The sequence below is a fragment of the Perspicuibacillus lycopersici genome (assembly GCF_025660475.1).
Lineage (GTDB): Bacteria > Bacillota > Bacilli > Bacillales > Caldibacillaceae > Perspicuibacillus > Perspicuibacillus lycopersici.
This window is the reverse complement of record NZ_JAOUSF010000007.1, coordinates 1-56880: the sequence shown is the minus strand read 5'-3', so window position 1 is coordinate 56880 and position 56880 is coordinate 1. Positions and strand designations below refer to the sequence as shown.

The window sequence follows — 56880 nt, the reverse complement described above, 5'->3', positions numbered from 1 at the left end:
CCATTACTGTCATCACAACTGTTGTCATTTTTGCACTATTTTTCACGTTGATCGATTTAGGAATTTCACAAATTATAGAATTAATTCCTTAAATAGTGAATAACATATTTATCCTTTGCTATAATGGTAATAAATGATTAATTAAAACCCGGTCAACGGGTTTTTTAATTACTCAAAAATTTTATTAGATAGTCTGATAAAGTTAGGCTAGTTTTAAAGGTTATTGTTATGTACGTAAAAGCAAAGAAGTTTCTTCATTCTGCGGAATAATGAGTATAGCGATAATCTATAATAGCCAAAAGTTAAATTGATAAATCAGGGAGGGAAGGACAAAAGTCCTCTTTTAATGGAAAAAAATTGGTATGTAGTTCATACGTATTCAGGGTATGAAAATAAAGTAAAAACAAATTTAGAAAAACGGGTAGAAACAATGGGGATGCAAGATAAAATATTCCGCGTTGTCGTTCCTGAAGAAGAAGAAACCGATATTAAAAACGGTAAAACAAAAGTAGTGAAGAAAAAGGTATTTCCCGGATATGTCCTTGTCGAATTAATCATGACGGATGATTCTTGGTATGTAGTAAGAAATACACCAGGTGTAACTGGATTTGTAGGTTCAAGTGGATCAGGATCAAAACCAACTCCATTATTACCAGAAGAGGTAACTAGCTTGTTGAAACGCATGGGTATTGATGAGCGACGAATCGATATCGATATTGAACTAGGCGAAACTGTACAAGTAACCGAAGGACCTTTCCAAAACTTTACAGGAACTGTAGAAGAATTGGATAAAGATAAAGCAAAAGTGAAAGTATTGGTTAACATGTTTGGTAGAGAAACACCTGTAGAACTTGATTTTTCGCAGATCAATAAATTATAATCTAAAAAAACTTGAAATATGAATAGAAATCTGATAATATTTTTAAGTCAGTATGTCTCTAGAGTTTAGAGATTGACATTAGTTAAAATATATTTATTATATATATGAAATGAGTGGGAGGGGAATACCCCAATTACCACATCACGGACTTAAGGAGGTGTGTCTCGTGGCTAAAAAAGTCATTAAATTGGTGAAATTACAAATTCCTGCAGGTAAAGCTAATCCTGCGCCACCAGTAGGTCCTGCATTAGGTCAAGCTGGCGTAAACATCATGGGATTCTGTAAAGAATTTAACGCTCGTACAGCTGATCAAGCTGGTTTAATTATTCCAGTAGAAATTACGGTATTCGAAGACCGTTCATTTACGTTTATTACGAAAACCCCACCTGCAGCTGTGCTTCTTAAAAAAGCAGCAGGAATCGAGTCTGGTTCTGGTGAACCAAACCGTAAAAAAGTTGCAACAGTTAAACGTGATAAAGTACGCGAGATTGCTGAAACTAAAATGCCAGACTTAAACGCAGCAAGCGTTGAAGCAGCAATGGCAATGGTTGAAGGTACTGCTCGTAGTATGGGTATTGTAATCGAAGACTAATTGATTAAATACTATTTAGTTGTTTTTTGGGGTTGTGATGTGTTTAGCAAAGGATAAAGAAATGTCATCCATGCTTTTCAAATCGCAACCTCTATTCGTGGGAGGTTATTCCGTTAAAACCACAATCGAGGAGGATAATAATGGCTAATAAAGGTAAAAAATTTGTTGAAGCTTCCAAATTAGTTGATCGTACAAAAGCGTATGATGCTAAAGAAGCTCTTGAACTTGTAAAGAAAACAAATTTTGTAAAATTCGATGCTTCAGTTGAAGCTGCATTTCGTTTAGGAGTAGATCCGAAGAAAGCTGACCAACAAATTCGTGGTGCAGTAGTTCTTCCAAACGGAACTGGTAAGGTTCAACGTGTATTAGTATTTGCAAAAGGTGAGAAAGCAAAAGAAGCAGAAGCAGCTGGCGCTGACTATGTTGGTGATTCTGACTACATCAACAAAATCCAACAAGGTTGGTTTGACTTTGATGTAATCGTAGCTACTCCTGATATGATGGGTGAAGTTGGTAAACTAGGTCGTACATTAGGACCAAAAGGTTTAATGCCGAACCCTAAAACTGGAACTGTAACATTTGATGTTGAACGTGCAGTGAAAGAAATCAAAGCAGGTAAAGTAGAATACCGTGTAGATAAAGCTGGTAACATCCATGTGCCTATCGGTAAAGTTTCATTTGACGTAGAGAAATTACAAGAAAACTTGCAAACTATTTTCGATACTTTATTAAAAGTAAAACCTGCAGCAGCTAAAGGAACTTATATTAAAAACATTACTGTAAGTTCTACAATGGGTCCTGGGGTTAAAGTAGACGGCGCTACTATTTCTTAATAGATAGTTGACAAAGTACTACAAATTTGTTAATATAAATTTTGTTGATTTTAAAAATAACATTTATACCGTAGACAGTAGGTGCGAAAAGCTTAATTTCCTACCTAGGTAATGAAACATAGAAGCTTCAATTAATTTTAATTGATAGCTGATAACTTTGCTATGTATCAACCTCCATGTCTACAAAAGACCTGGAGGTTTTATTGTGGATCGGTATAGATGGAGAAATTTCTCTAGGAGGTGTATGTATGAGCAACGCAATTGAACAAAAGAAATTGGTGGTTGATGAAATCGCCCAAAAACTTAAAAACAGTGTTTCTACAGTTGTAGTTGACTACCGTGGATTAAATGTTGCTGAAGTAACTGAACTTCGTAAACAACTTCGCGAAGCTGGTATCGAGTTCAAAGTTTACAAAAACACATTAACACGTAGAGCGGCTGAAACTGCTGAATTAGCTGGTTTGAATGAAGTTCTTACTGGACCAAACGCTATTGCATTCAGTGCGGAAGACGTTGTTGCTCCAGCAAAAATCATTAATGATTTTGCTAAGAAACATGAAGCTCTTGAAATCAAAGCTGCTGTAATCGAAGGAAACATTTCAACTGTTGAAGAAGTTAAAGCACTTGCTGAACTTCCATCCAGAGAAGGTTTACTTTCTATGTTGCTTAGTGTTCTACAAGCTCCAATCCGTAACTTTGCTCTTGCTACTAAAGCAGTTGCAGATCAAAAAGAAGAACAAGGCGCGTAATTAATTTATACAATTAGAACATATAAAATAGGAGGAACTAAAAATGACTAAAGAACAAATCATTGAAGCTGTAAAAAATATGACAGTTTTAGAACTTAATGACTTAGTAAAAGCAATTGAAGAAGAATTTGGTGTAACTGCTGCTGCTCCTGTAGCTGTAGTTGGTGGCGCTGGTGCAGCTGCTGCTGAAGAACAAACTGAATTTGATGTAGTATTAGCTGATGCTGGTGCTCAAAAGATCAAAGTAATCAAAGTTGTTCGCGAAATTACAGGTCTTGGACTTAAAGAAGCTAAAGAACTTGTAGATAACACTCCAAAACCAGTTAAAGAAGCAGTTTCTAAAGAAGAAGCAGAAGAAATTAAAGCTAAACTTGAAGAAGTTGGAGCTGGCGTTGAAGTTAAATAATAGCTTCTCTATATAAATGAAAGTTAGCAGCTGCTAACTTAATAAAAGGCTCGCTTTATCAAGCGAGCTTTTTTTCAAAATAACAGCATTTCTTCCAATACATCTAGTAACCACCCTTACCAAGTTTCCGGCTTTAATTTGAATGCTGAAGGTGATATGAATGACGGAACATTATTATTCTAACAAACCGCAAACAGCAAGTAATCCGGTTGTATGGTCCTACCAATTAAAAGGCTTTTCCTTTCAGTTTCAAACCGACAATGGTGTCTTTTCTAAAAAAGAAGTTGATTTTGGATCCAGATTATTAATTGAAACATTTATTGATCCGGAAATAGATGGACCATTATTAGATGTTGGTTGTGGGTACGGTCCTATCGGTTTAGCTCTTGCAAAATCTTATCCTAATCGCGATATACATATGGTCGATGTTAATGAGAGAGCGCTCCAATTAGCGAAAGCAAACGCACAAACGAATCAAATAACAAATGTAATGATATATGAAAGCAATGTTTTTGATAATGTGAAGGCTAATTCATTTGCTGCGATTATAACCAATCCACCCATACGCGCAGGAAAGAAAATAGTGTTTGAAATACTAGAAAAAAGTTATGAACACTTGAGTGATAATGGTGAATTGTGGGTTGTTATTCAAAAGAAACAAGGTGCCCCTTCTGCAAAGGCTAAAATGGAGGAAATTTTTAGTGAAGTAGAAGTCGTGAAAAAAGACAAGGGCTACTATATTTTAAAAGGGAAAAAAGTTTGACATAATTATTTCCTTATGTTAGTATATTTTAATGCCAACATGTATTTACTTATTCACCCAATTTTTAGTTAATTATGTATATAATTACATTGAATTGGGGAAAATAGTATAAATAATGTATTCATTTTAAATAGTGGTTTTCTAAGGAAACCTCTTTTCTTTTTGTGGGGTTAGGGTAGTGAAATATCTTAACTTCTTATGATTTATTATGCTTTTCCAAAACGCTTGATTTGAGGGGTGAATCAGTTGACAGGTCAACTAGTTCAGTACGGACGACACCGCCAACGTAGAAGCTTTGCACGAATTAGCGAAGTATTAGAATTACCAAACCTCATAGAAATCCAAACCTCTTCGTATCAGTGGTTTCTAGACGAGGGATTAAGAGAAATGTTCCAGGATATTTCTCCAATTGAGGATTTTACAGGGAACTTGTCACTTGAGTTTATTGATTATAGCTTAGGAGAACCAAAGTATTCTGTAGATGAATCGAAAGAACGCGATGTTACATATGCAGCACCGCTTCGAGTAAAGGTACGGCTAGTTAACAAAGAAACTGGCGAAGTAAAAGATCAAGATGTATTTATGGGTGATTTCCCACTCATGACAGAAACGGGCACATTTGTTATTAATGGCGCTGAACGGGTTATTGTATCACAATTAGTTCGTTCTCCTAGTGTTTATTATAACGCTAAAGTCGATAAGAATGGAAGACGTGGTTTTTCTGCGACTGTTATTCCGAATCGTGGTGCTTGGTTGGAGTATGAAACAGATGCGAAGGATGTAGTTTATGTTCGTATCGATCGTACGCGCAAATTACCAATTACTGTTCTTTTACGTGCCCTTGGTTTTGGCACTGATCAGGAAATCATTGATTTAATTGGTGATAATGAGTACTTAAGAAACACTCTTGAAAAAGATAATACAGATAACATCGAAAAAGCTCTTATTGAAATATATGAGCGATTAAGACCAGGAGAACCTCCGACGGTTGATAATGCGAAAAGTTTACTAGTTTCTCGTTTCTTTGATCCAAAGAGATATGATCTAGCAAATGTAGGTCGCTATAAAATTAACAAAAAGCTGCATATTTCAAACCGTCTTTTCGGTCAAACATTAGCAGAGACGCTTGCTGACCCAGAAACTGGTGAAATTATTGCAGAAAAAGGTACTGTATTAGAAAGACGTACACTTGACCGTATTTTACCGTACTTGGAACAAGGGATTGGATTTAAAACCTTTAATCCAGTGGGTGGAGTATTGGAAGAGGATGTCTTAATTCAATCGATTAAAGTATATTCACCTGCTGATGATTCAGAAAAGGAAATCAACATTATCGGAAATGCAAATATCACAGAAGAGGTTAAACATATTACTCCTGCAGATATTATTGCATCCATTAGTTATTTCTTTAATTTACTTCATCAAGTAGGTAGAACAGATGATATTGACCACTTAGGTAATCGTCGTCTACGTTCTGTTGGTGAATTACTACAAAATCAATTCAGAATTGGTTTATCTCGGATGGAACGTGTTGTAAGAGAAAGAATGTCTATTCAAGATACGAACACTATTACACCACAACAATTGATTAATATCCGTCCAGTAATTGCTGCAATCAAAGAATTCTTTGGTAGCTCACAGTTATCACAATTTATGGATCAAACGAATCCGTTAGCGGAATTAACTCATAAAAGACGTTTATCTGCATTGGGACCTGGTGGTTTAACTAGAGAACGTGCAGGATTTGAAGTTCGTGACGTTCACTATTCTCACTATGGAAGAATGTGTCCAATTGAAACGCCAGAAGGTCCGAACATCGGTTTAATTAACTCGTTATCAACATTTGCGAAAGTGAACCGTTTTGGTTTTATCGAAACACCATATCGTAAAATCGATCCAGAAACTGGCCGTGTAACAAATCATATTGATTACATGACAGCAGATGAAGAAGATAACTATGTAGTAGCCCAAGCAAATGCGATTTTAGATGAGGAAGGTAATTTCCAAGATAAAGAAGTATTTGCTAGGTTCCGAGGCGAAAACTTAGTAGTCAGTGTTGACCGCGTAGACTACATGGATGTATCTCCAAAACAAGTAGTTTCTGCAGCTACTGCATGTATTCCGTTCCTTGAAAATGATGACTCTAACCGTGCGTTAATGGGTGCGAACATGCAACGTCAAGCAGTTCCATTGCTTGTACCTGAAGCACCAATCGTTGGAACAGGTATGGAGCATGTGAATGCGAAAGACTCTGGTGCGGCAGTTATTTGTAAGCATGACGGTATTGTTGAAAACGTAGAAGGTAAAGAAGTTCGTGTTCGTCGTATTGCAATTGTAGATGGTAAAGAAGTTACTGGGGATTTAGATCGTTATCGAGTGCATAAATTCATGCGTTCTAACAACGGTATGTCCTTTAACCAACGACCAATTGTTAAAGTTGGCGACCGAGTGAAAAAAGGTGAAATTTTAGCCGATGGTCCTTCTATGGATAAAGGGGAACTTGCTCTTGGTCGTAATGTAATGGTCGGATTTATGACTTGGGAAGGTTATAACTACGAAGATGCGATTATCATGAGCGAACGCCTTATCAAAGATGATGTTTATACTTCTGTTCATATTGAAGAATACGAATCAGAAGCTAGAGATACAAAATTAGGACCGGAAGAAATCACGCGTGATATTCCTAATGTCGGAGAAGATGCATTGCGTAATCTTGACGAACGCGGAATTATCCGTATTGGTGCAGAAGTTAAAGATGGTGATTTGCTTGTAGGGAAAGTGACTCCAAAAGGTGTGACAGAGCTAACAGCAGAAGAACGTCTCCTTCATGCCATTTTCGGCGAAAAAGCACGTGAGGTCCGTGATACTTCTTTACGTGTACCACACGGTGGAGAAGGTATCATTTTAGATGTTAAAGTCTTTAATCGTGAAGATGGAGACGAACTTCCTCCGGGAGTAAATCAGCTCGTTCGTGTATATATCGTACAAAAACGTAAAATTCATCAAGGGGATAAAATGGCTGGTCGACATGGTAATAAAGGGGTTATTTCCCGTATCTTACCAGAAGAAGACATGCCATATTTACCAGATGGAACACCTATTGATATTATGTTAAATCCACTAGGGGTACCTTCTCGGATGAATATCGGGCAAGTATTAGAACTACATTTAGGAATGGCAGCTAGAAGATTAGGAATTCATGTTGCTACACCAGTATTCGATGGTGCCCGTGAAGATGATGTATGGAATACATTAGAAGAAGCTGGTATGGCTCGCGATGGTAAAACAATTCTTTATGATGGAAGAACCGGTGAACCATTCGATAACCGTGTATCTGTAGGGATCATGTATATGATTAAACTTGCACACATGGTTGACGATAAACTTCACGCACGTTCAACTGGTCCATATTCATTAGTAACACAACAACCTCTAGGTGGTAAAGCACAATTCGGAGGACAACGTTTCGGTGAAATGGAAGTTTGGGCACTTGAAGCATATGGTGCAGCTTATACTTTACAAGAAATTCTTACGGTTAAATCAGACGACGTTGTTGGTCGGGTGAAAACATACGAAGCTATTGTGAAAGGCGAGAATGTTCCTGAGCCAGGTGTACCAGAATCATTTAAAGTATTAATGAAAGAATTACAAAGTTTAGGCTTAGATGTGAAAATTCTTTCTGGAAATCATCAAGAAATTGATATGAAAGATTTAGAGGACGATGATATTCCTTCATCAGATTCTTTAACTATTCAATCAGAAAACGGAACAAAAGAGTCGGAAAAAGTAGGCGCAGTTGAATAAGGATTAATAGAAAAACTCAATACAGGTAGCTCCTTTAAGGGTGTAAGTATTGAGTTTTTTTAACGCTATAGAGGCAAATTGGGTGTAATACCTAGAGCGAATAGGAGGTCGGCCCCTTGCTAGATGTTAATAATTTTGAGTATATGAAAATAGGTCTTGCTTCACCAGATAAAATCCGTTCATGGTCATATGGTGAAGTGAAAAAGCCGGAAACAATTAATTATCGTACATTAAAACCTGAAAAAGATGGGTTATTCTGTGAACGTATTTTCGGTCCAACGAAGGATTGGGAATGTCATTGCGGTAAATACAAAAGAGTTCGATATAAAGGTGTCGTCTGTGACCGATGTGGCGTAGAAGTAACACGTCAAAAAGTTCGTCGTGAAAGAATGGGACATATAGAATTAGCTGCCCCTGTTACCCATATTTGGTATTTCAAAGGAATTCCAAGTAGAATGGGTCTTCTTTTAGATATGTCACCAAGAGCTCTAGAAGAAGTTATTTATTTTGCTTCTTATGTTGTTACCGAACCAGGAAACACTTCTTTAGAAAAGAAACAGCTTTTATCTGAAAAAGAATACCGTGCATACCGTGAAAAATATGGTAATAAATTCCAAGCTGGCATGGGTGCTGAAGCAGTTAAAAAATTATTGCAAGACATCGATCTTGATAAAGAAAGTGTTACATTAAAAGAGGAATTAAAAACCGCACAAGGGCAAAGACGTACTCGTGCGATTAAACGTTTGGAAGTTATCGAAGCTTTCCGCAATTCCGGAAATGAACCTTCTTGGATGATTCTAGATGTTCTTCCAGTTATCCCGCCAGAATTGCGTCCAATGGTACAGCTTGATGGTGGTCGTTTTGCAACTTCTGATTTGAATGATTTGTATCGTCGTGTAATCAACCGTAATAATCGTTTAAAACGTTTATTGGATCTTGGTGCACCAAGTATTATTGTTCAAAATGAAAAGAGAATGCTGCAAGAAGCAGTAGATGCATTAATTGACAATGGTAGAAGAGGTAGACCAGTTACCGGGCCAGGAAACCGTCCATTAAAATCCTTATCACATATGTTGAAAGGGAAACAAGGTCGTTTCCGTCAAAACTTGCTAGGTAAACGTGTTGACTATTCTGGTCGTTCTGTTATCGTCGTTGGTCCAAACTTAAAAATGTACCAATGTGGTTTACCGAAAGAGATGGCAATTGAATTATTCAAACCGTTTGTTATGAAGGAATTAGTTGCAAAAGGTCTTGCACACAATATTAAATCTGCGAAACGTAAAATTGAACGTCTTCACCCTGAAATTTGGGATGTATTAGAAGAAGTAATTAAGGAGCATCCGGTATTATTAAACCGTGCACCAACGCTTCACAGATTAGGGATCCAAGCATTCGAACCAACTTTAGTAGAAGGTCGAGCAATTCGTTTGCATCCGTTAGTATGTACAGCTTATAACGCTGACTTTGATGGTGACCAAATGGCTGTGCACGTTCCGTTATCAGCTGAAGCACAAGCAGAAGCTCGTTTATTAATGTTAGCTGCACAAAACATTCTTAATCCTAAAGATGGTAAACCAGTTGTTACACCTTCTCAGGATATGGTATTAGGTAACTATTACTTAACACTTGAACGTAAAGGCGCAATTGGTGAAGGTATGGTATTTAAGGACCGTGAAGAAGCATTGCTTGCTTATCAAAATGGTTATGTTCATTTCCATTCAAGAATTGCTGTCCAAGCTGGTTCCTTAGGAAACCCGACCTTTACAGAAGAACAAAACAAGCAATTGCTCTTAACAACTGTAGGGAAATTAATCTTTAATGAAATTTTACCTAAATCTTTCCCATACATTAACGAGCCAACGAAGAATAATTTAGAAGATAAAACTCCAGAAAAATACTTCATTTCACCAACGGAAGATGTGAAAGAAGTTATTGCTTCTAGAGAATTGATTTCACCATTCAAAAAAGGCTATTTAGGTAATATCATTGCTGAAATCTTTAAACGGTTCAAGATTACGGAAACATCTAAAATGTTGGATCGCATGAAAGACCTAGGCTTTAAATATTCTACTAAAGCAGGTATTACAATTGGTATTGCTGATATCATCGTATTACCGAAGAAAAATGAAATTTTAGATGAAGCTCAAAAGAAAGTGGATAATGTGCTTAAACAGTTCAGAAGAGGGTTAATTACCGAAGATGAACGTTATGATCGCGTTATTTCCATCTGGAGCGCTGCGAAAGATGATATCCAAGGTAAATTGATGGCATCACTAGATAATATGAATCCAATCTTCATGATGAGTGATTCTGGTGCCCGTGGTAATGCATCTAACTTTACACAGCTAGCAGGCATGCGTGGTCTGATGGCCAACCCAGCTGGACGGATTATTGAGTTACCAATTAAATCTAGTTTCCGTGAAGGTTTAACTGTATTAGAGTACTTCATCTCTACACATGGTGCTCGTAAAGGACTTGCCGATACAGCCTTGAAGACTGCTGACTCTGGTTACTTAACGAGACGTCTCGTCGACGTTGCGCAAGATGTAATTGTACGAGAAGAAGACTGTGGAACAGATAAAGGTATACTAGTATCTGCAATAACAGAAGGTACAGAAATCATCGAACCACTTGATGAAAGACTAATTGGACGTTATGCAAGAAAAGTAATTAAACATCCGGAAACCGGAGAAGTAATTGTAAAAGCTAACGATTTAATCACTGAAGATCTAGCAAACGTTATTGTTGATGCTGGTATCACAAGTGTATGGATTCGTTCTGCATTTACATGTAATACACGCCACGGCGTATGTAAAAAATGTTACGGTCGTAACCTTGCGACTGGTCAAGAAGTTGAAGTTGGGGAAGCAGTTGGTATTATCGCTGCTCAATCCATCGGTGAACCAGGAACACAGTTAACGATGCGTACATTCCATACAGGTGGGGTTGCTGGAGACGATATTACACAAGGTCTTCCACGTGTACAAGAAATTTTTGAAGCGCGTAATCCAAAAGGTCAAGCAGTAATCACGGAAATCGCTGGTGAAATTACAGCAATTAACGAAGGTAAAGACCGTCAACAAGAAATTGTTATATCTGGCGGCATTGAAACACGTTCTTACACAGCACCATATACTGCAAGATTGAAAGTTACAGTTGGTGATATCGTAGAACGTGGTCAAGAGCTTACCGAAGGTTCTGTAGATCCGAAAGAATTATTGAAAGTTAAAGATGTTCTATCTGTACAACAATACCTATTACATGAAGTACAAAGAGTATACCGTATGCAAGGGGTAGAAATTGGCGATAAACATATCGAAGTAATGGTTCGACAAATGTTAAGAAAAATTAGAGTCATTGATTCCGGTGACACGAATGTCTTACCGGGAACATTGCTTGATATTCACCAATTCACAGCTGCAAACGAAGAAGCATTGCTTTCAGGAAAATTACCTGCAACTGGTCGACCAGTGTTGCTAGGTATTACGAAAGCTTCCCTAGAAACAGATTCGTTCCTATCTGCTGCATCATTCCAAGAAACAACAAGAGTATTAACAGATGCTGCAATTAAAGGAAAACAAGATGAACTTCTTGGCCTCAAGGAAAATGTAATTATTGGTAAACTTGTTCCGGCAGGTACAGGTATGCCAATGTACAGGAAGGCAAAAGTGAAGAAATTAGCTGAAACAGAAGAACCTGTTGCAGTAGATTAATAAAAAATAGTTGTCTGGATAATCATTTGTTATCCAGACAACTATAAAAATTCGTTTGAATATTTATTGACATTAAAACCACAAAATGATACTATATTTTAGGTGCTCCATTATCCTGTTACTTTGGAGGATATTCATATGTCTTATGAAAAAGTAAAACAGGCTAAAAACAAAAAAATTGGAACGAAACAATCGGTGAAAGCTCTAAAATCTGGAAAAGCAGAAGAAGTATTTATTGCATCTGATGCGGATTCGAAGATTGTTAAAGCTGTTATTGATACAGCGAAGCAAGTAAACATTCCGATAACGTATGTCGAATCTATGAAAGATTTAGGAAAAGCATGCGGAATTGAAGTGGGAGCTGCAACTGTTGTCTTAGTTTATTAAAACAGTTTTTGTAGAAGTATGCTACAAAGGCTTTGTTTTTGCTAAAAAATGAACCACCTGGATATGTGGGCTTACAAAATAACCGAGAAGGGAGGAAACAATAATGCCTACAATTAATCAATTAGTACGTAAACCTCGTCAAGCAGTTGTAGAAAAATCTAAATCTCCAGCTCTTAACAAAGGTTACAACAGCTTCAAAAAAGCACAAACTAACTTATCATCCCCTCAAAAACGTGGTGTTTGTACTCGTGTTGGTACAATGACACCGAAAAAACCGAACTCAGCGTTACGTAAATATGCTCGTGTTCGTTTAACAAACGGGATTGAAGTAACTGCATATATCCCAGGGATTGGCCACAACCTACAAGAACATAGTGTTGTGTTAATCCGTGGAGGACGTGTAAAAGACTTACCAGGGGTACGTTATCACATCGTACGTGGTGCGTTAGATACTGCTGGTGTAGACAACCGTAAACAAGGTCGTTCTAAATACGGTACGAAAAAACCTAAAGAGAAAAAATAATCGTAAAAACTAAAACATCTAGTATTCCTGTTGAAAGGAGGAATTTACATGCCACGTAAAGGTCCTGTAGCAAAAAGAGACGTTTTACCAGATCCTATTTATAACTCCAAGTTAGTAACTCGTCTAATCAACAAACTTATGGTTGATGGTAAAAGAGGTAAAGCTCAAACTATTCTTTACAAATCATTTGACTTAATCAAAGAACGCACTGGTAAAGATCCAATGGAAGTATTTGAACAAGCAATGAAAAATGTAATGCCTGTATTGGAAGTACGCGCTCGTCGTGTTGGTGGTGCAAACTACCAAGTACCAGTTGAAGTGCGTCCAGATCGTAGAACAACATTAGGTCTTCGTTACCTAGTAAATTACTCTCGCTTACGCGGAGAAAAAACTATGGAAGAACGTTTAGCTAATGAAATTCTTGATGCAGCAAACAACACTGGTGCTTCCGTTAAAAAACGTGAAGATACACATAAAATGGCAGAAGCTAACAAAGCATTTGCTCATTATCGTTGGTAAGATTTATATATCGTATAAAACTAAAAAACAGGTTTCTCTATTATTCACATAGACTATTCTAATAAGGAAGGAGAAATAGCGATGCCAAGAGAGTTCTCCTTAGAAAAAACTCGCAACATTGGGATTATGGCACATATCGACGCTGGTAAAACTACTACCACTGAACGTGTGCTTTATTACACTGGTAAAATCCATAAAATTGGTGAAACACATGAAGGTGCTTCCCAAATGGACTGGATGGAACAAGAACAAGAACGTGGTATCACAATTACATCTGCTGCTACAACAGCACAGTGGAATGGTCACCGCGTTAATATTATCGACACTCCAGGGCACGTAGATTTCACTGTAGAAGTTGAGAGATCACTTCGTGTACTTGATGGAGCTGTAGCAGTACTTGATGCACAATCTGGTGTTGAGCCACAAACTGAAACAGTTTGGCGCCAAGCAACAACTTATGGTGTACCTCGTGTTGTATTCGTAAATAAGATGGATAAAATCGGTGCTGATTTTATTTATTCATTAGGTACCTTGCATGATCGCTTACAAGCAAATGCTCATGCAATTCAATTACCAATAGGTGCTGAAGATGAATTCAGAGGAATCATTGATTTAGTTGAAATGAAAGCTACATTCTACGGTAATGACTTAGGTACTGAAATCGAAGTACGTGAAATTCCTGAAGAATATAAGGATCTTGCAGACGAATATCACGCAAAACTAGTAGAAGCTGTTGCTGAGTTAGACGAAGAATTAATGATGAAATACCTTGAAGGTGAAGAAATCACTGTTGAAGAATTAAAAGCAGCAATTCGTAAAGCAACTGTAAACGTAGAATTTTACCCAGTACTTTGCGGTTCTGCATTTAAGAACAAAGGGGTTCAATTAATGCTTGATGCAGTAATTGATTACCTACCTTCTCCACTTGACGTACCTTCTATTAAAGGTACTCGTCCAGATACTGGTGAAGAAGTTCTTAAACATTCTAGTGATGACGAACCATTTGCTGCGTTAGCATTTAAAGTTATGACAGACCCATACGTAGGAAAACTTACATTCTTCCGTGTGTACTCTGGTACATTAACTTCTGGTTCTTACGTTCAAAACTCTACTAAGGGTAAACGTGAACGTGTTGGACGTATTCTGCAAATGCACGCAAACCACCGTGCGGAAATTTCTGAAGTTTTTGCGGGTGATATTGCAGCGGCAGTTGGATTAAAAGATACAACCACAGGGGATACATTATGTGATGATAAAGATCTTGTAATCTTAGAATCCATGGAATTCCCAGAACCAGTTATCGAATTATCTGTTGAACCTAAATCAAAAGCTGACCAAGACAAAATGTCTCAAGCTTTACAAAAACTTCAAGAAGAGGATCCTACATTCCGTGCACACACTGACCCTGAAACTGGTCAAACAATTATTGCTGGTATGGGTGAGCTTCACTTAGATATCATCGTGGATCGTATGAAACGCGAATTCAAAGTTGAAGCTAATGTTGGTGCGCCTCAGGTTGCTTACAGAGAAACTTTCCGTTCAAGTGCGCAAGTACAAGGTAAGTTTGCTCGTCAATCTGGTGGTCGTGGTCAATATGGTGATGTTTGGATTGAATTCTCTCCAAATGAAGAAGGTAAAGGTTTTGAATTCGAAAATGCTATCGTTGGTGGTGTCGTTCCACGTGAATATATTCCAGCAGTTCAAGCTGGTTTAGAAGACGCTCTACAACGTGGTGTGTTAGCTGGTTATCCACTAGTTGACATTAAAGCTAAGCTTTATGATGGTTCTTACCATGATGTTGACTCCAGTGAAATGGCATTTAAAATTGCTGCTTCTTTAGCATTAAAAAATGCTGCTTCTAAATGTAACCCAGTTATATTAGAACCTGTAATGAGAGTAGAAGTAGTTATTCCTGAGGAATACTTAGGCGATATCATGGGTCAAATTACTGCACGTCGCGGACGTGTAGAAGGTATGGAAGCTCGTGGTAATGCACAAGTAGTACGTGCGTTTGTACCTCTATCCGAGATGTTCGGATATGCAACTGCACTTCGTTCTAGTACGCAAGGACGTGGAGTATTCTCCATGCACTTTGATCACTACGAAGAAGTACCTAAATCAGTTTCCGAAGCGATTATTAAAAAAAATCGTGGTGAATAATTGATTTTAATAAATGAATCTTGTATAACTACTATTGTAGGTTATTTGGTTGTTAAGGATTGGTAGTTTCTAATCCTTAACCTCCTATTTATACTTAATAAATATATTTATATTAAAGGAGGATTATTCCTAATGGCAAAAGCAAAATACGATCGTTCAAAACCACACGTTAACATTGGTACAATCGGACACGTTGACCATGGTAAAACTACATTAACAGCTGCAATTACAACAGTTCTTGCAAAAACTGGTGGAGCAGAAGCTCGTGCATATGATCAAATCGACGGTGCACCAGAAGAAAGAGAACGTGGAATCACAATCTCTACAGCTCACGTTGAATATCAAACTGACACTCGTCACTATGCTCACGTTGACTGCCCAGGACATGCTGACTATGTTAAAAACATGATCACTGGTGCTGCACAAATGGATGGAGCTATCCTAGTTGTATCTGCAGCTGATGGCCCAATGCCACAAACTCGTGAACACATTCTTCTTTCTCGTCAAGTAGGTGTTCCTTACATCGTTGTATTCTTAAATAAATGCGACATGGTTGATGACGAAGAATTATTAGAATTAGTAGAAATGGAAGTTCGTGACCTTCTTTCTGAATATGACTTCCCTGGTGATGACATTCCTGTAATCAAAGGTTCTGCATTAAAAGCTCTTGAAGGTGAAGCAGAATGGGAAGAAAAAATTCATGAATTAATGGCTGCTGTTGACGAATATATCCCAACTCCACAACGTGAAACTGACAAACCTTTCATGATGCCAGTTGAAGATGTATTTTCAATCACTGGTCGTGGTACAGTTGCTACAGGTCGTGTAGAACGTGGTATCCTTAAAGTAGGGGACATCGTAGAAATCGTTGGTATGACTGAAGAACCAAAATCAACTACTGTAACAGGTGTTGAAATGTTCCGTAAACTTCTTGATCAAGCTGAAGCTGGAGATAACATCGGTGCTCTTCTTCGTGGGGTTGCTCGTGATGATATCCAACGTGGTCAAGTACTTGCTAAACCAGGTACAATTACACCACATACAAAATTCAAAGCTGAAGTTTATGTATTGTCTAAAGAAGAAGGTGGACGTCATACTCCATTCTTCTCTAACTATCGCCCACAATTCTACTTCCGTACAACAGACGTTACTGGTGTAATCAACTTACCAGAAGGTGTTGAAATGGTAATGCCTGGTGATAATATCACTATGGACGTAGAACTTATTTCTCCTATCGCAATTGAAGATGGTACTAAATTCTCAATTCGTGAAGGTGGACGTACTGTAGGTGCTGGAGTAGTAGCTACAATCGTTAAATAATTATTGAGTAAATAATTATTTTTGTAAGAGTAGATCGTAATTGATCTACTCTTATTTTTATGTTTATATCACGAACTAATATTATTCGAATAACAATCATAACTAGATATAAGAAAAATAACAGAAATGAAAATATACAGTTAATGATTTAGCAAACATTGCTAGTATAAAAAATGGACAAAGAGTTGAAATAGTAGCGTTTGGAATGTATAATGAATAAGGTCGAACGTTGATATATTTTTTATAAAAAGTTGCAATATAAGCAGTTTACATGTATAATATTCAATGTTGGCTAAAAACGCGATGAAGTGAAAGGTTGCTGACACACCCGGCCGCTTTGCCATGGCGGATGTGCAGGAAATTTTCATGGAGAATGTCTATAAAAAGTAGGCGAAAAGGAGGGAAAATAATGGCAAAACAAAAGATTCGCATTCGTTTAAAAGCATACGATCATAGAATTCTTGATCAATCTGCAGAAAAAATTGTAGAAACTGCAAAACGTTCTGGTGCTTCTGTTAGTGGTCCGATTCCACTTCCAACAGAAAAAAGCGTCTATACGATTTTACGAGCAGTTCATAAATATAAGGATTCTCGTGAACAGTTTGAAATGCGCACACATAAACGTCTAATCGATATCGTTAACCCAACACCACAAACTGTTGATTCATTAATGAGATTAGATTTACCATCTGGTGTAGACATTGAAATCAAATTATAATAACAATATTTAAGAATTTTAGGAGGTGTGACTGATGGCAAAAGGAATCTTAGGAAGAAAAGTCGGTATGACGCAAGTATTCTTAGAAAACGGTGATTTAATTCCAGTTACTGTTGTTCAAGCTGCTCCAAACGTAGTTCTTCAGAAAAAAACTGTTGAAAACGACGGTTATGAAGCAATCCAATTAGGTTTTGACGAAAAACCTGAAAGATTAGCTAACAAACCAGAAAAAGGGCATGCTAGCAAAGCGAATACTGCACCTAAGCGCTTCATCAGTGAATTTAAAGATATTAATGTAGAAGAGTACGAAGTTGGTCAAGAAGTAAAAGTTGATATTTTTGCAGAAGGATCAGTTGTCGATGTAACAGGTGTATCTAAAGGTAAAGGATTCCAAGGCGCAATTAAACGTCATGGACAATCTCGCGGACCTATGGCTCACGGTTCTCGTTATCATCGTCGTCCTGGTTCAATGGGACCTGTTGCTCCAAACCGTGTATTCAAAGGTAAAGCATTACCTGGACGTATGGGCGGAGATCAAATTACCATTCAAAACCTTGAAGTTGTTAAAGTTGATACTGAACGCAACTTATTATTGATTAAAGGTAATGTACCTGGACCTAAAAAAGCATTAGTAAAAATTCAAAGTGCGGTAAAAGCTAACTAATTATTTGAGAAAGGAGGAAAAAAGGAATGCCAAAAGTAACGTTATATAATCAAACTGGATCCCAAGTGGGAGAAATCGAATTAAATGATACAGTATTTGGTATTGAACCAAATAATCATGTAGTATCTGAAGCTGTAATCAGCCAACGTGCTTCTTCTCGCCAAGGTACTTCTAAGGTAAAAAACCGTTCTGAAGTTCGTGGTGGTGGACGTAAACCATGGCGTCAAAAAGGAACTGGTCGTGCACGTCAAGGTTCCATTCGCTCTCCACAATGGCGTGGAGGTGGTATTGTATTTGGACCAGTACCACGTAGTTATAGCTACAAACTTCCTAAGAAAGTTCGTCGTTTGGCATTAAAATCCGCTTTATCTACAAAAGTGTTAGATAACAGCATTTTAGTGTTAGATACTCTATCTTTTGAAGCTCCAAAAACAAAAGAGTTTGTATCAGTTCTTAAAAATTTATCAGTTGATACAAAAGCTTTAATCGTAACTAGTGACACAAATGAAAATGTGTTCCTTTCCGCTCGAAATATTCCTGGAGTAAAAGTAATTGATACTAAAGGGATTAATGTTTTAGATATCGTAGGTCATGATAAATTAATTATGACTAAAGATGCTGTTGAAAAAGTAGAGGAGGTGCTAGCATAATGGATGCTCGCGATGTGATTAAGCGCCCCGTAATTACTGAACGTTCAATGGATATTTTAAATGAAAAAAAATATACATTTGAAGTTGATGTAAAAGCTAATAAAACGCATGTTAAACAAGCAGTTGAAGAAGTGTTCGGTGTAAAAGTAGCTAACGTTAACATTATGAACTACAAAGGTAAGTTCAAAAGAATGGGTAAATATACTGGCTACACTAACAAACGCCGTAAAGCTATCGTAACGTTAACACAAGATAGTAAAGATATTGAAATCTTTCAAGGATAATATTATTTAGAAGAGGAGGGAAAAACATGGCGATCAAACATTATAAACCTACCTCTAATGGTCGTCGCGGCATGACAGTGTCCGATTTTGCAGAAATTACTACTGACAAACCGGAAAAATCATTGTTACAACCTTTAAATAAAAAGGCTGGCCGTAACAACCAAGGTAAGTTAACAGTTCGTCATCAAGGCGGTGGACATAAGCGTCAATATCGTGTTATTGACTTTAAACGAGATAAAGATGGCATTCCAGGACGCGTTGCTACAATCGAGTACGATCCAAACCGCTCTGCAAATATTGCATTAATTCACTATCATGATGGTGAAAAGAGATACATCATTGCTCCAAAAGGCTTAAAAGTTGGTATGGATATTCTATCCGGACCAGAATCAGATATTAAAGTAGGTAACGCATTACCATTAGCTAACATTCCTGTTGGTACAGTTATCCACAACATCGAATTGAAACCTGGAAAAGGTGGACAATTAGTACGTTCTGCTGGTACAAGTGCACAAGTATTAGGTAAAGAGGGTAAATACGTATTAGTTCGTTTAAATTCTGGCGAAACACGTATGATTCTTGGAACTTGCCGCGCAACAGTAGGTCAAGTAGGTAACGAACAACATGAATTAATTACAATCGGTAAAGCAGGTCGTTCTCGTTGGTTAGGTAAACGCCCAACAGTTCGTGGTTCTGTAATGAACCCTAATGACCATCCACACGGCGGTGGTGAAGGTAAATCACCAGTTGGACGTAAATCTCCAATGACTCCTTGGGGTAAACCAGCACTTGGTTATAAAACTCGTAAGAAAAATAACAAGTCTGATAAATTTATCGTACGTCGTCGTAAAAAATAATGAGATTGGGCTACGGTTCATCTCTAGAACCGTAGGGCAATCACGAAGGGAGGTTCACTTATGGGTCGTAGCTTAAAAAAAGGTCCATTCGTTGATGATCATTTGATTAGCAAAGTAGAAAAATTAAATGAAGATGGAAAAAAACAAGTAATTAAAACTTGGTCTCGTCGTTCTACAATTTTCCCAGCATTTATAGGACATACAATTGCTGTTTATGATGGACGTAAACATGTACCTGTATATGTTACAGAAGACATGGTTGGTCATAAACTTGGTGAATTCGCACCTACGCGTGCCTATAAAGGTCATGCTGCTGATGATAAGAAAACAAGACGTTAATGAGAGGAGGGCAAATCCATGCAAGCAAAAGCTGTCGCTAGAACAGTTCGTATTGCACCTCGTAAAGCTCGCTTAGTCGTTGATTTAATTCGAGGAAAGCAAGTTGGTGAAGCAGTCGCTATTTTGAAGTTAACTCCAAGAGCAGCTTCCCCAATCATTGAAAAAGTACTAAATTCTGCTATCGCTAACGCAGAACACAATTATGAAATGGATGTAAACAATCTAGTTGTTTCTCAAGCATTCGTTGATGAAGGTCCAACTTTGAAACGTTTCCGTCCGCGCGCACAAGGTCGTGCATCACAAATTAACAAACGTACTAGCCACATTACAATCGTGGTATCTGAAAAGAAGGAGGGATAAATAGTGGGTCAAAAAGTAAATCCTAATGGTTTGCGTGTTGGTATTATCCGTGATTGGGAATCCAAATGGTACGCAGGCAAAGATTATGCAGTTCTTTTACATGAAGATATTAAAGTTCGTGAATACATTTCCAAACGTTTAAAAGATGCTGCTGTATCCGGTATTGAAATTGAACGTGCAGCTAATCGCGTAAACATCACGATTAATACAGCTAAACCTGGTATGGTTATCGGTAAAGGTGGTTCCGAAGTTGAAGCACTTCGTAAATCTTTAAACGAATTAACAGGTAAAAAAGTTCATATCAACATCGTTGAAATTAAAAAAGCAGATCTTAATGCTAAATTAGTAGCAGAAAATATTGCTCGTCAATTAGAAAACCGTGCTTCTTTCCGTCGTGCACAAAAGCAAGCAATCCAAAGAACAATGCGTGCTGGTGCTAAAGGAATCAAAACAATGGTTTCTGGTCGTTTAGGTGGAGCTGATATTGCTCGTTCTGAACAATACAGTGAAGGTACTGTACCACTTCATACACTTCGTGCTGACATTGATTATGCACATGCTGAAGCTGATACTACTTACGGAAAACTTGGTGTTAAAGTTTGGATCTACCGTGGAGAAGTTCTTCCTACTAAGAAAAAATCCGAGGAAGGAGGAAATTAATTATGTTATTGCCAAAACGTGTAAAATATCGTCGTGAACATCGCGGTAATATGCGTGGTCGTGCCAAAGGTGGTACGGAAATTGCATTTGGTGAATATGGTCTACAAGCTGTTGAAGCTTCTTGGATTACAAACCGTCAAATCGAAGCTGCGCGTATTGCTATGACACGTTATATGAAACGTGGTGGGAAAGTATGGATTAAAATCTTCCCTCATAAACCATACACAGCAAAACCTCTAGAAGTTCGGATGGGTTCTGGTAAAGGTGCTCCTGAAGGATGGGTAGCTGTAGTAAAACCAGGTAGAATTATGTTTGAAATCGCAGGCGTGTCTGAAGAAGTTGCTCGTGAAGCATTGCGTCTTGCAGCACATAAACTACCAATCAAATGTAAATTCGTAAAAAGAGAAGAAATTGGTGGTGAAATAAATGAAGGCTAATGAAGTACGTGATTTAACCACTGCCGAAATTGAACAAAAAGTAAAATCATTAAAAGAAGAATTATTTAATTTACGTTTCCAATTAGCGACAGGACAGCTTGAAAATACTGCTAGAATTCGTGAAGTACGTAAATCAATCGCACGTATGAAAACAGTCATTCGTGAAAGAGAGATCGGCATTAATAACTAATGAAGAAAGGGGGCCATGTAATGAGCGAACGCAACCAACGCAAAGTTTACACTGGACGTGTTGTTTCTGATAAAATGGATAAAACTATTACCGTTTTAGTTGAAACTTATAAGAAACATCCTCTTTATGGTAAACGAGTTAAGTATTCTAAGAAATTTAAAGCTCATGACGAAATGAATGTAGCAAAAGTCGGCGATATCGTACGTATTATGGAAACTCGTCCACTTTCTTCTACAAAACGTTTTCGTTTAGTAGATGTAGTTGAAAAAGCTGTTATAATCTAATTAAATATTAGATCGTATTCCGAAAGGAGGTTCTATAGATGATCCAACAAGAAACACGTTTAAAAGTTGCTGACAACTCTGGTGCTCGTGAAGTGTTAACTATCAAAGTACTAGGTGGTTCTGGTCGTAAAACAGCTAATATCGGTGATGTTATTGTTTGTGCAGTTAAACAAGCAACACCAGGAGGCGTTGTTAAAAAAGGTGATGTAGTAAAAGCTGTTGTTGTACGTACGAAGAGTGGTGTACGTCGTAACGATGGAACTTACATCCGTTTTGATGAAAATGCTTGTGTTATTATTCGTGACGATAAAAGTCCACGTGGAACACGTATTTTTGGACCTGTAGCTCGTGAACTTCGTGACAACAACTTCATGAAAATAGTTTCACTTGCTCCAGAAGTATTATAAGATGACAATCGTTTAACCTTTAAGGAGGTGCGAAGTATGCATGTAAAAAAAGGTGACAAAGTTAAAGTAATTACAGGAAAAGATAAAGGCAAAACAGGTGTTATTTTAGCTGCGTATCCTAAGGACAATCGTGTGGTTGTTGAAGGTGTAAATATCGTTAAAAAACACGCGAAACCTTCTCAAGATAATCCACAAGGTGGCATCATTAGCAGAGAAGCAGCGATTCATGTTTCTAACGTTATGCCACTTGATCCAAAAACTGGAGAACCAACTCGTGTTGGTTACAAAGTTGAAGATGGTAAAAAAGTTCGTATTGCAAAAAAATCTGGCGCGGATTTAGATAAATAATCAGTAGAAGAGAAAGGAGGTACACAAGATGAGCCGCCTAAAAGAAAAATTTGATAAAGAAATTACTCCATCATTAATGAGTAAATTTAACTATAAATCTATAATGCAAGTTCCTAAAATCGAAAAAATCGTAATCAACATGGGTGTTGGTGACGCAGTACAAAATTCTAAAGCTTTAGATAGTGCTGTTGAAGAACTAACTTTAATCACAGGTCAAAAACCTGTTGTAACAAGAGCTAAGAAATCAATCGCAGGTTTCCGTTTACGTGAAGGTATGCCAATCGGTGCAAAAGTAACTTTACGTGGTGAACGTATGTATGAATTCCTAGATAAACTTGTTTCTGTTTCTTTACCTCGTGTACGTGACTTCCGTGGTATTTCTAAAAATGCTTTTGACGGAAGAGGTAACTACACATTAGGTATTAAAGAACAATTGATTTTCCCTGAAATTGATTATGATAAAGTAACTAAAGTACGCGGTATGGACATCGTAATTGTTACAACTGCAAATACTGATGAAGAATCTCGTGAGTTATTAACTCAATTTGGTATGCCGTTTCAAAAGTAATCAATTAATAAAGGAGGCGAAATCGTGGCTAAAAAATCAATGATCGCGAAACAAAAACGCCAACCAAAATTTAAAGTCCAAGAATATACACGTTGTGAACGTTGTGGTCGTCCTCATTCTGTATATCGTAAATTTAAACTTTGCCGTATTTGTTTCCGTGAATTAGCGTACAAAGGACAAATTCCTGGTGTTAAAAAAGCAAGCTGGTAAAACCCCAACATGGGAAGGAGGTAATATATATGGTAATGACAGATCCAATTGCAGATTTATTAACTCGCATTCGTAATGCGAATATGGTCCGTCACGAAAGCTTAGAAGTTTCAGCATCTAAAATTAAAAAAGAGATCGTTGAAATTTTAAAACGTGAAGGATATATCCGTGATGTTGAATTTCTTGATGACAACAAACAAGGTGTTATCCGTGTATTCTTGAAATATGGTCCAAACAACGAACGTGTAATCACTGGACTAAAAAGAATCAGTAAACCTGGTTTACGTGTTTATGCAAAAGCTAACGAAGTACCTAAAGTGCTTAACGGTTTAGGTATTGCGATTGTTTCAACTTCACAAGGTCTACTTACTGACAAAGAAGCTCGTGCTCAACAAGTCGGTGGAGAAGTCCTAGCTTATGTTTGGTAATATTATAGATATGAATGGAGGTGCAATAGAATGTCTCGTATAGGTAAAAAACCTATTGAAATTCCAGCTGGAGTTACAGTTACAGTTGAAGGAAATACTGTAACTGTAAAAGGACCAAAAGGAGAACTTACTCGTTCATTTAATCAAGATATGACAATTACTGTTGAAGAGAATGTTTTAACAGTAACTCGTCCATCTGATTCTAAAGAACATAGAACATATCATGGTACAACTCGTGCGTTGCTAGCTAATATGGTGGAGGGTGTATCCAAAGGGTTTGAAAAAACTCTAGAATTAGTTGGTGTTGGATACCGTGCACAAAAACAAGGTAACAAACTTGTTCTTAGCGTTGGATATTCTCACCCAGTAGAATTCACACCTGAAAATGATTTAGAAATCGAAGTTCCTTCCAATACTAAAGTAGTAGTTAAAGGTAACTCAAAAGAGAAAGTTGGAGCTTTAGCTGCTAACATTCGCGCAGTACGTCCACCAGAACCTTACAAAGGTAAAGGGATCCGTTACCAAGGCGAATTTGTACGCCGTAAAGAAGGTAAAACTGGTAAATAATACCGCCGCTTAACGCTTTAGAAAGGAGTGACAAATAATGATTACAAAGCCAGATAAAAATGCTGTTCGTTTAAAAAGACATGCTCGTATTCGTGCAAAAATATCCGGTACTCCTGAACGTCCAAGATTAAACATCTTCCGTTCTAACAAGCATATTTATGCTCAATTAGTTGATGACTCTAAAGGGATTACTTTAGCAAGTGCATCTACATTAGATAAAGAAATCAACCTTGAAGGCACAAGCAACACAGAAGCCGCTATTAAAGTCGGTGAACTTATTGCAAAACGTGCAGTAGAAAAAGGTTACAAATCTGTAGTATTTGATAGAAGTGGATACTTATATCATGGACGCGTTCAAGCACTTGCTGATGCAGCTCGTGAAAATGGACTTGAATTCTAAGAGATAAAGGAGGGAAAACATTTATGCGTCGTATTGACCCAAGTAAACTTGAACTTGAAGAACGTGTAGTTACCGTAAACCGTGTAGCGAAAGTTGTAAAAGGTGGTCGTCGTTTCCGTTTTACTGCACTTGTTGTAGTTGGCGATAAAAACGGTCATGTAGGTTTCGGTACTGGTAAAGCACAAGAAGTTCCAGATGCAATTCGTAAAGCAGTTGAAGATGCTAAGAAAAACTTAATCGAGGTTCCACGTGTAGGATCTACAATACCTCACGAAGTAATCGGACACTTCAGTGCTGGTAATATCCTATTAAAACCAGCTCGTGAAGGTACTGGAGTTATCGCTGGTGGTCCAGTTCGTGCCGTATTAGAACTTGCTGGTATTGGTGATATCCTATCGAAATCTTTAGGATCTAATACTCCAATCAACATGGTTCGTGCTACTATGGACGGAATTAAACAACTAAAACGTGCTGAGGATGTTGCAAAATTACGTAATAAATCAGTCGAAGAACTGTTAGGATAAGGAGGGAAAATCAATGGCAAACAAATTAGAAATTACCCTCACTCGCAGTCTAATTGGTCGTACGAAAGATCAAAGAGATACCGTTCAAGCATTAGGCTTGAAAAAAGTACAACAAACAGTTGTGAAAGAAGACAACCCAGCCATTCGTGGTATGGTTAACAAAGTTTCACATTTAGTATCGGTGAAAGAACAATAAGAAGCTAACTTCTTCAAAGGAGGTGCAAGTAATGAAACTTCATGAATTGCAAATAAATGAAGGTGCTCGTAGAGAACGTAAACGTGTTGGCCGTGGTACAGCTACTGGTCATGGTAAAACAAGTGGTCGTGGTCAAAAAGGTCAAGGTGCTCGTTCTGGTGGAGGTGTTCGTCCAGGATTTGAAGGGGGTCAAACTCCTTTATTCCAACGTTTACCTAAACGTGGTTTCACAAACATTAATCGTAAAGAGTATGCCGTTGTTAATCTTGATACATTAAACAGATTTGAAGATGGCACGGAAGTAACTCCAGAATTATTAATTGAAACAGGCGTTGTTAGCAAACAAAAAGCTGGTATCAAAATATTAGCAAAAGGGACTATCGAGAAAAAACTTACAGTTAAAGCACACAAATTCTCCTCTGCTGCGAAAGAGGCAATTGAAGCTGCAGGCGGTCAAACTGAGGTGATCTAATGTTCCAGACATTCTCCAATTTTATGCGTGTTCCAGATATTAGAAATAAAATTTTGTTTACATTAATCATGCTCGTAATTTTCCGTATCGGTACGTTTATTCCTGTTCCAGGTGTAGACGCTGATGTGTTAAAATTCGAAAGTGAGTTAAGTGCATTTGGTGTGCTAAATATTTTCGGTGGTGGGGCATTACAAAACTTCTCTATTTTAGCAATGGGGATTATGCCTTATATCACCGCATCTATTATCATGCAGCTTTTGCAAATGGATGTTGTTCCGAAGTTCACGGAATGGTCTAAACAGGGTGAAATGGGTAGAAGAAAAATTGCTCAAATCACTCGTTATGCAACGGTTATTTTAGGCTTCATTCAAGCTTTAGCAATGTCTTATGGATTTAATGCTACTTATGGTGGCTTGTTAATTCCTGATAGTTCCGTAGGGGATTATTTACTAATTGCATTAGTATTAACTACTGGAACTGCCTTTTTATTATGGTTAGGTGAGTTAATTACAGCTAAAGGTGTGGGTAATGGAATTTCGATTATCATCTTTGCTGGTATTGTTGCTGGTTTCCCAACAATGGTTAACCAACTATATGCACAGCAGTTTGAAAATGCGGGAGATCAGCTCTTTATTCGTATATTACTAATGGTTCTTTTAGTTCTGTTGATTCTAGCAATTATTGTTGGAGTAATTTTCATTCAACAGGCAATTCGTAAGATTCCAGTACAATATACAAAGCGTGTAGCTGGTCGTAGTCCATTAGATAATAACTCTTCACATATACCTTTAAAAGTAAATGCAGCTGGAGTTATTCCAATTATCTTTGCCGTATCCTTCATAATCACACCACCTACTATTGCATCGTTTTTCGGTGATAATGCCGTAACAAGATGGATCATAGAGTGGTTCGATTACTCCCACCCATTTGGTATGGCTCTTTATGTATTATTAATTGTTGCCTTCACTTATTTTTATGCCTTTATTCAAGTTAATCCTGAAAAAATGGCAGATAACTTAAAGAAACAAGGCGGATTTGTTCCTGGGCGTAGACCAGGTAAACAAACACAAGATTATTTTACAGGAGTCTTATATCGTTTAACATTTGTTGGAGCGATATTCCTATCTGTGGTGGCAATCCTTCCGGTATTATTCACAAATCTTGCGGACTTACCGGCATCTGTAAAAATTGGTGGTACGAGTTTGTTAATCGTCGTTGGTGTCGCACTTGATACGATGAAACAATTGGAATCACAACTTGTTAAACGTCACTATAAAGGTTTTATTAAATAGACTGCGGTTTTAGGAACATTCCTTCTGAGAAGTTCCTAAAATCCTAATTTTTTGAGGGGGAATAGCTGTGAATTTGGTCTTAATGGGATTACCTGGCGCAGGTAAAGGTACCCAAGCAGAAAGAATTGTACAAAAATACCATATTCCTCATATATCTACTGGTGATATGTTTCGTCAAGCGATTAAAGATGAAACAAAACTAGGATTACAAGCAAAATCTTTCATGGATAAAGGCGAATTAGTACCAGATGAAATTACTATTGGTATTGTTCGTGATCGTTTGAGTAAAGATGACTGCAGTTCTGGATTTTTACTTGATGGATTCCCTAGAACGGTTCCTCAAGCGGAAAGTTTAGAAGTAATTTTGTCTGAGTTAGATAAGAGAATAAACTATTGTATTAATATTGATGTTGATGCAAATGTATTGATGGAACGTTTAACAGGTCGTCGCATTTGTAAATCTTGTGGCGCTACTTATCACTTAGTATTCAATCCTCCAAAAGAGGAAAATATTTGTGATAAATGTGGCGGAGAGCTTTACCAACGTGCCGATGATAATGCAGAAACCGTTGAAAATCGTTTAGCAGTTAACATTAAACAATCACAACCATTATTAGATTTCTATGCTAATAAAGGATATTTAAAAACCATTAACGGCCTTCAAGATATAGACAAAGTTTTTGCTGATATCGATGAGTTGCTTTCTAAATTATAAAACTACGTATTTTATTTTTAGATAGTTAATCTCAAACCATTATCGCTAATACCGGAAAACTATATTTGGTTTTTATTTCCATAAAATATATTTACTTTAAAGGTGAAATTTTTTCCTTAAAGGAGTATAATATTTTTTTGGGTGCACGTTTATAAAACCTATTCGTGGGTGATTAATATTGATAGATCCTGTTTCAGGAGCACATATTGGTCGTTTTGTGCTAGTAAAAAAGGGTCGAGATGCCGGACAAATTGCAATCATTATTGAACATATTAATGATTCTTTCGTTTTTATTGCGGATGGAGATAAACGTAGCGTTGATATTCCAAAGCAAAAAAATATGAATCATTTATTACTATGTTCATATGTTTCCCCTGAAGTAAGAGATAGTATTTTACAAACCGGTCGAGTTACAAATGGGAAACTTCGGTATGCTTTAAATAAGTTTCGTTCGGAGTACTTGACTGAAGAGAAGGGAGACGATTTTAATGGCGAAAGACGATGTAATTGAAGTGGAAGGTACGGTTACTGAAACTTTACCAAACGCGATGTTTAAAGTAGAATTGGAAAATGGTCATACGGTTCTTGCTCATGTATCTGGTAAAATTCGTATGCATTTTATTCGTATATTACCTGGTGATAAAGTTACTGTTGAATTATCACCATATGATCTAACAAGAGGAAGAATTACGTATCGTTTTAAATAAATTATGCTCCGATTAGTAAGGAGGTTTGAATAATTATGAAAGTAAGACCATCTGTGAAACCGATTTGCGAAAAATGTAAGGTCATTCGCAGACGCGGAAAAGTAATGGTTATTTGTGAAAACCCTAAACATAAACAAAAACAAGGATAATTATTGAAGGAGGTGCACTTTAATGGCACGTATTGCAGGTGTTGATATTCCACGCGACAAACGAGTGGTTATTTCTTTAACTTATATTTTTGGAATTGGCAGACCAACAGCTGAAAAAGTTTTAGCTGAAGCTGGTGTTTCTGAAGATACTCGTGTTCGTGATTTAACAGAAGATGAATTAAATAAAATTCGTGATATTATCGATAAATTAAAAGTTGAAGGGGATCTTCGTCGTGAAGTTTCACTTAACATTAAACGTTTAATGGAAATCGGTTCATATCGTGGATTGCGTCACCGTAGAGGTTTACCTGTTCGTGGACAAAATACGAAAAACAATGCTCGTACACGTAAAGGTCCTCGTAAAACAGTAGCTAACAAGAAAAAATAATAAGTAAAGGAGGTCGTTGATTACTATGGCTCGTAAAACTAATACTCGTAAACGCCGTGTGAAAAAGAATATTGAAGCTGGAGTAGCTCATATTCGTTCTACTTTTAATAATACAATTGTAACCATTACTGATGTACATGGAAACGCAATTTCATGGTCAAGTGCAGGTGCTCTTGGTTTTAAAGGTTCTCGTAAATCTACACCATTTGCAGCACAAATGGCTGCTGAAACTGCAGCAAAAACTTCTATGGAACATGGAATGAGAACTTTAGAGGTTAATGTTAAAGGTCCTGGTGCAGGTCGTGAAGCTGCTATTCGTGCTTTACAAGCTGCTGGACTTGAAGTTACTGCGATTAAAGATGTAACTCCAGTACCTCATAATGGTTGCCGTCCACCAAAACGTCGTCGTGTATAATTTTAGTGTATAGATTTTGTATCATTGTCTATAATGGGTTATGATATGGTTATTTATTAAAATATAGAAAACCTAAATGTTGTGCACAAACGGGAATACTTATATGGGGGAATTTCGGTTAGAGCTTATGCTTAAATCTGACCGGGGTTTCGACGTTTTGAAGGAGGGTAATTTGAATGATCGAAATTGAAAGACCAAAAATTGAAACAGTTGAGATCAGCGAAGACGCCAAGTACGGGAAATTCGTTGTAGAGCCGCTTGAGCGTGGATATGGTACAACTTTGGGTAACTCCTTACGTCGTATTCTGCTATCCTCACTCCCAGGTGCCGCTGTCACATCTATTCAGGTAGATGGAGTACTACATGAGTTTTCAACTATCGAAGGCGTCGTAGAGGATGTAACGACTATTATTTTGAACTTGAAAAAACTAGCGTTAAAAATCTATTCAGATGAAGATAAAACGTTAGAGATTGATATTCAAGGTGAGGGAGTTGTAACTGCAGCTGATATTACTCACGATAGTGATGTGGAAATTTTAAATCCAGATTTACACATTGCTGAGCTTGCAAAAAACGGTAATCTTCGTATGAGACTTACAGCAAAACGTGGTCGAGGCTATACGATTGCTGATGAAAATAAAAAAGAGGATCAACCAATTGGTGTTATACCTATTGATTCGATCTATACCCCGGTTTCACGTGTTTCATACTATGTTGAAAACACTCGTGTGGGACAATCAACGGACTATGACAAGCTTACATTTGAAGTTTGGACTGACGGAAGCATTGGCCCGAAAGAGGCTATTTCTTTAGGTGCAAAAATTCTAATGGAACATTTGAATATTTTCGTTGATTTAACTGATGAGGCACAACACGCTGAAATTATGGTAGAAAAAGAGGAAGACCAAAAAGAAAAAGTACTTGAAATGACGATTGAAGAATTAGATCTATCTGTTCGTTCATATAACTGTCTAAAACGTGCTGGTATTAATACTGTTCACGAATTAGCGAATAAAACGGAAGAAGATATGATGAAGGTTCGTAATTTGGGTCGTAAATCCTTAGAAGAAGTAAAAGCTAAATTAGAAGATTTAGGTCTTGGTCTACGTAAAGACGATTGATAAACATCATGTTTAACTATGAAGAAATGAATCTTCATAAAGGAGGGAAACAACATGCCATACAGAAAATTAGGACGTACTAGTGATCAAAGAAAAGCTATGCTTCGTGATCTAGCAACTGATCTTATTATCAACGAGCGTATTGAAACAACTGAAGCACGCGCGAAAGAAGTTCGTTCCGTAGTTGAAAAGTTAATCACTTTAGGAAAACGTGGAGATCTTCATGCTCGTCGTCAAGCTGCATCATTCGTTCGTAAAGAAGTTGCTGATGCGGAAAATAATCAAGATGCATTACAAAAATTATTCTCCGTAGTTGCACCACGTTATGAAGAACGTCAAGGTGGGTATACTCGTATTCTTAAAGTAGGACCTCGCCGTGGTGACGGTGCACCAATGGTTATTATCGAACTTGTGTAAGAGACAAATGAATTCTAGCGTTGTTTAAATACTAGTTTTACCTTTTTTTATTCAACGTTTAAAAAAAGGGCAGTACAGTTTTCATACTGGTTTTGCCCTTTTCTTTTACCATTTTCCGTTTTTAATAATCTGATTTTTACTATGTTTTTTCGAAAATAAAAAGGCGAGTGTTACGATGAGGGGAAAACCTTCGTCTAGCTCTAGTACCCCTTTCCATAGGTTAGAGCAATTGTACGCAAGTGCATAAAAATGCCTTTCCAATTCTTTTATATTGTATAAAAATAGACTGCATGGAAGGGGTGCAGGCTTTTTTTATTTATAGAGAATTATTGGGAAAGCTAATTTAAATCTTTAATATGGCTGTTTTCGTATAGAATGTTGCTTTTTCTAAAAAGAGGACAATAGACGGAATACACTTGGTCTTCCTGCGAGCGGTGAGTCTCCTCATCGCTTTTGTTCCTGGGGGTCTCCCCTGTCTTGCTTTCCCGCGGGAGTATTCGTGTATTCCATCTGCTCGGTATCTCATTTAATAATCCTATCTCATGAATAAACAACAGTCCTTGAGAAAACAGCCTTTAACATATATCCAGCTACATGCTATAGTACATAAGAGAAAGCTATTTTATTGATGTTAAGCTAAAAGGATGGAGATTATGAATAAATCGATTGTTCAATTTCAAAATGTTTCCTATCGATATGATGAAAACAGTCCATTGGCATTAAAGAATGTACAATTCTCGGTTTATGAAGGAGAATGGCTAGCAATTGTTGGTCATAACGGTTCTGGAAAATCGACAATTGCTAAATTAATGAATGGTCTTCTTTTTCCAGAAGTAGGGTCAGTATACATAAATGATATAAATCTTAGTGATGATACTGTTTGGGATATACGCGATATGGTAGGGATGGTATTTCAAAATCCTGATAATCAATTTGTAGGGACAACTGTACAGGATGATGTGGCTTTTGGTTTAGAAAATCATGGCATTCCAAGGGAAGAAATGGTTGTTCGAGTTCAAGATGCTTTAGAAAAAGTAAATATGGGTGAATTTCTTGATCAAGAGCCACACCATCTATCTGGTGGTCAAAAGCAAAGGGTTGCAATAGCCAGCGTGCTTGCTTTGCGTCCGAGAATCATCATTTTGGATGAAGCTACATCAATGCTTGATCCTAGAGGTCGGAATGAAGTATTAGAGACGATTAGACAGCTAAAACAGGAAGATAATATTACAATAATCTCGATTACCCATGATTTAGAGGAAGCTGCTCGAGCAGATAGAATTATGATTATGAACCAGGGAGAAGTTTTTCATACGGGGAATCCAACAGATATTTTTGCATTAGATGAAAAACTAGTAGAACTTGGATTAGATATTCCTTTTACCCATAAACTTGCAAAACAGTTAATTAAGCATGGGTTCGGGATTGATGATTCAATGCTACAAGAGGATAAGTTGGTGGATTACTTATGGAAATTACAACAAAAAATTTAGCCTATACATATCAAGCAAATACACCTTTTGAACACCGTGCAATTTATGATATTAATGTTTCCATTGCATCCAATAGCTATACGGCGATAATTGGTCATACAGGCTCTGGAAAATCAACACTTCTCCAGCATCTCAATGGGCTCTTGCAGCCAACTGCTGGTGAAATCCAAATTGGCGATACAATCATTTCCTCAGAAAAGAAGCAGAAAAAATTGCGGGAAATTCGACGGCGTGTTGGTATCGTTTTTCAGTTTCCAGAACATCAACTGTTTGAGGAAACAGTGGAAAAGGATATTTGTTTCGGTCCTATGAATTTTGGTGTGCCAATGGAGGAAGCAAAAAAGAAGGCAAAAGAGGTAATTTTGCAAGTTGGCCTATCGGAGGACATATTAGAAAAATCGCCGTTTGATCTATCTGGTGGACAAATGCGTCGTGTTGCAATTGCAGGGGTATTAGCAATGAATCCTAATGTACTTGTTTTAGATGAGCCCACAGCAGGTCTTGATCCACGTGGTAGAACAGAAATAATGACCATGTTTGACAAGCTACGTAAGGAGCAGGGGATATCCATTGTGCTAGTAACCCACAGTATGGAGGATGCATCCTTATATGCAGATCATATCATCGTGATGCATAAGGGCACTGTTTATAAACAAGGGACGCCACATGATATTTTCTCTAACCCTAAGGAATTAATAGATCTAGGATTAGACGTGCCAGAAACGGTTCGATTTCAATTAAAGCTGGAAGAAAAAATTGGCAAGAGAATAGCCGATCCTAGCCTTTCCTTGCAGGATTTGGTGAAAAATATTCAACATTTCTTTGAACGGGGGAATGGCTTATGATGGAAAAAATGATCTTTGGCCGTTATCTACCGATGGAATCATTTGTCCATCGGATGGATCCTCGAGCAAAGCTAGTGGTAATTACACTCTTTATAGGCGTCATCTTTTTAGCGAATAATCTTTTAACCTATGGGATATTGGTATTATTTACGTTTGCTTCCATTTTTGCATCAAAAATTCCAATAAAATTTTTATTAAATGGCCTAAGTTTTCTTTTTTGGATAATTTTATTTACATTCTTTCTCCATATTTTCTTTACACGAGAAGGAGACGTTATTTTTACGTTTGGTTGGATAAAAATTTATGAGCATGGTTTACAACAAGCGATTTTTATTTCATTACGTTTTTTCCTATTAGTGCTAATTACTTCACTATTAACATTAACAACAAGTCCAATCGATATTACAGATGGAATGGAGAGCTTGCTCAACCCTTTAAAAAAACTACGGTTTCCTGTTCATGAATTGGCATTAATGATGTCCATCGCCCTTCGATTCATACCTACGTTAATGGATGAAACGGATAAAATTTTGAAGGCACAAATGGCTAGAGGAGTAAATTTTTCTGAGGGCTCGCTAAAAAAACGTGCACAATCGGTTGTCCCGCTATTAATTCCATTATTTATTAGTGCCTTTAAACGTGCTGAGGAGCTAGCCATTGCGATGGAGGCTAGAGGTTATCGTGGAGGGGAAGGAAGAACGAAATATCGCTTATTAAAGTGGAAAGGCATGGATACGCTTGCCGCTTTATTAGTCATTCTTTTAGGTGGATTATTGTATGTATTTCGTTCATAGCATCATAAAGATGAATATATTCCAACTATAGAAGTAAATGGGGTATGGAATTGAAAAGAATTAAATGTATTGTGGCATATGATGGAACGCATTTTCAAGGGTATCAAGTACAACCAAACAAACGCACGGTTCAAGGGGAGATTGAGCAAGTATTAGCGAAGATGCATAAAAATCAGCAGGTAAAAATATATGCATCTGGTAGAACTGATGCAAATGTCCATGCGAAGGGGCAAGTCTTTCATTTTGATAGTAGTATTTTTATGGGAGAAGACCGCTGGGTAATGGCGTTGAATGCGCTACTCCCTGAGGATATTGTCATTTTACATGCACAATATGTGGCAAATGACTTTCATGCACGGTTCTCAAACCATGGGAAAGAATACCGTTATCGAATTTTAAGAAAAAAAGAGCGCGATCCCTTTTTACGAAATTATACGTATCATTATCCATTTCCATTAAACTTAGAAAAGATGAAACAGGCTATGAAGATATTGGAAGGGACCCATGATTTTACAAGCTTCTGCTCTGCAAAAACGTCTGTGACAGATCATATTCGTACAATCGAAAGCTTTACACTTATAGAAACAGCTGAAGAGTTAGTCTTTCAAATCCGTGGAAATGGATTTCTCTATAACATGGTTCGGATTATCGTAGGAACGATGCTAGAAGTAGGTGCAGGAAAATTACAGCCTGAGAATATTCCAGCCATTCTCGAAGGAAGAGACCGTTCCTTAGCTGGAAAAACAGTTCCTGGTCACGGACTTTACTTGTGGAAAGTATTTTATTGAGTATAGCTGTTTTAAAGATGTAGCTTTAGATACGATGGAGACAATAGGAAGGCAATGAGTACTTGAATGAGTTATGGCTCTGCCAATTTATTCTATCGGCATTACAGTCTGGAAGATGCTTAGTGACATTTTCCAATGAAATCCAAAAATTAAAAGATGGGAAAACTTTCTAGCTATTTTTTTGTTATAACAACGTTTCCGAGTGTAACATTCCCTTGACATAAGGGGTTGAAAAAGTTATCATATCATATGGTACATTGTTTTTATCCATGATAAGCCCCGGAAACTTATTGTGTTACGATATAAAACAATCTTTATTGAAATTAGGAGGGTAATTAATGCGTACTACTTACATGGCAAAGCCAAAAGAAATTGAACGCAAATGGTATGTTGTCGATGCATCTGGCAAAACGCTTGGTCGTTTAGCTTCTGAAGTCGCTTCGATCTTACGCGGTAAACATAAACCAACTTTCACACCAAATGTTGATACTGGAGATCATGTTATTATTTTAAATGCTTCTGAAATTGAATTAACAGGTAAAAAACTAACTGACAAACTTTACTATCGTCATAGTTTACATCCAGGTGGTTTAAAAGTAAGAACTGCTAATGAAATGCGTACAAACTATCCTGAAAGAATGTTGGAGCTTGCAATTAAAGGTATGCTTCCAAAAGGTTCTTTAGGACGTCAAATGTTCAAGAAATTGCATGTATATGCAGGAGCTGAACATCCACATCAAGCACAACAACCGGAAAACTACGAGTTACGCGGTTAATCTAATAGAGGAGGGAAAATATTTTGGCTAAAGTACAATATTACGGAACTGGTCGTCGTAAAAGTTCTGTTGCACGTGTTCGCTTAGTACCTGGTGACGGAAAAATCGTTATCAATGATCGTGATATCGAAAGTTACATTCCTTTTGCAGCATTACGTGAAGTTGTTAAACAACCACTTGTTGCAACTGAAACTGTAGGAAGATATGATGTATTAGTAAATGTTAGTGGTGGAGGTTACACTGGTCAAGCTGGTGCTATCCGTCACGGTATTGCTCGTGCATTATTACAAGCTGATCCTGAATATCGTCCAACATTAAAACGTGCTGGATTATTAACTCGTGACGCTCGTATGAAAGAACGTAAGAAATACGGTCTTAAAGGCGCTCGTCGTGCACCTCAGTTCTCAAAACGTTAATTTTACGTTTTCAAAAGGCTCTCAAAGCTCTTGCTTTGGGGGTCTTTTTTTATCTGTTTATTTTAGAAAGAATAAAAATGGAATCTAATTTCATTATAGGGGGGTGTTATTCCCTCAATGTCAAAAACCAGGTTAACTATCATGTATCTACCAACCAATGCCCAAAACAAAAAAAGCATTCTCAGTCAATTTTATTACAAAAGAGGAGAAGATGAGTCAAAAGATTTTGATTCATTATGCTAAAATTGAGGTAAAAGTAGAGATTGGTTCTTAATGTACATTTCAAACAGGAGGAATGTTCGATGAGTAAGGATGGAATGACGTATGCTCCGAAAGGAAAGCCAAATCCGGTTGTAAAAACAAGGGAATTTACGATAGCAGCAGCTTGTTTAGATCATGGACATATTTATGGCATGTGTAATGGTTTAGTAGAAGCGGGGGCTACATTGAAATGGGTATATGACGCAGATCCAGAAAGAGTTAAGGAATTTATTAAAGCGTTTCCAACGGTGCGTCCTGCAGCTTCCTTAGCGGAGATTTTAAATGATCCAGAAGTAAAATTAGTAGCAGCAGCTGCTATACCATCGGAGCGAAGTAGCGTAGGGATTCAAGTGATGGAAGCAGGGAAGGATTATTTTACAGATAAAACACCGTTTACGACATTGCAGCAATTAGAGGAAGCAAAGGCAGTAGCGGAGCGTACAGGGAAAAAGTATATGGTGTATTTTAGTGAACGTCTTCATGTTGAATCAGCAGTGTTTGCTGGTGACTTAATTAAACAAGGGGCAATTGGTCGTGTCATTCAAGTTACGGGTTTTGGCCCACACCGCCTGAATGCTCCTAGCAGACCGGATTGGTTTTTTATAAAAGAAAAATACGGTGGAATACTTTGTGATATTGGTAGTCATCAAATAGAACAATTTTTATATTATGCAGATTGTGCAGATGCTACTATTCTACATAGTAAAGTAGGAAATTATCATCATCCGGAGTATCCAGAATTAGAGGATTATGGGGATGCAACACTCGTTGGAGATAATGGTGCAACATTCTTTTTTAAAGTCGATTGGTTTACACCAGATGGATTACGCACTTGGGGAGATGGAAGAACCTTTATAACGGGAACAGAAGGTACAATTGAAATTCGAAAGTATATAGATGTTGCTAGGGGAGAGACTGGGGATCATTTATTTTTAGTAAACAAAGATGGCGAACAATATTTTGACCTCAGTGGAAAAGTAGGCTTCCCTTATTTTGGTCAGCTAATATTAGATTGCATCCATCGAACGGAGAATGCAATGTCCCAGAAGCATGTATTTAAAGCAGCAGAATTGTGCTTACTTGCGCAGGAAAAGGCAATGGTAGTCTCCGGGCATCATGCGATTAATCAAAGATAAACATATCAAGAAAACAGAGGCAAAAGTCAAACAAAAGGAGATGTGTTGGCTTTTGCAAGTACGTTAATTTGTTTACCAAACAAATTAACGAACAAAATTAGACAATATTTTATCATATGTTGGAGGAGAACAAATTGAAAACATTTATTACCGATGATTTTTTATTGTATAATAAAACTGCTAGAGAATTGTATCATGATGTTGCGAAGGGTTTGCCAATTATTGATTATCACAATCACTTAATTCCAAAGGAAATATTAGAGAATAAAAGCTATTCCAATTTAGCAGAAATTTGGCTAGCAGGGGATCATTATAAATGGCGAGCAATGAGAGCAAACGGAATTGAAGAGGAATACATAACGGGTGGAAAGAGCGATTACGAAAAATTTATCGCATGGGCAAAAACGATACCGAATACATTCGGAAATCCATTGTATCACTGGACACACTTAGAGCTATTACGTTATTTTGAAATAGATGAATTGTTAGATGAGGCGAGTGCAGATAAAATTTGGAAGGAAGCCAATCAAAAGTTGGCAACACCTGAATTAAAGGTTCGTTCCATATTAGAAAAATTTAAGGTAGAATTTGTAGGAACAACGGATGATCCAACAGATGACTTAGCTAGTCATATTAAATTGAAAAAGGAAGGCTTCTCCGTTAACGTGTCTCCATCCTTTCGACCAGATAAGGGATTAAGTATTGAAAAAGAAGATTTTCTCCCATGGGTAGAAAAATTAGGAGAAATAACAAATCAATCGATTGGATCTTATCCAGCATTTCTTGACGCGCTTGCAAGTCGTGTCAATTATTTTGATGAACTAGGCTGCAGAAGCTCTGATCATGGTATTAGTGTTATGTTTTTCGAAAATGCTACCAAAGAGGAAGTCTCTGTAATTTTCCAGAAGCGGTTGAATGGGGAAATACTATCGCCAAAAGAAGTAGAACAATTTAAAACATATACATTGCTTACACTCGGAGAGCTATATGCCGAAAAAGGGTGGGCAATGCAATTCCATTTAGGTGCAACAAGAAATAATAATACCCGGATGTATCAATTGTTAGGTCCTGACGCAGGCTATGATTCGATAGGTGATGTATTAATAGCAGATAAATTATCCAAATTTTTGGATACACTAGAAAGTGAAAATAAATTACCGAAAACTATTTTATATAGTGTGAACTCTAGAGATTATCATGTATTAGCTGCAATGGCAGGTAATTTCCAAAGCGCCGAAATCCCGGGTAAAGTTCAGTTTGGGACGGCTTGGTGGTTTAATGATACAATTGATGGTATGGAAGACCAAATGAAAATCCTCGCGAACATTGGATTGATTAGTAATTTTGTTGGAATGTTAACAGATTCCAGAAGTTTTCTATCTTTCCCTAGACATGAGTATTTCAGAAGGATATTATGTAATCTGTTAGGAACTTGGGTTGAAGAAGGTAAAGTTCCGAATGATAAGGCATTGTTAGGGAAGTACATTAGACGTATTTGTTATGAAAATGCTAAAAATTATTTTTCCATTTAATGGGGTTCCAGTAGATGGAAGAAAATATATTAAGTAGGAAGGAATTGAACAAACAACATGACACAACAAATAGGCGTTATCGGCTTAGCGGTTATGGGGAAAAACCTTGCGTTAAATATTGAAAGCAGAGGATATAGTGTGGCGGTATTTAATCGTTCCCCTGAAAAAACAAAGGAATTTATGGAAAATGAAGCAAAGGGTAAAAATTTCGTTGCTGGCTATAGCATTGAAGAATTTGTAAACTCTTTAGAAAAACCACGAAAAATTTTATTGATGGTAAAAGCAGGTGCCGCTACAGATGCAACCATCGAATCATTAAAGCCATACTTGGAAAAGGGCGATATTTTAATCGACGGTGGTAACACATTATTTGAAGATACAATACGCCGTAATAAGGAATTAGATCAAACAGGAATTCATTTCATCGGTACTGGTGTATCTGGTGGAGAAGAAGGAGCATTAAAAGGACCTTCCATGATGCCTGGTGGACAAAAAGAAGCATATGAGCTAGTTGCTCCAATCTTTGAAGCTATTTCTGCAAAAGTAAATGGCGAACCATGTGTTACATACATCGGACCAAATGGTGCTGGTCATTATGTGAAAATGGTACATAACGGAATTGAATATGGAGACATGCAATTAATATCAGAAGCTTATTTCATTTTGAAAAATGTTCTCGGATTAGATGCAAAAGAGCTTCACGAAGTGTTCTCTGAATGGAATAAAGGGGAGCTAGATAGCTATTTAATTGAAATTACAGCAGATATTTTCACGAAAATGGATGAAGAAACAGGGAAACCGCTTGTTGATGTTATTTTAGACTCTGCTGGTCAAAAAGGAACTGGAAAATGGACAAGCAAAAATGCGCTTGATTTAGGTGTTCCACTTCCACTTATTACCGAATCAGTATTTGCACGCTTTATTTCTGCCTTGAAGGATGAACGTGTGAAAGCAAGCAAGCTGTTATCAGGTCCGAAAACAGAAAGCTATACTGGCAATAAAGCAGAATTAATTGAAGCAGTAAGAAAAGCATTGTATATGAGTAAAATTTGTTCCTATGCACAAGGATTTGCACAAATGCGTGCAGCATCTGCTGAATACGATTGGAATTTAAACTACGGTGAAATTTCTATGATTTGGCGCGGAGGATGTATTATTCGTGCACAATTCCTACAAAAAATTAAAGATGCATATGATCGTGATCCAGAAATTGCGAATCTATTATTGGATCCTTATTTCAAAGGAATTGTCGAAGAATATCAAAGTGCATTACGTGAAGTAGTTTCTATTGCGATTAAAAATGGTATTCCGGTTCCTACCTTTGCTAGTGCAATTGCGTACTTTGATAGCTACCGTTCAGAAGACTTGGCTGCAAATCTAATCCAAGCACAACGTGACTATTTCGGTGCACATACGTACCAAAGGAAAGATAAAGATGGCGTGTTCCATACCAATTGGTTTTAATGATTAGATCAATCAGGCAGTTTTTGAAGTATTTTCAAAGACTGCTTTTTTTGTTAAGACAATAATTTTGAAAATTTCCTTTGTTCTAGATATAGTAGATGTACAAAATATAATTGCCTGAGGGGAGCGCTAAGTATGACGATTTTATATTTGGATTGTTTTTCCGGAATAAGTGGTGATATGATGATTGGCGCATTGCTTGATGCTGGAGGAGACTTTTCCTATTTGGAAAAGGAATTGAAAAAGCTGCAAATAATGGATGAATATCGTTTGTCGGTAATGAAGGTTGTGAAGAACGGTATTTCTAGTACAAAGTTTGATGTTGAATTGCTTTCAGAGGAATTTGTTCACGCTAAAGATAAAGCGCATACACATCATTCGCATGCGCACGACCATGAGGAACAAACACTGTTACATAAACATCCGCACAGTCATGAGGATCATGAACTAATACATGAGCATGCGCACAGCCATGGGGAACATATACCCATTCATGAGCATCGATACAGCCATGTAGGACATACACATTCACATAACCATGACCACAGCCATGAGGAACACAAAAATGGACATGCTCATAATGCAGATCAGAAAGATATACATACCGAAGCAGTTCATCATCACCATCACCACGAGCATAAACATACGCATGATCACCATCATCACCATGGGCATATACATGATCATCATCGTGCCTATCTGGATATTGTAAACATGATTGAAGCAGCTGCCTTATCAGATAATGTAAAAGCAATTGCCATAAATATATTTAAAAAAATCGGAGAAGCCGAAGGGAAAATTCATGGGGTACCATTGGAAAAGGTACATTTTCATGAGGTCGGAGCGGTTGATTCAATTATTGATATCGTCGGAACTGCAATTTTGATCGATTATTTAAGAATTGATGAAATTATATCTGCACCAATTCCAGTCGGCTCAGGAAAAATTCATATTGATCATGGTATCTATCCGGTCCCAGCACCAGCGACATTAGAAATATTACTTGGTGTTCCAATTGTTCAAAGCGAAATTAAAGGAGAATTAACTACTCCTACCGGTGCTGCAATCGCAGCTGTATTAGCAACTAAGTTTTCTACAATGCCGTCCATGCAAGTGCAATCGATTGGTTATGGAGCAGGAATGAAAACTTTTCCGGAGCATCCGAATGTATTGCGGGTTGTTATTGGCAAATGATGAAATAAGGAACATTAATGAATATATGATTGGATAAATGAGGTACTAATATGATAGAAACTATTTTAAAGCAAGTGCAACAAGGGGAATTAAATATCGATGAAGCAAAAAAGAAATTAGCATTATACGAAGATTTAGGGTTTGCAAAAGTAGATCATCATAGAAAGAAACGCCAAGGCTTTCCAGAAATTATTTATGGTGAGGGAAAGACAGTCGAACAAATCATTTCCATTCTCGAGGCAATAAAGGCAAGAGAGGAGGAAGTATTGATTACTCGCGTCACGGAGGAGGCGGCAGTGGCAATTATTAAAAAGCATCCCGAATTTACCTATAGCGAGATTTCTCATTTAGTATATTGGAAAAATCAACCGATCACATATGATGAATCGAAAGGATATATTGCCGTAATTTGTGCAGGAACGTCTGATTTGAAGGTGGCAGAGGAGGCTGCATTAACAGCAGAGGTGCTTGGCTGCAATGTAAAGCGATTTTATGATGTCGGTGTAGCAGGAATCCATCGGCTATTTGATCAGCTGGACGCCATTCAACATGCAACCGTTTCTGTTGTGGTTGCCGGTATGGAGGGGGCGTTGCCAAGCGTGGTAGGCGGACTCGTATCCCATCCAGTCATTGCCGTTCCAACTAGTATCGGATATGGAGCCAATTTTCATGGTTTATCAGCCCTACTGACAATGCTCAATTCATGTGCTTCTGGAATCAGTGTGGTAAATATCGATAATGGCTTTGGCGGCGGATACAATGCTGCACTAATTGATCGACTAGCCTCCAAAGGCTAAGGATTTGCAGGAAAGGAGTAATTAAATGAAAAATAATCTCCCTCCGAATCGTGAGCATATTGATGATCAAATGATAAAAATGGAAATTAATTTGGACGATACGCCCGGAGAATGGCTTGGCTATGTAATGGATCTCCTCTTTGAAGCGGGGGCAAATGATGTATTTTATACACCAATCTATATGAAAAAAAACCGGCCAGGGGTTCAAGTACAGCTGCTATGTGGACAGCATTTGTTAGAGAAAATGAAGGAAATATTATTCAATGAAACAACAACGCTAGGGGTCCGCTACTATCCTATTACTGTTCATCGTATGGAGCGGAAGTTTATAACTATAGATACGATTTGGGGACAAGTTAAGGTAAAAGAAGGTCTTTGGAATGGGGAAACGATTCAAATTTCTCCTGAATATGAGGATTGTAAACAAATTGCAGAAACACATCGCATCCCATTGAAGAAGGTATATGCGGAGGTGTGGAAGGTAATTCATTATAACGAGTCATAAGGAAAGAACGGCGTGCGGTTAACAGGAATCGACACGCCTTTTCAAGGGTAGTTATCCGGCAGCTTTTACTCTCATTTCACTAACATCTAAAAAGTGCTGGATACCGAGTGCGCAAGCTCCCATCCCACATGCATTGTTACCTAGCTGGGAGAGCGTAATTTCCCGATATTGGCTGACAGAGGAGGGAAGATGTTCGGTAATCCTATCAATGCTATTTGGGAATACATGCAATAGTCGACTATTTAATACGATTGTTTCTGGATTGTATAAATTAATAACATTATTCAAGCCAATAGATAAATAATGAAGTAATCGTTCGAAATGCTCGCATACAACCGGATTATTTTCGTCCCGTAATGTTTCTACTTCAGCAATTGTAATACTCGGTAAGTTTAAGGCAATTGCTAGCTTTTCGAGAAACTTTGGCTCAGAGGCATAAAGCTCCCAGCAACCATGGTTTCCACAACGACAAAGCTCTCCATCTGGAGAAATAATCATATGTCCCATTTCGCCAGCATAGCCATGATACCCTTTATGGACATTTCCGTCGATAATAATTCCAGAACCAATGCCAGAGGTTAAAATGACACTGAGAAGATTGGTACTTTCATGGTAGTGGTATACCTTTTCTGCATATGCCGATAAATTCGCATTATTTTCAATGGCAATCGGAATATCGAGCGCTTTCTCTAAATCCGTTTTTATATTTTTTTGATGCCAATTATATGCTGGAAAGAAGCGAATGCTCTCTGTTTCTTTATTCACTGTTCCGTGGACACCAATTGTAACAGAAACTAAACCATAGCGACTGTCAGCATAGTTTGCTTGATAACGATGAATATCCTCGATAAGCTGTTCGATTACGGTTTCATACGCCTCAGATTCTAGTACTACGGTTTGTTGTTGTACGGAAATTCCCTTCAGATTCGAGACTGTATACATGAGTTGCTGATAATTAAAATCGACCCCTAAAACAAAGCCTGCCTGTTCATTAATCGATAGCATAATCGGTCGTCTACCAACATTATTATGTTCTTGCTGTGTCTCTACGATTAGCCCCTCGTCCAATAAGTCTGCTACCTGAACAGAAATCGTTGCTTTATTTAATCCGGTAATTTTAGACAAGTCTGCCCGTGATATGTATTCATGCTCGATAATCTTTTGCAAAATTAAACTTCGATTTATTTTTTTTATATAGGCACTATCTCCAATGACCATTTGCTTACTCCTTTAAATACATTCAATAAAGATAAAATAAATAATTTGTTCAGTAAACAAATTATTTAAATAAAGTATATCAGAAAAACCAGTTTTGCAAGGTAATTTTAGTTTAGAAATCATAATAAAAAGTAGTAGGGACAGTGTGTTTGTATAGTATTCACCATAATTTATTATTGACGAAGAAACCAAAGAATACTAAACTAAAATAAATAATTTGTTTGCCAAACAAATTATTAGGGTAACGGAAAGTAAATGAAAATTCTTATTAGAATAGCTTATAATGTAATCCCTTACAATTCAAGATTATTTTTTGTATCGATGGATGAAATGAACCAATCAGATAAACCGAATAAGTAAATAAAGGAGTGCTACTGATTATGGGTATTTTGCAAGAATTATTAAAAGATATACCACTTCCTAAAATGGCAAAAGTAAAACAAACATTTGACCCAACAGCAGTTGATAATTTTTCAGAAGCATTACGACAGGAATTAGATAAGGAAGCTATTAAAAATAGGATAAAGCCAGGAATGGAGGTTGCCATTGCGGTAGGTAGTAGAGGGATTGACCAATTAGTGGAAATGACTAGGATTACAGTGGAATTTCTTCAGGAACTTGGTGCCAAGCCTTTTATCGTACCTTCGATGGGTAGCCACGGTGGGGCAACCGCAGCAGGCCAGAAAGCAGTACTTGCCCATCTTGGAGTAACAGAAGACAGTGTTGGGTGTGAAATTCGCTCCTCAATGGAGGTAGTAAAAATTGGAGAGCTAGAAAATGGTCTACCAGTGTACATAGATAAATATGCATCCAAGGCGGATGGCATTGTCGTAATCAATCGAGTGAAACCGCATACCGCATTTCGCGGAAAGGTCGAAAGCGGCGTTATGAAGATGATTAGTATCGGTTTAGGAAAGCAAAAGGGAGCAGAGGCATGTCATCAGCTTGGTTTTAAACATATGGCAGAGCATGTACCGGCAATGGCAAAAATCGCGCTTGCAAAAATGCCATTCTTATTTGCAGTAGCGACGGTTGAAAATTCCTTTGATAAGGTAGCAAAAGTTGCCGTACTAGCATCAGAGGAAATTGAAGAAAAGGAACCGGAGTTACAAAAATTAGCAAAAAGTTTATTACCAAAGCTGTTTTTTGACCAGATTGATGTGCTTGTAATCGATCAAATTGGAAAAAACATCAGTGGGGATGGAATGGACCCGAATGTAACGGGGAGATATCCTACTCCTTATGCATACGGTGGACCAGAAGTAACGAAAATGGTTGTCCTTGATTTAACAGAGGAAACGGAAGGAAATGCCAACGGTGTAGGGACAGCTGATTTTACCACACAGCGGCTAGTCGACAAAATGGACCGAGAAGCAACCTATGCGAATGGATTAACCTCTACCGTTGTTGGACCAACCCATATTTCGACTGCATTACCGAATGATAAGCTAGCAATCCAAGCGGCAGTGAAAACATGTAATATTTTTGATTTCACAAAGGTGAAGCTTGTACGGATACAAAATACACTAAAAGTTGGAGAAATTGAGGTTTCGGAGGCGTTATTGGACTATGTGAACAACCATCCGAACTTAGAGCAGATTTCGGATGTATATGATTTATCTTTTAATGAAGAAGGAAATCTAAAATAATAATGGGGGAGAGCTATGAGTAAATTATTTGATTTAACGGGGAAAACGGCTGTGGCAATCGGTGGAAATAGCACTTTAGGAAGTGTGATGGCAAAAGCACTAGCAGAACATGGAGCAAAAGTAGCAATTGTCGGTCGTAATTTCGAAAAAGCCGAAGCGGTGACAGAAGAAATAATTGCTGCTGGCGGGATTGCAAAATCATTTCAAGCAGATGTAAGTAAAACAGAGGATATTACGAAGGTAGCACAGGCGATAGAGGACTGGTCGGGGATTTGGGATATTGTGCTTAATGCACCGGGGAAAAATAGCTCTACGCCATTCTCTGAATTAACCGAAGAAGAATGGGATGACATCATGGATGTAAATTTAAAAGGGCTTGTATTCTCGATTCAAACCTTTGCAAAACGAATGATTGCACAGGGAAAAAAAGGGAGCATAATCAATATTTCCTCTGTTTCTTCTGCACCTCCGTTATCTCGTGTATTTACTTATTCGGCTTCGAAGGCAGGAGTAAATAGTGTAACACAATTTTTAGCAAGAGAATTTGCGCCATATGGGATTCGTGTAAACGCGATAATACCAGGATTTTTCCCGGCTGAGCAAAACCGGAAAATTTTAGATGAAGAAAGAACTGCAGCGATTATGAATCATACCCCGATGAAACGCTTCGGTGAGCCAGAGGAATTACAAGGTGCCACTGTTTACCTTGCGTCTGATAAAGCGTCCGGCTTTGTTACAGGAACCTTTATCCGGGTGGATGGCGGATTCGGAAGTATGACCATATAAAGAAAAATATATAGATAAGGAAGCTGGAGTTTTTCCAAAGAGAGGAGATTGGCAATGTTAACGGAAAAATACGAGAAGTTAACGTCCATTCTTGAGGAAATGGGGAATGTTGTTGTTGCCTTTTCTGGAGGAGTCGACAGTACCTTTTTATTAAAGGTGGCCATAGATACTTTAGGTTCGGAAAATGTGCTCGCGGTAACTGCTGATTCGGAAACCTATCCAACAAGTGAACTGTTAGAGGCGAAGAAGCTGGCAGTGCATATAGGTGCCCAGCACCGCATAATTGCAACATCAGAATTGGCAATTCCCGGGTATACGGAAAATAATAAAAATCGCTGCTACTTTTGTAAGCATAGTTTATTTAATCAAATCATCCCGATCATGAAAGAAAATGGATTTCAAAATGTGGTTTATGGGGTGATCGCAGATGATATGAATGAATTTCGACCAGGGATGCGTGCAGCAAAGGAGAAGGGTGTTCGTGGTCCTTTACAGGAAGCAAACTTGTTTAAGGAGGAAATTCGCGAGCTTTCCCGTGAGATGGGATTGCCTACTTGGAATAAGCCATCGTTTGCATGCTTATCCTCTCGCATTGCCTATGGCGAGAAAATTACTATTGAAAAACTAACGAGAATTGATCTTTCAGAAGCATTTTTAAAATCCCTTGGCTTACGTCAAGTGCGGGTAAGGACACATCAGGACATAGCTAGAATAGAAGTTAATCCAGAGGATATGGCATTTGTATTAGAAAATCACCAGCCAATTTCCGATAAACTCCAAGAATTTGGATATAAATATATCACATTGGATTTAATTGGCTATCAGAGTGGAAGTATGAACAAAGCACTGTCATCCTAATTAACCAAGGGAAAGCAGTCATTACAATAGTCACCGAAAAAGAACGAGAATGAATGAATAAAGGATGTAGATAATGATGACTAGAAGGTTAATTATTGGCTTAGATATTGGTACAACAAGTGTAAAGGCTGTTTTGTTTACACTTCAGGGAAAACAAATAGCAGATGCTGAGCAGATGCTAACTACCTATTATCCGCAAGCGGGATGGGTGGAGCAGGATCCAAAGGAAGTAGAACGAGCAGCGGTTGCGATGATAAGAGATGTTATAGAAAAAGCAGGTATTGCACAGGGAGAATTATTAGGCGTAGGGATATCCTGTGCGATGCATTCGTTAATTTGCTTAGACGCAGATTATGAACCACTATCGCATATGTTGATATGGTCGGATGGAAGAAGTAGTGAAATTGCAGAAAGTGTAAAGGATACAATAGGAGCTTCTATCTTTTTAAAAACAGGGACCCCTATTCATCCGATGTCACCTTTCCTTAAACTATTGTGGATGAAGGAAAATCAATTTACACCATATGAAAATGCCGCATATTTTATGACTGCTAAAGAATATATTTTACATAAATGGTTTGGCAAACGAGTAGTTGATTATGCGATGGCTTCATCCACCGGTCTTTTGAATTTATCTACCCTGGATTGGGATGAAGAGGCTCTATCCATAGTTGGTGTTCAAAAAGAACAATTATCCGACATTGTTCCACCGACCGAAATATTGGTCGATATCGATGATGAGATTGCAAAGGATATAGGGATTTCTAGGAAGCTTCCATTTGTGATTGGATCTGCCGATGGGCAGCTTGCCAATCTAGGAAGTGGTGCAATTTTACCCGGTGAAGTAAATGTTTCGGTTGGTACAAGTGGTGCAATTCGCCAATTTGCTAATGGCTTTCCAATTAATGAAAATCGGGGAACCTTTACATATGCCTTTACGAAGGACACATCCATTATTGGCGGTCCGACAAATAATGGGGGAATCGCATTACAATGGGTGAAAGATTTCTTATCCTTTTCCGGGACTCATGACCAGCTACTACATGAGGCAGACCACGTGGCTCCGGGGGCAAGTGGGTTGATTTTTCATCCATACATAAATGGAGAACGTGCACCGTTATGGAATCAACAGGCAAAAGGAAATTTATTTGGGCTAGCTATCGGCCATAAGCGAGAGCATGTAGTTCGGGCGGTTTTAGAAGGGATTGCCTTTAATATTTATCAAATCAGCAAATCGTTAACCCGTTTAGTTGGCCCTCCGAAAAAAATAACGGTAAATGGGGGATTAACTCGTTCTCAACTTTGGGTACAAATTATGGCAGATGTTTTTGGCCAAGATATTTACTTATCAGAAACCCATCATAATGCCGCTTGGGGAGCGGCTTGGACAGCGCTAGTTGCAATAGGGGAAGCGGAGTCATTTGCTGCGATAAAAGAAAACCTTCCAAAGGAAAAAGTAACCCATCCAAATATGGAAAACTATATGCTATACAAAGAAATTTACAATAAGTATGAGAAAATCGGGGAAAGCTTATGGAGTTTTTTCCGTTAATTTGCTCGAAACAGTTGTCCGTTCCCAAATACAGCGAAGAAAAAAATAGTACCAATGGAATAAGCGGCTGATTCAACGATCGAATCGGCCCTTCTTATGTCTAATTAAAAAGAAAAAGAATTGGAAGGAAGAAATGTTGCTTAATTAAAGGGGTGTCATGGTTGGCGGAATTCTTTATTATACTTTACGAAATCATCTTACCTGTTTTTGTTCTTATCGGGGTTGGTTTTATTCTCCAGAAAAAGTTTCAGCTAAATATCCAAACATTAACGAAATTAAATATTTATTTTGTTGTACCGGGTTTTATTTTCGTCAGGCTATATCAGACAGAGCTATCGTTTTCTTTATTTAGTAAAGTATTTTTGTTTATTTTCTTTTATATTTGTATTTTATTTACCGTTTCAAGAGTTTTCGCTAAAATCATGCGCCTAGAAAATGGAAAGAAAACGACCTTTTCTAATAGTGTCATCTTCTTCAATTCAGGAAATTATGCGGTGCCTGTCAATGACCTTGTATTTAAAGGTGATCCTTTTGCAATGTCCATACAAGTAATTGTGCTTGCGTTACAAAATATCTTTACCTTTTCCTATGGAATTTTTTCTTTACAATCGTTACGAATCGGCAAGTTAAGAGCAGCGTTAGGTTATTTAAAAATGCCAGTATTATATGCGATGTTACTCGCTTTAGTATTTAATTTGTGGAATGTTCCGTTACCGTCATTTATATGGGTGCCAGCAAATTATATTGCCGATGCAATGATAGGTATTGCGCTAATAACTCTTGGAGCGCAAGTGGCAAGAATAAAAATAAAATCGGGGCTAGCAAATGTTTCCTGGAGTTTATTTATCCGTTTATTGCTTGGTCCAGCAATTGCCTTTTTAATCATATGGGTTTTTGGCTTAGAAGGTACCTTTGCCCAAGCTTTGTTCATTGCTTCCTCGACACCAACGGCTGTTAATAGTGCGATAATAGCGGAGGAATATGATAATTATCCAGAGTTTGCCGCTCAAATTGTTATGTATTCCACATTGTTTAGTAGTATTACGGTTTCCTTTGTTATATATTGTTCCCGACTTTTGTTTTAACACTTATCTTTATTTTTGAAAAAAATGTTTCCAATCATTCCATCACTTATCTTGTAATTCCCCCTTTGTCTAAGTAAACAATAGTACAAAGGGGGAATTTATTTTGAATATCGATACTTCGCTCATGAGAAGACGTAGAGAAAAGCAAATTAAATTTGAACGAAGTGTACTCCGTGAGCTGTCATTGGAAAAATTAAAAAAAAGTGTGCAAGCTCACTTTGGGAATATTTATTCTGGAATTGGCATGGTTATGGATAATGCGATTGAAGAGGGCTGCTATGATGTTGCAGTTGAAGCATATATTTTAGGTAGCCACTATAGTCGACTTGGATATTATGGAGAGCCAATGGAATCCATCAAACCGAGATCATTGAAGGAACAAACAAATTTAGCAAAGGCACTAGCGGATTTTATATCGTATTGGAGTAATTTTGATGGTGGAAACGGGGCATTAGATGAATCGTTACACTATAAATGCGAGCAATATGTGGATCATTGGTGGGTAGAAGGATTTACGAAAGGAAAAATGAAATATAAAATGCGCATGCATTAGTAGTGATTTATCGTTGAATATTGCGATGCAATTCCGTAATTCCTTTGTTCTAAATCTTTGTCTTTGTCCATATAGTGATATAGGACAGGCAAGGAGGTAGGGGAAATGAATAGAAAAAAATGGATTACCCTCGGCATGGGAATTATAGGAATTGCTTTACTAATATATGTTATTCAAGACCGATTTATTAGTATGACTTGGAATGCTTGGAATTTACCTTTAAGCGGACGAATTATATACATTGACCCTGGTCATGGTGGACCGGATGGAGGGGCAGATAATGGCGATGCAGTAGAAAAGGATATTGCATTAGAAATATCCAAAAAACTTCGCGATTATCTACAGGAACAAGGAGCTCTTGTATTAATGACAAGGAGTAAGGATACCGACTTAGCAGATGAGGATACAAGAGGGTTAAGTAGAAGGAAAGTAGAAGACTTACACCGGAGAGTAGATTTAATTAATGAATCAGAAGCAGATCTTTTTATTAGTATTCATTTAAATTCTATTCCGTCGTCCCGATGGCATGGTGCGCAAACATTTTACGGAACACGCTATGTGGAAAGTAAAATTGCAGCAGAGTTGATACAGGAAGAACTCGTAGATAAATTAGAAAACACAGATCGTGTAGCAAAATCCATCAATAATGTTTATTTAATGAAAAGCACGAAAAAGCCAGGTGTTTTAGTGGAAGTTGGCTTTTTATCCAACCCTACGGAACGAGACCTATTAATGCAAGAAGGCTACCAGGATAAAATAGCAGCCTCTATTTATGAAGGAGTCTCACGGTATTTTACGAATGAACTGGACGAAAAACAAAAATTAGAAGAACAAGAAGATGATGATGAAAATTAACATTGTGCAACACACTTTAAGATCCTTTGTTAATCTAATTAGCAAAGGATTATTTTATTTTGTATAGTTTTATTGTACCAGCTCATCGAAAAACTACATTTCCTTAAAACATAAAGTTTTTTAATTACTGAAACTTGTTTTATAATGAAGGAGACAACAAATAAAAGGTGGAGAGAGAATGCTAACTGAGGATCAAGTAAGGCAACTATTAAATAATATCGAAGACCCGTTTTTACATAAGACATTAGAAGAACTCAATGGAATAGTAGAGGTAAAGATAAAAGAAGAAAAGCAACATGTAAGCGTAAAGATAGCGGTTGCAAAAGTGGGAACAAGTGAACAAATTCAATTACAGCAAAAAGTAGTAAAAATATTAAAGGATGCAGGAGCGGCTACCGTAGGCTTACGTTTTACTCAATTACCAGAAGAAGTTATTGAAAAATACCGTCCAGCTGGAGATGACCAAGGAATATTTGGGAATAGTAACACAACAGTAATTGCTATCGCTAGTGGGAAAGGTGGCGTAGGTAAATCTACTGTATCCGTAAACTTAGCTGTTTCACTTGCTAGATTAGGGAAGAAGGTAGGATTAGTCGATGCTGATATTTATGGTTTCAGTGTTCCAGATATGATGGGGATAGTCGACCGTCCAGTTGTCCGTGGGGAAAAAATAATCCCAGTTGATCGATTTGGAGTCAAGGTTATTTCCATGGCATTTTTTGTGGAGGATAATGCCCCAGTCATTTGGCGTGGTCCAATGTTAGGAAAAATGTTAACAAGCTTCTTTAAAGAAGTCGAATGGGGAGATTTAGATTATTTACTATTAGACTTACCACCAGGAACTGGCGATGTGGCACTAGATGTCCATCAGATGCTACCGAAATGTAAAGAAATCATAGTGACAACCCCACATCCAACGGCAGCATTTGTTGCTGCACGTGCAGGTGCAATGGCCGTGCGGACAAACCATGAAGTAATAGGTGTTGTTGAAAATATGGCATATTTCGAAAGTAAAACGACTGGAGAAAAAGAATATGTATTCGGTCGTGGCGGTGGTCAAAAGCTATCGGAAGAATTACAAGCACCATTATTAGGTCAAATACCGCTTGATCAACCAGATTGGAATGAGGATGATTTTGCGCCATCGGTATATCAAATAAAACATCGAATAGGGAAAATCTATTTCCAAATTGCTGAAAAAATTATCGATATGATGGAAAAATAATGAAAATAGGCTGAATCACATTCCTTTTCAGTGATTCAGCCTTCCATATATAGGAGAGAAGAATATTATGCTCCTCCTTTACTTTCTTCTTTTTTGTTTTGTTCACTGGCAGCTTTAAGTAATATTTCTTGGATTTTCGCTTGGTATAATGGACTTTCAATTGTTTCGGTAATAACTGATTGCAGATGTTTCCGATAATCCGTGCTCTTTAGTAAATCAGACAATTCGGTTTCCAATTCTGGATCGTGAAGAACCTCCACGAGCATCGTTCTATATTCCGGATCTTTAATTAATCCCTTTAATAAATTTTCATTTTCCGTTTTCATGCTTTCTGCATATGCTTTAACAAAATCAGGGTCCTCAAACGATGTTTTCCAAAATTCCTTCCCTTTGTCTGACACTAGCGTTTTTGCGATGGAATCAGCTACAACCGTATTGTCCATTACAAGCTCTTGCTTTAATTCTTCATCTGCCAACACTTCTTTTAATGCTTTTTTTCCATCGTCTGTTTTCAATATATCGACTACCATTTTTTTCGTTTCATCATAATCTACTTCTGCGGCATTGTTTTGTGTCGAACAACCATTTGCGAAAATGGTTAAACAGAACAGTAGGAGCACAATCAATGATTTTTTCTTCATGGTAATAAGCCCCTTTCTCCCATCCACTTGTTATTAGGATGAGGATTTTTTTTAAAAATATTCGTTCCGAAGTATGGGTAGATTTTTCTTGTACTGGTTGTTACAATTTAAATAGTAGTAATAATTTTACATAAATTTGGGGGATGGAATGTGAACATCAGAAACTGGGTTAAATTCTACCTAAAAACTTTAATAATTGCAGGAATTGCAACCGTTATTATTGGGTTTGCTATCGAATGGGATAAATACAAATCCATATTTGTTGCAATGGACGTTTTAGAAATTGGACTTGTTGCCCTTTGGTTAGTTGGTATTGGATTTATTTTTGGTACACTTAGTCAAATGGGTTATTTTGCTTATTTAACCGTTCACCGTATCGGATTGGGCTTATTTCGTTCGTTATGGAACGCGGTTCAGTTAGTGATAACTGCCTTTGTTTTATTTGACCTTGTATATTTACGCTATAACGCATTTGCGCAAGATGGAGACAGCGTATTACCATATATTCTTGTTGCACTGTTAATATTATTGATAAGTTTGGTTATTTCATACTTAAAATCTCAACAATCAACAAAGGATACATTTGTACCCGCATTGTTCTTTATGGTAGTCGTGACAACATTGGAATGGGTCCCAGTTTTACGTGCTAACGAAGAAAGCTGGCTACACTTAATGTTATATCCATTATTGATTTGTAATGCTTACCAATTACTTGCTCTGCCAAAGTATATCGAGCAATCCCAAAAAGAACGACTAGCATTAAAAGCGAAAAAGGAATTGGTCGTTAAGTAATAGAACAAATTAAAAAGGAAGCTGTGTATTAGCTTCCTATAAACAGACCAAGTAATATTGGTCTGTTTTTCTATGTATTAACTTTGTTTATACTGAAAGATTCCTTCTTGCCATTTGAAATAACCGTAAATAATAACGGATTCTACAACAAATATAATAAAACGTTCCCAAGTAGTAGTCGTTTCGAGATGGTAAATTCCTAAAACGTCCTGTAAAAGATAATGAACAGGAAAAACAGCAAACATAAAATCTAATATGATATTCGTCAGAAGATATATCCAAAACCGTTGATAGGTAAAATAGAAAATCCATATAGTGATAACTGGAAAAGCCCCAAATATACCGGAAGTAAATAAAGGCTTTAGCCAGGATATGAGGCGTATATTTAGTTCCCAATGATGTTGGTTGGCAGCAATGATGTTATAAATAATCATTAATAAGGTTGCAAAAATAGCTGCCGGCATATAACGTTTAATATCCTCTTTTTTCAATAAAAATAACGTAAACCAGGGAGCAATAAGCAGTACCCAAAGCAGAATTTTGGTGAACATTGATTTCCCACCCTTTATTCCAAGAATTGGGTATAGTTTTACCATCTGCTATTGATCTATACAATTACACGAATAATTCATATAATAAGTGTCACGTATTCGCATTTATCTACTCCAAGATTTCATGAAATAAAGTTTGGTTACAAACAAAGCATCGATTTAATCTGTAATTTCTTTAGAATTTGCTGTACCGTCTATTAATATTTCTGAAATAGTTACTAAATTTGTTTTACTTTCCGAGAATTTATTTAAAATCTCCGGTAAGGCAACAGCAGTTTCCTTTGCAGAATCTGAAGCGTGAAGTAAAATAATATCGCCTGCCTTTGCTTCACTTACATTGTTCACAATGGTTTCTATTCCGGGATTTTTCCAGTCCTTCGAATCGATGCTCCAGTGAACTACGGTATACCCTAATTTTTCAGCAATCGGTAATAGGCGATTGTCAAAATGCCCATTAGGTGCACGCAAGATTTTTTTATGTTTTATATTTAGCTTTGTAAATACTTCTTCCGCCTTTAAAATATCTTGACGAATTTTTTTGTCCTCTACCTCTTCGTAATCAAGGTATTCATAGCCTAACAAACCAATCTCATAGCCCGCTTTTGCGATTTTTTCTACAATGTTCGGGTGTTGTTCCGCCCATGATCCGGACAAGAAAAAGGTGGCTGCCTTCACATCCTTTTCCACTAATAGGTCAATAATTGGTTCAGCTTTTGAATTTCCCCATGCGATATTAAACGTCAAAGCTATACCGTTTTTCCCTTTATAAACAGCCTTTGGTCCATCATCCGTTGAGAATGCAGAGAATGATAGATTTTGAATATAGAAAAACCAAGCTGTTACAAAAGCTGTTAATATAATCACTGCATAATTCTTCAACCTTTTGCCATTTAATATTAGAAAATAATTCACACTAATCACCTCGTCCAACTTGTCTACTCCCAACGTATGTATGAATTTTTAAGTTTATGACTGCTCTATATTCATGCGAAATAATTTTATGAGTAAAATCGTAACAAGTGTACATAATAAAATTTAAAACTACACAATGCATGAGTTGAGGTGTCCTGATGATTGGATTAATAGTGAATAAAAAAGAAGTAGAAGAATTATTGTATATGCTCAAACGAGAAATGGATGAGCTGTTATTTGATTTAAAGGATGATCGAATTAATCATATTGTTAAAAGAGGGATGGAAGAACGATACGAATTATTATTTTCTTTATTTAAAAGGATTGCACCACCAACAGAGTGCTTTATGTATATTAGGAAAGAAAAAAGCAATACAGATGGAAATTTGAAAAATAATAATTTAAATGTTGACATGGAATTATAATCTTGATATATTAATAAACGTCGCTTCTACGAAAATAATTAATAAGAAAATAATTAAAAAATAGAAGCGAAAAAAAGATTTGACAAAAAGCATGATAACTGTTATATTAAGAAAGTCGCTTATGACAGTGAAGATTGAAGATTGAACCTTGAAAACTGAACAAGACGAAGCGTTTAATTAAACTATTTTTAAAACATTTTTGAGCTAATCAAACACTTTTTGGCCGATTAAGAGCCGTGACGTCCTGTCGCGAACATCGGCACAAAAACATCCTATTTTTGGAGAGTTTGATCCTGGCTCAGGACGAACGCTGGCGGCGTGCCTAATACATGCAAGTCGAGCGAATAAATTAGAAGCTTGC

General features: G+C 37.3%; 70 protein-coding genes, 1 rRNA gene and 1 other annotated feature (1 of these 72 only partly in view). Of the genes, 67 read left to right on the top strand and 4 right to left on the bottom strand.

The window, feature by feature from the left end; genetic code table 11:
* The 56 genes from secE to larC2 all read left to right on the top strand — a co-directional run.
* Window positions 1-92: the 3' portion of a preprotein translocase subunit SecE gene (gene secE, locus OEV98_RS17070; RefSeq protein WP_263074563.1), read on the top strand. 88 nt of this gene lie to the left of the window's left edge; 92 of the gene's 180 nt are visible here — the last part of the coding sequence; its start codon lies beyond the left edge, outside the window; it ends in the stop codon at window positions 90-92.
* A 254-nt stretch (window positions 93-346) separates the two neighbouring features.
* Entirely contained in the window at window positions 347-880 is a 534-nt protein-coding gene (nusG, locus tag OEV98_RS17065; protein ID WP_263074562.1) for a transcription termination/antitermination protein NusG, read from the top strand.
* Window positions 881-1046: 166 nt separating this feature from the next.
* Complete coding sequence (gene rplK, locus OEV98_RS17060; protein WP_263074561.1) at window positions 1047-1472, top strand: 50S ribosomal protein L11; 426 nt, start codon at window positions 1047-1049, stop codon at window positions 1470-1472.
* 140 nt (window positions 1473-1612) lie between these two features.
* On the top strand, window positions 1613-2305 hold the full coding sequence (gene rplA, locus OEV98_RS17055; RefSeq protein ID WP_263074560.1) for a 50S ribosomal protein L1: 693 nt from the start codon (window positions 1613-1615) through the stop codon (window positions 2303-2305).
* 50 nt (window positions 2306-2355) lie between these two features.
* Window positions 2356-2518 (top strand) — a sequence feature (ribosomal protein L10 leader region).
* 35 nt (window positions 2519-2553) lie between these two features.
* A complete protein-coding gene (gene rplJ, locus OEV98_RS17050) occupies window positions 2554-3054 on the top strand; it encodes a 50S ribosomal protein L10 (RefSeq protein ID WP_263074559.1) in 501 nt (166 codons plus the stop codon).
* A gap of 43 nt (window positions 3055-3097) precedes the next feature.
* Window positions 3098-3460, top strand: a complete 363-nt coding sequence (gene rplL / locus OEV98_RS17045) for a 50S ribosomal protein L7/L12 (protein ID WP_263074558.1) — start codon at window positions 3098-3100, stop codon at window positions 3458-3460.
* A gap of 160 nt (window positions 3461-3620) precedes the next feature.
* On the top strand, window positions 3621-4223 hold the full coding sequence (locus tag OEV98_RS17040) for a class I SAM-dependent methyltransferase (protein WP_263074557.1): 603 nt from the start codon (window positions 3621-3623) through the stop codon (window positions 4221-4223).
* Window positions 4224-4469: 246 nt separating this feature from the next.
* The gene (rpoB, locus tag OEV98_RS17035; RefSeq protein ID WP_263074556.1) at window positions 4470-8027 is read left to right on the top strand and encodes a DNA-directed RNA polymerase subunit beta; all 3558 of its coding nucleotides are present in this window, start codon (window positions 4470-4472) and stop codon (window positions 8025-8027) included.
* Window positions 8028-8143: 116 nt separating this feature from the next.
* Window positions 8144-11740, top strand: a complete 3597-nt coding sequence (gene rpoC, locus OEV98_RS17030) for a DNA-directed RNA polymerase subunit beta' (RefSeq protein ID WP_263074555.1) — start codon at window positions 8144-8146, stop codon at window positions 11738-11740.
* A 138-nt stretch (window positions 11741-11878) separates the two neighbouring features.
* A complete protein-coding gene (locus tag OEV98_RS17025) occupies window positions 11879-12127 on the top strand; it encodes a 50S ribosomal protein L7ae-like protein (RefSeq protein WP_263074554.1) in 249 nt (82 codons plus the stop codon).
* Window positions 12128-12230: 103 nt separating this feature from the next.
* Entirely contained in the window at window positions 12231-12650 is a 420-nt protein-coding gene (gene rpsL / locus OEV98_RS17020) for a 30S ribosomal protein S12 (protein ID WP_263074553.1), read from the top strand.
* A 48-nt stretch (window positions 12651-12698) separates the two neighbouring features.
* Window positions 12699-13169 carry a 30S ribosomal protein S7 gene (gene rpsG / locus OEV98_RS17015; RefSeq protein ID WP_263074552.1) on the top strand — a complete coding sequence of 157 codons (471 nt, stop codon included), beginning with the start codon at window positions 12699-12701 and terminating at the stop codon, window positions 13167-13169.
* An 81-nt stretch (window positions 13170-13250) separates the two neighbouring features.
* A complete protein-coding gene (gene fusA, locus OEV98_RS17010; RefSeq protein ID WP_263074551.1) occupies window positions 13251-15329 on the top strand; it encodes an elongation factor G in 2079 nt (692 codons plus the stop codon).
* A 132-nt stretch (window positions 15330-15461) separates the two neighbouring features.
* On the top strand, window positions 15462-16649 hold the full coding sequence (tuf, locus tag OEV98_RS17005; protein ID WP_263074550.1) for an elongation factor Tu: 1188 nt from the start codon (window positions 15462-15464) through the stop codon (window positions 16647-16649).
* Between the two features lie 409 nt (window positions 16650-17058).
* Complete coding sequence (gene rpsJ, locus OEV98_RS17000) at window positions 17059-17367, top strand: 30S ribosomal protein S10 (RefSeq protein ID WP_025729837.1); 309 nt, start codon at window positions 17059-17061, stop codon at window positions 17365-17367.
* A 34-nt stretch (window positions 17368-17401) separates the two neighbouring features.
* Window positions 17402-18031, top strand: coding sequence for a 50S ribosomal protein L3 (rplC, locus tag OEV98_RS16995; RefSeq protein ID WP_263074549.1), 630 nt, complete (start codon window positions 17402-17404; stop codon window positions 18029-18031).
* Window positions 18032-18057: 26 nt separating this feature from the next.
* The gene (gene rplD, locus OEV98_RS16990; protein WP_263074548.1) at window positions 18058-18681 is read left to right on the top strand and encodes a 50S ribosomal protein L4; all 624 of its coding nucleotides are present in this window, start codon (window positions 18058-18060) and stop codon (window positions 18679-18681) included.
* Complete coding sequence (gene rplW / locus OEV98_RS16985; RefSeq protein ID WP_317633829.1) at window positions 18681-18965, top strand: 50S ribosomal protein L23; 285 nt, start codon at window positions 18681-18683, stop codon at window positions 18963-18965. The genes rplD and rplW overlap by 1 nt, the downstream gene beginning before the upstream one ends.
* Before the next feature lie 26 nt (window positions 18966-18991).
* The gene (gene rplB, locus OEV98_RS16980; protein WP_263074547.1) at window positions 18992-19822 is read left to right on the top strand and encodes a 50S ribosomal protein L2; all 831 of its coding nucleotides are present in this window, start codon (window positions 18992-18994) and stop codon (window positions 19820-19822) included.
* 60 nt (window positions 19823-19882) lie between these two features.
* Window positions 19883-20161 carry a 30S ribosomal protein S19 gene (gene rpsS / locus OEV98_RS16975; protein ID WP_263074546.1) on the top strand — a complete coding sequence of 93 codons (279 nt, stop codon included), beginning with the start codon at window positions 19883-19885 and terminating at the stop codon, window positions 20159-20161.
* 18 nt (window positions 20162-20179) lie between these two features.
* The gene (rplV, locus tag OEV98_RS16970) at window positions 20180-20521 is read left to right on the top strand and encodes a 50S ribosomal protein L22 (RefSeq protein ID WP_263074545.1); all 342 of its coding nucleotides are present in this window, start codon (window positions 20180-20182) and stop codon (window positions 20519-20521) included.
* Window positions 20522-20524: 3 nt separating this feature from the next.
* Entirely contained in the window at window positions 20525-21181 is a 657-nt protein-coding gene (gene rpsC, locus OEV98_RS16965; protein WP_263074544.1) for a 30S ribosomal protein S3, read from the top strand.
* A gap of 2 nt (window positions 21182-21183) precedes the next feature.
* Window positions 21184-21618 carry a 50S ribosomal protein L16 gene (gene rplP, locus OEV98_RS16960; protein ID WP_263074543.1) on the top strand — a complete coding sequence of 145 codons (435 nt, stop codon included), beginning with the start codon at window positions 21184-21186 and terminating at the stop codon, window positions 21616-21618.
* Window positions 21608-21808, top strand: a complete 201-nt coding sequence (gene rpmC / locus OEV98_RS16955) for a 50S ribosomal protein L29 (protein ID WP_263074542.1) — start codon at window positions 21608-21610, stop codon at window positions 21806-21808. The genes rplP and rpmC overlap by 11 nt, the downstream gene beginning before the upstream one ends.
* A 20-nt stretch (window positions 21809-21828) precedes the next feature.
* Window positions 21829-22092 carry a 30S ribosomal protein S17 gene (rpsQ, locus tag OEV98_RS16950; RefSeq protein WP_263074541.1) on the top strand — a complete coding sequence of 88 codons (264 nt, stop codon included), beginning with the start codon at window positions 21829-21831 and terminating at the stop codon, window positions 22090-22092.
* Between the two features lie 38 nt (window positions 22093-22130).
* Window positions 22131-22499 (top strand): 50S ribosomal protein L14, encoded by a 369-nt coding sequence (rplN, locus tag OEV98_RS16945; RefSeq protein WP_263074540.1) that lies wholly within the window; start codon window positions 22131-22133, stop codon window positions 22497-22499.
* 36 nt (window positions 22500-22535) lie between these two features.
* Window positions 22536-22847 carry a 50S ribosomal protein L24 gene (rplX, locus tag OEV98_RS16940; protein WP_263074539.1) on the top strand — a complete coding sequence of 104 codons (312 nt, stop codon included), beginning with the start codon at window positions 22536-22538 and terminating at the stop codon, window positions 22845-22847.
* Between the two features lie 28 nt (window positions 22848-22875).
* Window positions 22876-23415 carry a 50S ribosomal protein L5 gene (rplE, locus tag OEV98_RS16935; RefSeq protein ID WP_263074538.1) on the top strand — a complete coding sequence of 180 codons (540 nt, stop codon included), beginning with the start codon at window positions 22876-22878 and terminating at the stop codon, window positions 23413-23415.
* Window positions 23416-23439: 24 nt separating this feature from the next.
* Complete coding sequence (rpsN, locus tag OEV98_RS16930) at window positions 23440-23625, top strand: 30S ribosomal protein S14 (RefSeq protein ID WP_033827276.1); 186 nt, start codon at window positions 23440-23442, stop codon at window positions 23623-23625.
* A gap of 29 nt (window positions 23626-23654) precedes the next feature.
* Entirely contained in the window at window positions 23655-24053 is a 399-nt protein-coding gene (gene rpsH / locus OEV98_RS16925; protein ID WP_263074537.1) for a 30S ribosomal protein S8, read from the top strand.
* Window positions 24054-24083: 30 nt separating this feature from the next.
* Window positions 24084-24620 (top strand): 50S ribosomal protein L6, encoded by a 537-nt coding sequence (gene rplF, locus OEV98_RS16920; protein ID WP_263074536.1) that lies wholly within the window; start codon window positions 24084-24086, stop codon window positions 24618-24620.
* Window positions 24621-24657: 37 nt separating this feature from the next.
* Window positions 24658-25020 (top strand): 50S ribosomal protein L18, encoded by a 363-nt coding sequence (gene rplR / locus OEV98_RS16915; protein ID WP_263074535.1) that lies wholly within the window; start codon window positions 24658-24660, stop codon window positions 25018-25020.
* Window positions 25021-25043: 23 nt separating this feature from the next.
* A complete protein-coding gene (gene rpsE, locus OEV98_RS16910; RefSeq protein WP_263074534.1) occupies window positions 25044-25544 on the top strand; it encodes a 30S ribosomal protein S5 in 501 nt (166 codons plus the stop codon).
* Between the two features lie 13 nt (window positions 25545-25557).
* Window positions 25558-25740, top strand: a complete 183-nt coding sequence (rpmD, locus tag OEV98_RS16905) for a 50S ribosomal protein L30 (RefSeq protein WP_263074533.1) — start codon at window positions 25558-25560, stop codon at window positions 25738-25740.
* A 31-nt stretch (window positions 25741-25771) separates the two neighbouring features.
* On the top strand, window positions 25772-26212 hold the full coding sequence (rplO, locus tag OEV98_RS16900) for a 50S ribosomal protein L15 (RefSeq protein WP_263074532.1): 441 nt from the start codon (window positions 25772-25774) through the stop codon (window positions 26210-26212).
* Entirely contained in the window at window positions 26212-27504 is a 1293-nt protein-coding gene (secY, locus tag OEV98_RS16895) for a preprotein translocase subunit SecY (RefSeq protein WP_263074531.1), read from the top strand. Before rplO ends, secY begins: the two co-directional genes overlap by 1 nt.
* A 67-nt stretch (window positions 27505-27571) precedes the next feature.
* Window positions 27572-28219 carry an adenylate kinase gene (locus OEV98_RS16890; RefSeq protein WP_263074530.1) on the top strand — a complete coding sequence of 216 codons (648 nt, stop codon included), beginning with the start codon at window positions 27572-27574 and terminating at the stop codon, window positions 28217-28219.
* A 178-nt stretch (window positions 28220-28397) separates the two neighbouring features.
* Window positions 28398-28730, top strand: a complete 333-nt coding sequence (locus OEV98_RS16885) for a KOW domain-containing RNA-binding protein (RefSeq protein ID WP_263074529.1) — start codon at window positions 28398-28400, stop codon at window positions 28728-28730.
* Entirely contained in the window at window positions 28708-28926 is a 219-nt protein-coding gene (infA, locus tag OEV98_RS16880) for a translation initiation factor IF-1 (protein WP_040372572.1), read from the top strand. The genes OEV98_RS16885 and infA overlap by 23 nt, the downstream gene beginning before the upstream one ends.
* A 35-nt stretch (window positions 28927-28961) precedes the next feature.
* A complete protein-coding gene (gene rpmJ, locus OEV98_RS16875) occupies window positions 28962-29075 on the top strand; it encodes a 50S ribosomal protein L36 (protein WP_000868344.1) in 114 nt (37 codons plus the stop codon).
* A 22-nt stretch (window positions 29076-29097) separates the two neighbouring features.
* Window positions 29098-29463 carry a 30S ribosomal protein S13 gene (gene rpsM / locus OEV98_RS16870; RefSeq protein ID WP_263074528.1) on the top strand — a complete coding sequence of 122 codons (366 nt, stop codon included), beginning with the start codon at window positions 29098-29100 and terminating at the stop codon, window positions 29461-29463.
* A 25-nt stretch (window positions 29464-29488) separates the two neighbouring features.
* Entirely contained in the window at window positions 29489-29878 is a 390-nt protein-coding gene (gene rpsK / locus OEV98_RS16865) for a 30S ribosomal protein S11 (RefSeq protein ID WP_263074527.1), read from the top strand.
* A 176-nt stretch (window positions 29879-30054) separates the two neighbouring features.
* On the top strand, window positions 30055-30999 hold the full coding sequence (locus OEV98_RS16860) for a DNA-directed RNA polymerase subunit alpha (RefSeq protein ID WP_263074526.1): 945 nt from the start codon (window positions 30055-30057) through the stop codon (window positions 30997-30999).
* Between the two features lie 54 nt (window positions 31000-31053).
* Window positions 31054-31416 (top strand): 50S ribosomal protein L17, encoded by a 363-nt coding sequence (gene rplQ, locus OEV98_RS16855; RefSeq protein WP_263074525.1) that lies wholly within the window; start codon window positions 31054-31056, stop codon window positions 31414-31416.
* 653 nt (window positions 31417-32069) lie between these two features.
* Window positions 32070-32909, top strand: a complete 840-nt coding sequence (locus tag OEV98_RS16850) for an energy-coupling factor ABC transporter ATP-binding protein (RefSeq protein ID WP_263074524.1) — start codon at window positions 32070-32072, stop codon at window positions 32907-32909.
* Window positions 32885-33754 (top strand): energy-coupling factor ABC transporter ATP-binding protein, encoded by an 870-nt coding sequence (locus OEV98_RS16845; RefSeq protein ID WP_263074523.1) that lies wholly within the window; start codon window positions 32885-32887, stop codon window positions 33752-33754. The genes OEV98_RS16850 and OEV98_RS16845 overlap by 25 nt, the downstream gene beginning before the upstream one ends.
* Window positions 33751-34548, top strand: coding sequence for an energy-coupling factor transporter transmembrane component T family protein (locus OEV98_RS16840; RefSeq protein ID WP_263074522.1), 798 nt, complete (start codon window positions 33751-33753; stop codon window positions 34546-34548). Before OEV98_RS16845 ends, OEV98_RS16840 begins: the two co-directional genes overlap by 4 nt.
* Window positions 34549-34598: 50 nt before the next feature.
* Window positions 34599-35336, top strand: a complete 738-nt coding sequence (gene truA / locus OEV98_RS16835) for a tRNA pseudouridine(38-40) synthase TruA (RefSeq protein WP_263074521.1) — start codon at window positions 34599-34601, stop codon at window positions 35334-35336.
* Window positions 35337-35674: 338 nt separating this feature from the next.
* Entirely contained in the window at window positions 35675-36112 is a 438-nt protein-coding gene (gene rplM / locus OEV98_RS16830) for a 50S ribosomal protein L13 (RefSeq protein ID WP_263074520.1), read from the top strand.
* A 23-nt stretch (window positions 36113-36135) separates the two neighbouring features.
* Window positions 36136-36528 carry a 30S ribosomal protein S9 gene (gene rpsI / locus OEV98_RS16825; RefSeq protein WP_263074519.1) on the top strand — a complete coding sequence of 131 codons (393 nt, stop codon included), beginning with the start codon at window positions 36136-36138 and terminating at the stop codon, window positions 36526-36528.
* 302 nt (window positions 36529-36830) lie between these two features.
* Window positions 36831-37925 carry a Gfo/Idh/MocA family protein gene (locus OEV98_RS16820; protein WP_263074518.1) on the top strand — a complete coding sequence of 365 codons (1095 nt, stop codon included), beginning with the start codon at window positions 36831-36833 and terminating at the stop codon, window positions 37923-37925.
* 134 nt (window positions 37926-38059) lie between these two features.
* Window positions 38060-39457: a glucuronate isomerase gene (gene uxaC, locus OEV98_RS16815; RefSeq protein ID WP_263074517.1), complete on the top strand. Its 1398-nt coding sequence runs from the start codon at window positions 38060-38062 to the stop codon at window positions 39455-39457.
* A 57-nt stretch (window positions 39458-39514) separates the two neighbouring features.
* Complete coding sequence (gene gndA, locus OEV98_RS16810) at window positions 39515-40921, top strand: NADP-dependent phosphogluconate dehydrogenase (RefSeq protein ID WP_263074516.1); 1407 nt, start codon at window positions 39515-39517, stop codon at window positions 40919-40921.
* Window positions 40922-41056: 135 nt separating this feature from the next.
* Window positions 41057-42115, top strand: a complete 1059-nt coding sequence (gene larC / locus OEV98_RS16805) for a nickel pincer cofactor biosynthesis protein LarC (protein WP_263074515.1) — start codon at window positions 41057-41059, stop codon at window positions 42113-42115.
* 50 nt (window positions 42116-42165) lie between these two features.
* Window positions 42166-42912: a nickel pincer cofactor biosynthesis protein LarB gene (larB, locus tag OEV98_RS16800; RefSeq protein WP_263074514.1), complete on the top strand. Its 747-nt coding sequence runs from the start codon at window positions 42166-42168 to the stop codon at window positions 42910-42912.
* Window positions 42913-42937: 25 nt separating this feature from the next.
* Window positions 42938-43417: a nickel pincer cofactor biosynthesis protein LarC2 gene (larC2, locus tag OEV98_RS16795; RefSeq protein ID WP_263074513.1), complete on the top strand. Its 480-nt coding sequence runs from the start codon at window positions 42938-42940 to the stop codon at window positions 43415-43417.
* A 51-nt stretch (window positions 43418-43468) separates the two neighbouring features.
* On the opposite strand, the gene OEV98_RS16790 is transcribed toward larC2, so the two are convergent.
* Complete coding sequence (locus OEV98_RS16790; protein ID WP_263074512.1) at window positions 43469-44635, bottom strand: ROK family transcriptional regulator; 1167 nt, start codon at window positions 44633-44635, stop codon at window positions 43469-43471.
* Window positions 44636-45015: 380 nt separating this feature from the next.
* Here OEV98_RS16790 and OEV98_RS16785 point away from each other — a divergent pair, with 380 nt between their 5' ends.
* The 8 genes from OEV98_RS16785 to OEV98_RS16750 all read left to right on the top strand — a co-directional run bounded on the left by OEV98_RS16785 (window position 45016) and on the right by OEV98_RS16750 (window position 53198).
* Window positions 45016-46284, top strand: coding sequence for a nickel pincer cofactor-dependent isomerase, group 22 (locus OEV98_RS16785; RefSeq protein WP_263074511.1), 1269 nt, complete (start codon window positions 45016-45018; stop codon window positions 46282-46284).
* 15 nt (window positions 46285-46299) lie between these two features.
* Window positions 46300-47070, top strand: coding sequence for an SDR family oxidoreductase (locus OEV98_RS16780; protein ID WP_263074510.1), 771 nt, complete (start codon window positions 46300-46302; stop codon window positions 47068-47070).
* 54 nt (window positions 47071-47124) lie between these two features.
* Complete coding sequence (gene larE / locus OEV98_RS16775) at window positions 47125-47928, top strand: ATP-dependent sacrificial sulfur transferase LarE (protein ID WP_263074509.1); 804 nt, start codon at window positions 47125-47127, stop codon at window positions 47926-47928.
* 76 nt (window positions 47929-48004) lie between these two features.
* Entirely contained in the window at window positions 48005-49480 is a 1476-nt protein-coding gene (locus OEV98_RS16770; RefSeq protein WP_263074508.1) for a gluconokinase, read from the top strand.
* A gap of 161 nt (window positions 49481-49641) precedes the next feature.
* Window positions 49642-50565, top strand: a complete 924-nt coding sequence (locus tag OEV98_RS16765) for an AEC family transporter (RefSeq protein WP_263074507.1) — start codon at window positions 49642-49644, stop codon at window positions 50563-50565.
* Between the two features lie 103 nt (window positions 50566-50668).
* A complete protein-coding gene (locus tag OEV98_RS16760) occupies window positions 50669-51118 on the top strand; it encodes a YbaK family protein (protein WP_263074506.1) in 450 nt (149 codons plus the stop codon).
* Window positions 51119-51223: 105 nt separating this feature from the next.
* Window positions 51224-51973 (top strand): N-acetylmuramoyl-L-alanine amidase CwlD, encoded by a 750-nt coding sequence (gene cwlD / locus OEV98_RS16755; RefSeq protein ID WP_263074505.1) that lies wholly within the window; start codon window positions 51224-51226, stop codon window positions 51971-51973.
* A gap of 178 nt (window positions 51974-52151) precedes the next feature.
* On the top strand, window positions 52152-53198 hold the full coding sequence (locus OEV98_RS16750) for an Mrp/NBP35 family ATP-binding protein (protein WP_263074504.1): 1047 nt from the start codon (window positions 52152-52154) through the stop codon (window positions 53196-53198).
* 65 nt (window positions 53199-53263) lie between these two features.
* Here OEV98_RS16750 and gerD read toward each other — a convergent pair whose 3' ends face one another.
* Entirely contained in the window at window positions 53264-53839 is a 576-nt protein-coding gene (gene gerD / locus OEV98_RS16745; protein ID WP_263074503.1) for a spore germination lipoprotein GerD, read from the bottom strand.
* A 150-nt stretch (window positions 53840-53989) separates the two neighbouring features.
* Between gerD and OEV98_RS16740 the strand changes: the two genes are divergently transcribed.
* On the top strand, window positions 53990-54631 hold the full coding sequence (locus OEV98_RS16740) for a KinB-signaling pathway activation protein (protein WP_263074502.1): 642 nt from the start codon (window positions 53990-53992) through the stop codon (window positions 54629-54631).
* A gap of 77 nt (window positions 54632-54708) precedes the next feature.
* On the opposite strand, the gene OEV98_RS16735 is transcribed toward OEV98_RS16740, so the two are convergent.
* Together OEV98_RS16735 and OEV98_RS16730 are read right to left on the bottom strand one after the other, a co-directional pair.
* On the bottom strand, window positions 54709-55182 hold the full coding sequence (locus OEV98_RS16735; RefSeq protein WP_263074501.1) for a hypothetical protein: 474 nt from the start codon (window positions 55180-55182) through the stop codon (window positions 54709-54711).
* A 159-nt stretch (window positions 55183-55341) separates the two neighbouring features.
* Window positions 55342-56094: a polysaccharide deacetylase family protein gene (locus OEV98_RS16730; protein WP_263074580.1), complete on the bottom strand. Its 753-nt coding sequence runs from the start codon at window positions 56092-56094 to the stop codon at window positions 55342-55344.
* Between the two features lie 158 nt (window positions 56095-56252).
* Here OEV98_RS16730 and OEV98_RS16725 point away from each other — a divergent pair, with 158 nt between their 5' ends.
* Window positions 56253-56519 (top strand): hypothetical protein, encoded by a 267-nt coding sequence (locus OEV98_RS16725; protein WP_263074500.1) that lies wholly within the window; start codon window positions 56253-56255, stop codon window positions 56517-56519.
* 275 nt (window positions 56520-56794) lie between these two features.
* Window positions 56795-56880 (top strand): 16S ribosomal RNA (locus OEV98_RS16720); the annotation flags it as partial.

What these genes read in the sequence shown, in the direction of transcription:
- rplW (WP_317633829.1), top strand. Translation starts at nt 18,681, where the DNA reads ATGGATGCTCGCGATGTGATTAAGCGCCCCGTAATTACTGAACGTTCA.
- OEV98_RS17040 (WP_263074557.1), top strand. Translation starts at nt 3,621, where the DNA reads ATGACGGAACATTATTATTCTAACAAACCGCAAACAGCAAGTAATCCG.
- rplC (WP_263074549.1), top strand. Translation starts at nt 17,402, where the DNA reads ATGGCAAAAGGAATCTTAGGAAGAAAAGTCGGTATGACGCAAGTATTC.
- rpsE (WP_263074534.1), top strand. Translation starts at nt 25,044, where the DNA reads ATGCGTCGTATTGACCCAAGTAAACTTGAACTTGAAGAACGTGTAGTT.
- OEV98_RS16735 (WP_263074501.1), bottom strand. Translation starts at nt 55,182, where the DNA reads ATGTTCACCAAAATTCTGCTTTGGGTACTGCTTATTGCTCCCTGGTTT.
- rplR (WP_263074535.1), top strand. Translation starts at nt 24,658, where the DNA reads ATGATTACAAAGCCAGATAAAAATGCTGTTCGTTTAAAAAGACATGCT.
- rplX (WP_263074539.1), top strand. Translation starts at nt 22,536, where the DNA reads ATGCATGTAAAAAAAGGTGACAAAGTTAAAGTAATTACAGGAAAAGAT.
- rpsH (WP_263074537.1), top strand. Translation starts at nt 23,655, where the DNA reads ATGGTAATGACAGATCCAATTGCAGATTTATTAACTCGCATTCGTAAT.
- rpmJ (WP_000868344.1), top strand. Translation starts at nt 28,962, where the DNA reads ATGAAAGTAAGACCATCTGTGAAACCGATTTGCGAAAAATGTAAGGTC.
- infA (WP_040372572.1), top strand. Translation starts at nt 28,708, where the DNA reads ATGGCGAAAGACGATGTAATTGAAGTGGAAGGTACGGTTACTGAAACT.
- OEV98_RS16850 (WP_263074524.1), top strand. Translation starts at nt 32,070, where the DNA reads ATGAATAAATCGATTGTTCAATTTCAAAATGTTTCCTATCGATATGAT.
- rplO (WP_263074532.1), top strand. Translation starts at nt 25,772, where the DNA reads ATGAAACTTCATGAATTGCAAATAAATGAAGGTGCTCGTAGAGAACGT.
- gndA (WP_263074516.1), top strand. Translation starts at nt 39,515, where the DNA reads ATGACACAACAAATAGGCGTTATCGGCTTAGCGGTTATGGGGAAAAAC.
- rpsM (WP_263074528.1), top strand. Translation starts at nt 29,098, where the DNA reads ATGGCACGTATTGCAGGTGTTGATATTCCACGCGACAAACGAGTGGTT.
- fusA (WP_263074551.1), top strand. Translation starts at nt 13,251, where the DNA reads ATGCCAAGAGAGTTCTCCTTAGAAAAAACTCGCAACATTGGGATTATG.
- nusG (WP_263074562.1), top strand. Translation starts at nt 347, where the DNA reads ATGGAAAAAAATTGGTATGTAGTTCATACGTATTCAGGGTATGAAAAT.
- rplA (WP_263074560.1), top strand. Translation starts at nt 1,613, where the DNA reads ATGGCTAATAAAGGTAAAAAATTTGTTGAAGCTTCCAAATTAGTTGAT.
- rpsG (WP_263074552.1), top strand. Translation starts at nt 12,699, where the DNA reads ATGCCACGTAAAGGTCCTGTAGCAAAAAGAGACGTTTTACCAGATCCT.
- rplD (WP_263074548.1), top strand. Translation starts at nt 18,058, where the DNA reads ATGCCAAAAGTAACGTTATATAATCAAACTGGATCCCAAGTGGGAGAA.
- rpsS (WP_263074546.1), top strand. Translation starts at nt 19,883, where the DNA reads ATGGGTCGTAGCTTAAAAAAAGGTCCATTCGTTGATGATCATTTGATT.
- OEV98_RS16750 (WP_263074504.1), top strand. Translation starts at nt 52,152, where the DNA reads ATGCTAACTGAGGATCAAGTAAGGCAACTATTAAATAATATCGAAGAC.
- OEV98_RS16860 (WP_263074526.1), top strand. Translation starts at nt 30,055, where the DNA reads ATGATCGAAATTGAAAGACCAAAAATTGAAACAGTTGAGATCAGCGAA.
- larE (WP_263074509.1), top strand. Translation starts at nt 47,125, where the DNA reads ATGTTAACGGAAAAATACGAGAAGTTAACGTCCATTCTTGAGGAAATG.
- cwlD (WP_263074505.1), top strand. Translation starts at nt 51,224, where the DNA reads ATGAATAGAAAAAAATGGATTACCCTCGGCATGGGAATTATAGGAATT.
- rpsK (WP_263074527.1), top strand. Translation starts at nt 29,489, where the DNA reads ATGGCTCGTAAAACTAATACTCGTAAACGCCGTGTGAAAAAGAATATT.
- OEV98_RS16790 (WP_263074512.1), bottom strand. Translation starts at nt 44,635, where the DNA reads ATGGTCATTGGAGATAGTGCCTATATAAAAAAAATAAATCGAAGTTTA.
- rplF (WP_263074536.1), top strand. Translation starts at nt 24,084, where the DNA reads ATGTCTCGTATAGGTAAAAAACCTATTGAAATTCCAGCTGGAGTTACA.
- rplL (WP_263074558.1), top strand. Translation starts at nt 3,098, where the DNA reads ATGACTAAAGAACAAATCATTGAAGCTGTAAAAAATATGACAGTTTTA.
- OEV98_RS16725 (WP_263074500.1), top strand. Translation starts at nt 56,253, where the DNA reads ATGATTGGATTAATAGTGAATAAAAAAGAAGTAGAAGAATTATTGTAT.
- rplB (WP_263074547.1), top strand. Translation starts at nt 18,992, where the DNA reads ATGGCGATCAAACATTATAAACCTACCTCTAATGGTCGTCGCGGCATG.
- rpmD (WP_263074533.1), top strand. Translation starts at nt 25,558, where the DNA reads ATGGCAAACAAATTAGAAATTACCCTCACTCGCAGTCTAATTGGTCGT.
- tuf (WP_263074550.1), top strand. Translation starts at nt 15,462, where the DNA reads ATGGCAAAAGCAAAATACGATCGTTCAAAACCACACGTTAACATTGGT.
- larC (WP_263074515.1), top strand. Translation starts at nt 41,057, where the DNA reads ATGACGATTTTATATTTGGATTGTTTTTCCGGAATAAGTGGTGATATG.
- OEV98_RS16845 (WP_263074523.1), top strand. Translation starts at nt 32,885, where the DNA reads ATGGAAATTACAACAAAAAATTTAGCCTATACATATCAAGCAAATACA.
- gerD (WP_263074503.1), bottom strand. Translation starts at nt 53,839, where the DNA reads ATGAAGAAAAAATCATTGATTGTGCTCCTACTGTTCTGTTTAACCATT.
- rplP (WP_263074543.1), top strand. Translation starts at nt 21,184, where the DNA reads ATGTTATTGCCAAAACGTGTAAAATATCGTCGTGAACATCGCGGTAAT.
- rpsL (WP_263074553.1), top strand. Translation starts at nt 12,231, where the DNA reads ATGCCTACAATTAATCAATTAGTACGTAAACCTCGTCAAGCAGTTGTA.
- rplN (WP_263074540.1), top strand. Translation starts at nt 22,131, where the DNA reads ATGATCCAACAAGAAACACGTTTAAAAGTTGCTGACAACTCTGGTGCT.
- OEV98_RS16840 (WP_263074522.1), top strand. Translation starts at nt 33,751, where the DNA reads ATGATGGAAAAAATGATCTTTGGCCGTTATCTACCGATGGAATCATTT.
- OEV98_RS16780 (WP_263074510.1), top strand. Translation starts at nt 46,300, where the DNA reads ATGAGTAAATTATTTGATTTAACGGGGAAAACGGCTGTGGCAATCGGT.
- rplJ (WP_263074559.1), top strand. Translation starts at nt 2,554, where the DNA reads ATGAGCAACGCAATTGAACAAAAGAAATTGGTGGTTGATGAAATCGCC.
- OEV98_RS16785 (WP_263074511.1), top strand. Translation starts at nt 45,016, where the DNA reads ATGGGTATTTTGCAAGAATTATTAAAAGATATACCACTTCCTAAAATG.
- larB (WP_263074514.1), top strand. Translation starts at nt 42,166, where the DNA reads ATGATAGAAACTATTTTAAAGCAAGTGCAACAAGGGGAATTAAATATC.
- rplQ (WP_263074525.1), top strand. Translation starts at nt 31,054, where the DNA reads ATGCCATACAGAAAATTAGGACGTACTAGTGATCAAAGAAAAGCTATG.
- larC2 (WP_263074513.1), top strand. Translation starts at nt 42,938, where the DNA reads ATGAAAAATAATCTCCCTCCGAATCGTGAGCATATTGATGATCAAATG.
- OEV98_RS17025 (WP_263074554.1), top strand. Translation starts at nt 11,879, where the DNA reads ATGTCTTATGAAAAAGTAAAACAGGCTAAAAACAAAAAAATTGGAACG.
- rpsQ (WP_263074541.1), top strand. Translation starts at nt 21,829, where the DNA reads ATGAGCGAACGCAACCAACGCAAAGTTTACACTGGACGTGTTGTTTCT.
- secY (WP_263074531.1), top strand. Translation starts at nt 26,212, where the DNA reads ATGTTCCAGACATTCTCCAATTTTATGCGTGTTCCAGATATTAGAAAT.
- rplE (WP_263074538.1), top strand. Translation starts at nt 22,876, where the DNA reads ATGAGCCGCCTAAAAGAAAAATTTGATAAAGAAATTACTCCATCATTA.
- rplM (WP_263074520.1), top strand. Translation starts at nt 35,675, where the DNA reads ATGCGTACTACTTACATGGCAAAGCCAAAAGAAATTGAACGCAAATGG.
- OEV98_RS16820 (WP_263074518.1), top strand. Translation starts at nt 36,831, where the DNA reads ATGAGTAAGGATGGAATGACGTATGCTCCGAAAGGAAAGCCAAATCCG.
- rpsJ (WP_025729837.1), top strand. Translation starts at nt 17,059, where the DNA reads ATGGCAAAACAAAAGATTCGCATTCGTTTAAAAGCATACGATCATAGA.
- rpmC (WP_263074542.1), top strand. Translation starts at nt 21,608, where the DNA reads ATGAAGGCTAATGAAGTACGTGATTTAACCACTGCCGAAATTGAACAA.
- OEV98_RS16770 (WP_263074508.1), top strand. Translation starts at nt 48,005, where the DNA reads ATGACTAGAAGGTTAATTATTGGCTTAGATATTGGTACAACAAGTGTA.
- rplV (WP_263074545.1), top strand. Translation starts at nt 20,180, where the DNA reads ATGCAAGCAAAAGCTGTCGCTAGAACAGTTCGTATTGCACCTCGTAAA.